Annotated in this window: 65 protein-coding genes, 1 tRNA gene and 1 pseudogene (2 of these 67 only partly in view); 14 read left to right on the plus strand and 53 right to left on the minus strand. The window is 37.3% G+C overall.

Going from position 1 to position 57,671, the window contains the following annotated elements; all coding sequences use genetic code 11:
- Both walK and yycF read right to left on the minus strand, forming a co-directional pair.
- Positions 1 to 1,067 carry the 5' portion of a cell wall metabolism sensor histidine kinase WalK gene (walK, locus tag MT489_RS07555; RefSeq protein WP_244680921.1) on the minus strand. The gene continues 760 nt to the left of window position 1, outside the view, so the window shows 1,067 of its 1,827 coding nt (coding positions 1-1,067); the start codon lies at positions 1,065 to 1,067; its stop codon lies beyond the left edge, outside the window.
- Between the two features lie 5 nt (positions 1,068 to 1,072).
- Positions 1,073 to 1,780, minus strand: a complete 708-nt coding sequence (gene yycF / locus MT489_RS07560) for a response regulator YycF (RefSeq protein WP_244680922.1) — start codon at positions 1,778 to 1,780, stop codon at positions 1,073 to 1,075.
- A gap of 76 nt (positions 1,781 to 1,856) precedes the next feature.
- Here yycF and MT489_RS07565 point away from each other — a divergent pair, with 76 nt between their 5' ends.
- Positions 1,857 to 2,000 carry a hypothetical protein gene (locus MT489_RS07565; protein WP_244680923.1) on the plus strand — a complete coding sequence of 48 codons (144 nt, stop codon included), beginning with the start codon at positions 1,857 to 1,859 and terminating at the stop codon, positions 1,998 to 2,000.
- Between the two features lie 250 nt (positions 2,001 to 2,250).
- On the opposite strand, the gene MT489_RS07570 is transcribed toward MT489_RS07565, so the two are convergent.
- The 4 genes from MT489_RS07570 to MT489_RS07585 all read right to left on the minus strand — a co-directional run bounded on the left by MT489_RS07570 (position 2,251) and on the right by MT489_RS07585 (position 6,692).
- Complete coding sequence (locus MT489_RS07570; RefSeq protein WP_244680924.1) at positions 2,251 to 3,684, minus strand: M23 family metallopeptidase; 1,434 nt, start codon at positions 3,682 to 3,684, stop codon at positions 2,251 to 2,253.
- A 522-nt stretch (positions 3,685 to 4,206) separates the two neighbouring features.
- Positions 4,207 to 4,279: transfer RNA gene (locus tag MT489_RS07575), tRNA-Phe, on the minus strand.
- Positions 4,280 to 5,007: 728 nt separating this feature from the next.
- Entirely contained in the window at positions 5,008 to 6,261 is a 1,254-nt protein-coding gene (locus MT489_RS07580; RefSeq protein ID WP_244680925.1) for an RNA polymerase sigma factor, read from the minus strand.
- Positions 6,258 to 6,692: a YciI family protein gene (locus MT489_RS07585; RefSeq protein ID WP_244680926.1), complete on the minus strand. Its 435-nt coding sequence runs from the start codon at positions 6,690 to 6,692 to the stop codon at positions 6,258 to 6,260. The genes MT489_RS07580 and MT489_RS07585 overlap by 4 nt, the downstream gene beginning before the upstream one ends.
- Before the next feature lie 259 nt (positions 6,693 to 6,951).
- Here MT489_RS07585 and MT489_RS07590 point away from each other — a divergent pair, with 259 nt between their 5' ends.
- From MT489_RS07590 to MT489_RS07600, 3 genes are all read left to right on the plus strand, one after another.
- The gene (locus MT489_RS07590; protein ID WP_244680927.1) at positions 6,952 to 7,686 is read left to right on the plus strand and encodes an alpha/beta fold hydrolase; all 735 of its coding nucleotides are present in this window, start codon (positions 6,952 to 6,954) and stop codon (positions 7,684 to 7,686) included.
- A 151-nt stretch (positions 7,687 to 7,837) separates the two neighbouring features.
- Positions 7,838 to 8,290 carry an SRPBCC family protein gene (locus tag MT489_RS07595; protein ID WP_244680928.1) on the plus strand — a complete coding sequence of 151 codons (453 nt, stop codon included), beginning with the start codon at positions 7,838 to 7,840 and terminating at the stop codon, positions 8,288 to 8,290.
- A gap of 146 nt (positions 8,291 to 8,436) precedes the next feature.
- Entirely contained in the window at positions 8,437 to 9,228 is a 792-nt protein-coding gene (locus MT489_RS07600) for a helix-turn-helix domain-containing protein (protein ID WP_244680929.1), read from the plus strand.
- 127 nt (positions 9,229 to 9,355) lie between these two features.
- On the opposite strand, the gene MT489_RS07605 is transcribed toward MT489_RS07600, so the two are convergent.
- Positions 9,356 to 9,730, minus strand: coding sequence for a YciI family protein (locus MT489_RS07605; protein ID WP_244680930.1), 375 nt, complete (start codon positions 9,728 to 9,730; stop codon positions 9,356 to 9,358).
- Positions 9,731 to 9,951: 221 nt separating this feature from the next.
- Here MT489_RS07605 and MT489_RS07610 point away from each other — a divergent pair, with 221 nt between their 5' ends.
- A complete protein-coding gene (locus MT489_RS07610) occupies positions 9,952 to 10,359 on the plus strand; it encodes a DUF2500 domain-containing protein (protein WP_244680931.1) in 408 nt (135 codons plus the stop codon).
- Here the strand turns inward: MT489_RS07610 and MT489_RS07615 are convergent.
- Positions 10,310 to 10,964, minus strand: a pseudogene (locus MT489_RS07615) (HAD hydrolase-like protein). The gene MT489_RS07610 and the pseudogene MT489_RS07615 overlap by 50 nt on opposite strands.
- Before the next feature lie 331 nt (positions 10,965 to 11,295).
- Here MT489_RS07615 and MT489_RS07620 point away from each other — a divergent pair.
- Positions 11,296 to 12,060, plus strand: coding sequence for a YheC/YheD family protein (locus MT489_RS07620; RefSeq protein WP_244680932.1), 765 nt, complete (start codon positions 11,296 to 11,298; stop codon positions 12,058 to 12,060).
- 457 nt (positions 12,061 to 12,517) lie between these two features.
- On the opposite strand, the gene MT489_RS22135 is transcribed toward MT489_RS07620, so the two are convergent.
- The 7 genes from MT489_RS22135 to MT489_RS07650 form a co-directional block, all read right to left on the minus strand.
- Positions 12,518 to 12,646 (minus strand): hypothetical protein, encoded by a 129-nt coding sequence (locus MT489_RS22135; protein ID WP_280518539.1) that lies wholly within the window; start codon positions 12,644 to 12,646, stop codon positions 12,518 to 12,520.
- A gap of 19 nt (positions 12,647 to 12,665) precedes the next feature.
- Positions 12,666 to 13,490 carry a putative RNA methyltransferase gene (locus MT489_RS07625; RefSeq protein ID WP_307415294.1) on the minus strand — a complete coding sequence of 275 codons (825 nt, stop codon included), beginning with the start codon at positions 13,488 to 13,490 and terminating at the stop codon, positions 12,666 to 12,668.
- 165 nt (positions 13,491 to 13,655) lie between these two features.
- Positions 13,656 to 14,069, minus strand: coding sequence for a hypothetical protein (locus MT489_RS07630; RefSeq protein WP_244680933.1), 414 nt, complete (start codon positions 14,067 to 14,069; stop codon positions 13,656 to 13,658).
- 76 nt (positions 14,070 to 14,145) lie between these two features.
- The gene (locus MT489_RS07635; protein WP_244680934.1) at positions 14,146 to 14,502 is read right to left on the minus strand and encodes a hypothetical protein; all 357 of its coding nucleotides are present in this window, start codon (positions 14,500 to 14,502) and stop codon (positions 14,146 to 14,148) included.
- A 55-nt stretch (positions 14,503 to 14,557) separates the two neighbouring features.
- Complete coding sequence (locus MT489_RS07640; RefSeq protein ID WP_244680935.1) at positions 14,558 to 14,911, minus strand: VOC family protein; 354 nt, start codon at positions 14,909 to 14,911, stop codon at positions 14,558 to 14,560.
- A gap of 60 nt (positions 14,912 to 14,971) precedes the next feature.
- Positions 14,972 to 15,424 (minus strand): NUDIX hydrolase, encoded by a 453-nt coding sequence (locus MT489_RS07645; RefSeq protein ID WP_483308095.1) that lies wholly within the window; start codon positions 15,422 to 15,424, stop codon positions 14,972 to 14,974.
- Between the two features lie 12 nt (positions 15,425 to 15,436).
- Positions 15,437 to 15,997 carry a DEAD/DEAH box helicase family protein gene (locus MT489_RS07650; RefSeq protein ID WP_244680937.1) on the minus strand — a complete coding sequence of 187 codons (561 nt, stop codon included), beginning with the start codon at positions 15,995 to 15,997 and terminating at the stop codon, positions 15,437 to 15,439.
- Between the two features lie 107 nt (positions 15,998 to 16,104).
- Here MT489_RS07650 and MT489_RS07655 point away from each other — a divergent pair, with 107 nt between their 5' ends.
- Complete coding sequence (locus MT489_RS07655) at positions 16,105 to 16,374, plus strand: hypothetical protein (RefSeq protein ID WP_244680938.1); 270 nt, start codon at positions 16,105 to 16,107, stop codon at positions 16,372 to 16,374.
- Between the two features lie 21 nt (positions 16,375 to 16,395).
- On the opposite strand, the gene MT489_RS07660 is transcribed toward MT489_RS07655, so the two are convergent.
- From MT489_RS07660 to MT489_RS07710, 11 genes are all read right to left on the minus strand, one after another.
- Complete coding sequence (locus tag MT489_RS07660; RefSeq protein WP_244680939.1) at positions 16,396 to 16,992, minus strand: NUDIX hydrolase; 597 nt, start codon at positions 16,990 to 16,992, stop codon at positions 16,396 to 16,398.
- A gap of 60 nt (positions 16,993 to 17,052) precedes the next feature.
- A complete protein-coding gene (locus tag MT489_RS07665; RefSeq protein ID WP_244680940.1) occupies positions 17,053 to 17,403 on the minus strand; it encodes a VOC family protein in 351 nt (116 codons plus the stop codon).
- 15 nt (positions 17,404 to 17,418) lie between these two features.
- Complete coding sequence (locus MT489_RS07670) at positions 17,419 to 18,180, minus strand: class I SAM-dependent methyltransferase (RefSeq protein ID WP_244680941.1); 762 nt, start codon at positions 18,178 to 18,180, stop codon at positions 17,419 to 17,421.
- Between the two features lie 210 nt (positions 18,181 to 18,390).
- Positions 18,391 to 18,954, minus strand: a complete 564-nt coding sequence (locus MT489_RS07675) for a histidine phosphatase family protein (protein WP_244680942.1) — start codon at positions 18,952 to 18,954, stop codon at positions 18,391 to 18,393.
- A 7-nt stretch (positions 18,955 to 18,961) separates the two neighbouring features.
- Positions 18,962 to 19,330: a VOC family protein gene (locus MT489_RS07680; RefSeq protein WP_244680943.1), complete on the minus strand. Its 369-nt coding sequence runs from the start codon at positions 19,328 to 19,330 to the stop codon at positions 18,962 to 18,964.
- Complete coding sequence (locus tag MT489_RS07685; RefSeq protein ID WP_244680944.1) at positions 19,314 to 19,994, minus strand: HAD family hydrolase; 681 nt, start codon at positions 19,992 to 19,994, stop codon at positions 19,314 to 19,316. The genes MT489_RS07680 and MT489_RS07685 overlap by 17 nt, the downstream gene beginning before the upstream one ends.
- Positions 19,991 to 20,758: a CPBP family intramembrane glutamic endopeptidase gene (locus MT489_RS07690; protein ID WP_244680945.1), complete on the minus strand. Its 768-nt coding sequence runs from the start codon at positions 20,756 to 20,758 to the stop codon at positions 19,991 to 19,993. Before MT489_RS07690 ends, MT489_RS07685 begins: the two co-directional genes overlap by 4 nt.
- Before the next feature lie 34 nt (positions 20,759 to 20,792).
- The gene (locus tag MT489_RS07695; RefSeq protein ID WP_244680946.1) at positions 20,793 to 21,239 is read right to left on the minus strand and encodes an NUDIX hydrolase; all 447 of its coding nucleotides are present in this window, start codon (positions 21,237 to 21,239) and stop codon (positions 20,793 to 20,795) included.
- The gene (locus MT489_RS07700; protein ID WP_244680947.1) at positions 21,232 to 21,852 is read right to left on the minus strand and encodes a histidine phosphatase family protein; all 621 of its coding nucleotides are present in this window, start codon (positions 21,850 to 21,852) and stop codon (positions 21,232 to 21,234) included. Before MT489_RS07700 ends, MT489_RS07695 begins: the two co-directional genes overlap by 8 nt.
- Before the next feature lie 12 nt (positions 21,853 to 21,864).
- Positions 21,865 to 22,332 carry a DinB family protein gene (locus MT489_RS07705; RefSeq protein WP_244680948.1) on the minus strand — a complete coding sequence of 156 codons (468 nt, stop codon included), beginning with the start codon at positions 22,330 to 22,332 and terminating at the stop codon, positions 21,865 to 21,867.
- A 27-nt stretch (positions 22,333 to 22,359) separates the two neighbouring features.
- On the minus strand, positions 22,360 to 22,842 hold the full coding sequence (locus tag MT489_RS07710; RefSeq protein WP_244680949.1) for an NUDIX hydrolase: 483 nt from the start codon (positions 22,840 to 22,842) through the stop codon (positions 22,360 to 22,362).
- A gap of 165 nt (positions 22,843 to 23,007) precedes the next feature.
- Between MT489_RS07710 and MT489_RS07715 the strand changes: the two genes are divergently transcribed.
- Positions 23,008 to 24,687 (plus strand): hypothetical protein, encoded by a 1,680-nt coding sequence (locus MT489_RS07715; RefSeq protein WP_244680950.1) that lies wholly within the window; start codon positions 23,008 to 23,010, stop codon positions 24,685 to 24,687.
- Positions 24,688 to 24,905: 218 nt separating this feature from the next.
- Here MT489_RS07715 and MT489_RS07720 read toward each other — a convergent pair whose 3' ends face one another.
- From MT489_RS07720 to MT489_RS07770, 11 genes are all read right to left on the minus strand, one after another.
- Positions 24,906 to 25,268, minus strand: coding sequence for an aspartyl-phosphate phosphatase Spo0E family protein (locus MT489_RS07720; protein WP_244680951.1), 363 nt, complete (start codon positions 25,266 to 25,268; stop codon positions 24,906 to 24,908).
- Between the two features lie 25 nt (positions 25,269 to 25,293).
- Complete coding sequence (locus MT489_RS07725; protein ID WP_244680952.1) at positions 25,294 to 27,045, minus strand: hypothetical protein; 1,752 nt, start codon at positions 27,043 to 27,045, stop codon at positions 25,294 to 25,296.
- Positions 27,046 to 27,272: 227 nt separating this feature from the next.
- Positions 27,273 to 28,274 (minus strand): HAAS signaling domain-containing protein, encoded by a 1,002-nt coding sequence (locus MT489_RS07730; RefSeq protein ID WP_244680953.1) that lies wholly within the window; start codon positions 28,272 to 28,274, stop codon positions 27,273 to 27,275.
- The gene (locus MT489_RS07735; protein WP_244680954.1) at positions 28,261 to 28,623 is read right to left on the minus strand and encodes a PadR family transcriptional regulator; all 363 of its coding nucleotides are present in this window, start codon (positions 28,621 to 28,623) and stop codon (positions 28,261 to 28,263) included. Before MT489_RS07735 ends, MT489_RS07730 begins: the two co-directional genes overlap by 14 nt.
- Before the next feature lie 486 nt (positions 28,624 to 29,109).
- Positions 29,110 to 29,472, minus strand: coding sequence for a Na+/H+ antiporter subunit G (locus tag MT489_RS07740; protein WP_244680955.1), 363 nt, complete (start codon positions 29,470 to 29,472; stop codon positions 29,110 to 29,112).
- Positions 29,450 to 29,734: a Na(+)/H(+) antiporter subunit F1 gene (locus MT489_RS07745; protein WP_244680956.1), complete on the minus strand. Its 285-nt coding sequence runs from the start codon at positions 29,732 to 29,734 to the stop codon at positions 29,450 to 29,452. The genes MT489_RS07740 and MT489_RS07745 overlap by 23 nt, the downstream gene beginning before the upstream one ends.
- Positions 29,734 to 30,216, minus strand: coding sequence for a Na+/H+ antiporter subunit E (locus tag MT489_RS07750; protein ID WP_244680957.1), 483 nt, complete (start codon positions 30,214 to 30,216; stop codon positions 29,734 to 29,736). The genes MT489_RS07745 and MT489_RS07750 overlap by 1 nt, the downstream gene beginning before the upstream one ends.
- Positions 30,217 to 30,259: 43 nt before the next feature.
- A complete protein-coding gene (locus MT489_RS07755; RefSeq protein ID WP_244680958.1) occupies positions 30,260 to 31,738 on the minus strand; it encodes a Na+/H+ antiporter subunit D in 1,479 nt (492 codons plus the stop codon).
- Complete coding sequence (locus MT489_RS07760; protein ID WP_244680959.1) at positions 31,731 to 32,063, minus strand: Na(+)/H(+) antiporter subunit C; 333 nt, start codon at positions 32,061 to 32,063, stop codon at positions 31,731 to 31,733. The genes MT489_RS07755 and MT489_RS07760 overlap by 8 nt, the downstream gene beginning before the upstream one ends.
- Positions 32,064 to 32,068: 5 nt before the next feature.
- The gene (locus tag MT489_RS07765) at positions 32,069 to 32,491 is read right to left on the minus strand and encodes a Na(+)/H(+) antiporter subunit B (RefSeq protein WP_244680960.1); all 423 of its coding nucleotides are present in this window, start codon (positions 32,489 to 32,491) and stop codon (positions 32,069 to 32,071) included.
- Complete coding sequence (locus MT489_RS07770; RefSeq protein WP_244680961.1) at positions 32,478 to 34,877, minus strand: Na+/H+ antiporter subunit A; 2,400 nt, start codon at positions 34,875 to 34,877, stop codon at positions 32,478 to 32,480. Before MT489_RS07770 ends, MT489_RS07765 begins: the two co-directional genes overlap by 14 nt.
- 412 nt (positions 34,878 to 35,289) lie before the next feature.
- Here MT489_RS07770 and MT489_RS07775 point away from each other — a divergent pair, with 412 nt between their 5' ends.
- From MT489_RS07775 to MT489_RS07790, 4 genes are all read left to right on the plus strand, one after another.
- Positions 35,290 to 35,964 carry an adenine nucleotide alpha hydrolase family protein gene (locus tag MT489_RS07775; RefSeq protein WP_244680962.1) on the plus strand — a complete coding sequence of 225 codons (675 nt, stop codon included), beginning with the start codon at positions 35,290 to 35,292 and terminating at the stop codon, positions 35,962 to 35,964.
- 353 nt (positions 35,965 to 36,317) lie between these two features.
- Complete coding sequence (locus tag MT489_RS07780; RefSeq protein WP_244680963.1) at positions 36,318 to 37,262, plus strand: family 16 glycosylhydrolase; 945 nt, start codon at positions 36,318 to 36,320, stop codon at positions 37,260 to 37,262.
- A gap of 415 nt (positions 37,263 to 37,677) precedes the next feature.
- Positions 37,678 to 38,052, plus strand: coding sequence for an ArsR/SmtB family transcription factor (locus MT489_RS07785; RefSeq protein ID WP_244680964.1), 375 nt, complete (start codon positions 37,678 to 37,680; stop codon positions 38,050 to 38,052).
- 20 nt (positions 38,053 to 38,072) lie between these two features.
- Complete coding sequence (locus MT489_RS07790) at positions 38,073 to 40,208, plus strand: heavy metal translocating P-type ATPase (protein ID WP_244680965.1); 2,136 nt, start codon at positions 38,073 to 38,075, stop codon at positions 40,206 to 40,208.
- Between the two features lie 58 nt (positions 40,209 to 40,266).
- Here MT489_RS07790 and MT489_RS07795 read toward each other — a convergent pair whose 3' ends face one another.
- The 13 genes from MT489_RS07795 to MT489_RS07855 all read right to left on the minus strand — a co-directional run bounded on the left by MT489_RS07795 (position 40,267) and on the right by MT489_RS07855 (position 53,577).
- Positions 40,267 to 40,815 carry a hypothetical protein gene (locus tag MT489_RS07795; protein ID WP_244680966.1) on the minus strand — a complete coding sequence of 183 codons (549 nt, stop codon included), beginning with the start codon at positions 40,813 to 40,815 and terminating at the stop codon, positions 40,267 to 40,269.
- A gap of 279 nt (positions 40,816 to 41,094) precedes the next feature.
- Positions 41,095 to 43,395 (minus strand): RNA polymerase recycling motor HelD, encoded by a 2,301-nt coding sequence (gene helD / locus MT489_RS07800; RefSeq protein WP_244680967.1) that lies wholly within the window; start codon positions 43,393 to 43,395, stop codon positions 41,095 to 41,097.
- 379 nt (positions 43,396 to 43,774) lie between these two features.
- Positions 43,775 to 44,491, minus strand: coding sequence for a DinB family protein (locus MT489_RS07805; RefSeq protein ID WP_280518547.1), 717 nt, complete (start codon positions 44,489 to 44,491; stop codon positions 43,775 to 43,777).
- A 270-nt stretch (positions 44,492 to 44,761) separates the two neighbouring features.
- On the minus strand, positions 44,762 to 46,126 hold the full coding sequence (gene dnaB / locus MT489_RS07810) for a replicative DNA helicase (protein WP_244681011.1): 1,365 nt from the start codon (positions 46,124 to 46,126) through the stop codon (positions 44,762 to 44,764).
- Between the two features lie 293 nt (positions 46,127 to 46,419).
- The gene (gene rplI / locus MT489_RS07815; RefSeq protein WP_244680969.1) at positions 46,420 to 46,869 is read right to left on the minus strand and encodes a 50S ribosomal protein L9; all 450 of its coding nucleotides are present in this window, start codon (positions 46,867 to 46,869) and stop codon (positions 46,420 to 46,422) included.
- Positions 46,866 to 48,848, minus strand: a complete 1,983-nt coding sequence (locus tag MT489_RS07820; protein WP_244680970.1) for a DHH family phosphoesterase — start codon at positions 48,846 to 48,848, stop codon at positions 46,866 to 46,868. The genes rplI and MT489_RS07820 overlap by 4 nt, the downstream gene beginning before the upstream one ends.
- Before the next feature lie 144 nt (positions 48,849 to 48,992).
- Positions 48,993 to 49,931, minus strand: coding sequence for a YybS family protein (locus MT489_RS07825; protein WP_244680971.1), 939 nt, complete (start codon positions 49,929 to 49,931; stop codon positions 48,993 to 48,995).
- 230 nt (positions 49,932 to 50,161) lie between these two features.
- Positions 50,162 to 50,398: a 30S ribosomal protein S18 gene (rpsR, locus tag MT489_RS07830; protein ID WP_213111876.1), complete on the minus strand. Its 237-nt coding sequence runs from the start codon at positions 50,396 to 50,398 to the stop codon at positions 50,162 to 50,164.
- Between the two features lie 21 nt (positions 50,399 to 50,419).
- Positions 50,420 to 50,926 (minus strand): single-stranded DNA-binding protein, encoded by a 507-nt coding sequence (gene ssb, locus MT489_RS07835; protein WP_244680972.1) that lies wholly within the window; start codon positions 50,924 to 50,926, stop codon positions 50,420 to 50,422.
- A gap of 60 nt (positions 50,927 to 50,986) precedes the next feature.
- Entirely contained in the window at positions 50,987 to 51,274 is a 288-nt protein-coding gene (gene rpsF / locus MT489_RS07840; RefSeq protein ID WP_244680973.1) for a 30S ribosomal protein S6, read from the minus strand.
- Between the two features lie 171 nt (positions 51,275 to 51,445).
- Positions 51,446 to 51,790, minus strand: a complete 345-nt coding sequence (locus MT489_RS07845; protein ID WP_244680974.1) for a DUF378 domain-containing protein — start codon at positions 51,788 to 51,790, stop codon at positions 51,446 to 51,448.
- A 327-nt stretch (positions 51,791 to 52,117) separates the two neighbouring features.
- On the minus strand, positions 52,118 to 53,218 hold the full coding sequence (gene ychF, locus MT489_RS07850) for a redox-regulated ATPase YchF (RefSeq protein WP_244680975.1): 1,101 nt from the start codon (positions 53,216 to 53,218) through the stop codon (positions 52,118 to 52,120).
- Between the two features lie 161 nt (positions 53,219 to 53,379).
- Positions 53,380 to 53,577 (minus strand): DUF951 domain-containing protein, encoded by a 198-nt coding sequence (locus MT489_RS07855; RefSeq protein WP_244680976.1) that lies wholly within the window; start codon positions 53,575 to 53,577, stop codon positions 53,380 to 53,382.
- A gap of 238 nt (positions 53,578 to 53,815) precedes the next feature.
- Here MT489_RS07855 and yyaC point away from each other — a divergent pair, with 238 nt between their 5' ends.
- Complete coding sequence (gene yyaC, locus MT489_RS07860) at positions 53,816 to 54,436, plus strand: spore protease YyaC (protein ID WP_244680977.1); 621 nt, start codon at positions 53,816 to 53,818, stop codon at positions 54,434 to 54,436.
- Between the two features lie 32 nt (positions 54,437 to 54,468).
- On the opposite strand, the gene MT489_RS07865 is transcribed toward yyaC, so the two are convergent.
- The 3 genes from MT489_RS07865 to MT489_RS07875 all read right to left on the minus strand — a co-directional run bounded on the left by MT489_RS07865 (position 54,469) and on the right by MT489_RS07875 (position 56,852).
- Positions 54,469 to 55,182: a DUF554 domain-containing protein gene (locus MT489_RS07865; protein ID WP_244680978.1), complete on the minus strand. Its 714-nt coding sequence runs from the start codon at positions 55,180 to 55,182 to the stop codon at positions 54,469 to 54,471.
- A gap of 67 nt (positions 55,183 to 55,249) precedes the next feature.
- Positions 55,250 to 56,098: a ParB/RepB/Spo0J family partition protein gene (locus MT489_RS07870; RefSeq protein WP_244680979.1), complete on the minus strand. Its 849-nt coding sequence runs from the start codon at positions 56,096 to 56,098 to the stop codon at positions 55,250 to 55,252.
- Positions 56,091 to 56,852 (minus strand): ParA family protein, encoded by a 762-nt coding sequence (locus MT489_RS07875; RefSeq protein ID WP_244680980.1) that lies wholly within the window; start codon positions 56,850 to 56,852, stop codon positions 56,091 to 56,093. Before MT489_RS07875 ends, MT489_RS07870 begins: the two co-directional genes overlap by 8 nt.
- Before the next feature lie 255 nt (positions 56,853 to 57,107).
- Between MT489_RS07875 and MT489_RS07880 the strand changes: the two genes are divergently transcribed.
- On the plus strand, positions 57,108 to 57,671 hold the 5' portion of the coding sequence (locus MT489_RS07880) for a phosphotransferase (RefSeq protein ID WP_244680981.1). Its footprint extends 423 nt past the window's final position; only the first 564 of its 987 coding nucleotides appear in the window; it begins with the start codon at positions 57,108 to 57,110; the stop codon falls past the right edge of the window.

Below are 57,671 nucleotides of genomic sequence, written 5' to 3' on the forward strand. Positions count from 1 at the left end.
CCAGTTTCACGCTGAATAACAGACATATTTGCACGTAAAATAAAATGGTTTTCAGGTGTACTGTAGTCGAGAATAAGCGATTCTTTTTCTTCCAATAGCTCTTCAAACGTATAATCTTCATCGAGATCAAGCAGTTCGGTAATCGGCTGGGAAATCACTGTTTCACGTGAAACGTCCAACATATCCGCCGCTCTCTCATTGATTAAAATGACTTTTCCTTTACGGTCAGTCGCAATAACTCCGTCCGTCATAAAGGTAAGTACGGAAGAAAGCTTGCGTCTCTCTCCTTCAGTCATTGCTTGCGATTCCTGAAGCTTTTTCGTCAAATTATTAAAAGAATGAGCAAGTTGTCCAACTTCATCGTTTCCATACACACGGACTTTCCTGGAAAAGTTTCCTTTTGCCATTGCAGTTGCTTGCCGCTTCATATCAGAAATTGGTTTTGTGATCATTCTTGCAAGAACAATCCCGAGGATCGCCGTAATAAACATCGCAATGATGGTACCTGTAATAAAAATGTTATTAATTTCGTCCATCTGTTCAAAAACAGTCTCAATCTTCGCAACAAGATAAATCACGCCAATGACTTCGCCGTTAAGCTTGATTGGTGAATATAACACCCAAATTCGACCTTTTGACTGCCTATCGTATAGGATTTTATCTTCTGCTTCGCCGACCTCAAGCGTTCTTTTTACCGCAGGATCCGTCGATTTTTTCCCGACATCTCCTTCTTTACTAGGCTCAGATGTACCAATGATGACACTCCGTTTATTGATGATGCGCACTTCGGATATGTCGTTCGTTGTAAAGTCGAACAGAAGATTTTTAATATCTTCTTCCAATGGATGGGCATCTTCCGCTGAGCGATCCTTCACGATTTCTTCACGAATGTTGTATTCAAGAAGTGGGAGACGACCCTCAATTCCTTTTTGAAAGTTTGTCACAAGCTGGTCTTCAAGCTTCCCGACAAAATAGACCCCGATAATTTGCATGGCAATCAGGATTAATAACACATAGATCAACACAAATTTAAGGTGTATCGATCTAAAAAAGCTTACTTTTTGCATGATGCTTACTCCTGTTCAGGTGTGCGTAAGTAGTAGCCTACTCCCCTTCTTGTTACAATCCAGTTCGGATGGCTAGGATTATCTTCAATTTTCTCACGAAGGCGTCTTACGGTAACGTCAACTGTACGAACGTCTCCAAAATAATCATAACCCCATACCGTTTGCAGCAAATGCTCCCTCGTCATCACCTGACCAATATGCTTCGCCAAGTAGTGAAGAAGTTCGAATTCACGATGCGTTAGTTCAATCGTCTCTCCATTTTTTGAAACGACGTACGCATTCGGATGAATCGTTAAATTTCCAACCGTAATATCATCATTTTCATCTTCTTCTGATTGTTGTGCCACTTGAGCATGACGACGCATATTTGCTTTCACACGCGCAATCAATTCCCTCGTACTGAATGGCTTTGTCACATAATCATCAGCACCAAGCTCAAGTCCCAATACTTTATCAATTTCTGAATCCTTTGCGGTTAACATGATAATCGGCATTTCATATTTTTTGCGCACTTCTCTGCACACTTCCATTCCGTCACGGTTCGGAAGCATAATGTCAAGCAGGATCATATCAGGCTTCATTTCCTCTACAAGCCTAAGAGCCTCGTCTCCGTCATAAGCGCACTGCACAGTAAAGCCCTCTTTTGAAAGATTAAACTGAAGAATGTCTGCAATTGGCTTTTCATCGTCAACAACAAGTATCTTTTTATCCATGGCCTCATTTCCCCTTTACAATTAAAATCATATTTATGTGAACGAATTCTGTATTTCTATTCTTAGAGCATGCTCAATGGAGGATAAAAACGACCAAATCGTTTCCAGGAGGCGAGTTTCGAGCAACAAACTTGCTCAGGATATGCTGACTCTTGCATTGCCCAGGACGAAGGCACTTTTAGCAAAAGTTCCTTTTCCTGATACATGTGCAGCTGAGTAACAAGCCCACAGAAATTTGTAGTGTCATTTTCACCGGACTTTCTGAACATCCGCTCTTAATCTCTTTATTTTAGCATAAGAAAAGAGACAGGTCCAAGGGAGCTTTGCCCCGTTAGATTCTGTCTCTAGTGTATCTTTTTTAAAGGCTTTTTTTCTCAGAAATTCATCATCCCCGGTGAATAGAATTTCTAACTTTATAAACTCACCTTTTGGTATAAAGCCCGACATTGGACTTTTACAAAACCAGCTTTTTAAAAGAAGCTCAATGGATTTCTCAACTGCCCGTTTTGGTACACTTCAAAATGAAGGTGGGTTCCTGTTGAGTTTCCAGTACTTCCCATAATTCCGATAGCGGAGCCTTTTTCAACTTTTTGTCCAACTGATACACTGATCTTGCTTAAATGAGCGTATACAGTGCGGTAACCGTTTTGATGGTCGATAACAATTTTATTGCCGTAGCCGCCATTATTCCAGCCCGCTTCTACGACGACTCCATTGTCAGCTGCCTTGATCGTGTAATTGCTTGGTCTTGCGATATCGATTCCTTTATGGTGTGCTCCCCAACGTTGACCTACACCACTTGACACGTATCCACCATTCGTTGGCCATGTGAAGCTTCCACTGCCTCTGGATGGGATTACTTTTGTGCCTTTAATCGTAATTTGTTTTACAGGTTTTTCAAGGACTGTTTCCTTGATGACTTCTTTTTTCGTTTGTTGACCATTTACTTCTTTAATTTTATATACGAAGGCGTTCTTACCATTCTTACCTTCTTGTTTAACTTTCGTTTCGCCTTTTGGCATCGAGTTATCTTCAATGACTTCAGTTTCATATGCAACAGTTTCTTCTTGATATTTCTCGCGGTCAACGGCTACATGAACGAGTGGTTTTGTAACAACGGTATTCAATTCTTGCCCAATTTGAATGATGGAATCTTCTGTAATTCCTTTGTTCAGTTCTTTGATTTGCTTCATACTTAAATCATATTTTTTCGCGATGATTTCAAGCGCTTCGCCTTTTTCAACGACATGCTTTTTCTCTTCAAGCGTACCTTTTTGCAACAACTTCACGGCATCTTTATAAGATAAGACATTTTTTGGATCTGTTTTTTCATCTTTGAAAAATAATGGTTCGTTGATGGAAACATTCAAGACACGTGATTCGTCTTTCTTAATTTCCGGAAGCTTTTCTTTCGTAGCCTTAAGCATGTTCACGAATGTTAATTCTTCTTTCGAAACATATTGAAGTTTAATATCGTTGATAACCTTCTCTGCTTCAGCGGTGTCTTTGACGTAAGTGACAGCTTTTCCATCCACCATAATAGCTGTCGCGACGGCTTTAACAGTTGCCAACTCATTAACCTTTGTCTCTACGGCAGCGTTATCTGCATTGGAACGAAATACTTGTTCGGAAATATATGTAAGTTTGTTTCCTAGTTCGAAGTTAAAGTCTTTGTATGTATCTCGTTGTTTGTTAATTAGTTTTTCAATTGTATTTTCGACTACGTCTTTATCCGATACCGTTCCGACATACGTACCGTCCATATACACATGGTATACGGTCTCCAGTTTTGCTTCAGCAGCAACCGAAGACGAGATCATCATCAAAGCACATAGAAACGCCACGCATATTAGTAAAAATCTAGGTGTCGCGTTCCTCTTGGGCCGAGTAACCTCTAAATCCATTTTGTTTTCCCCCTAAAGTAAACTTACTAACCTATTTTCTAGTCTGTATAGTAGGTATATAGTTGCAGAATAATTTTCTGTTAATACTTTATCATATAAATCTTCCAAAATGAGACAATATAAAACAATGTAATATAATTGTATAAATGTTGTCATTTCGCATGAGGAAGACGTGAAGTTGTAGTTTGGAAACCCTTTTGCAACAAGGTTTTCAGTATTTCGCGAGATAAATGACTGAATTTTCCGCTATGTTACATATAAAAGTATTTTATATTACAAACTTGTTACAACCATGTTTAAGTGGGTATAACTTTGGATATTTTTCCATGTTTTGGTGGGCACTTGTTATAACGTTTTCATTATGGATTCGGAGGCATCTAATCGGCGTAAAAATTCAGGAGTTAAAAAGGTTTTTAGTTTGAGGAACAAAAATGGTGGGATTCGATCAACTATCTAACTTTCCGGACAAATAAAAAAAGCACCACGAGAGGCTATGTCATCGCAATACTTTTTGTGGGAATGTGGCTCGGGACGGAATCGAACCGCCGACACAAGGATTTTCAGTCCTTTGCTCTACCGACTGAGCTACCGAGCCGTAATAATATTTTGTTCCGCTTATTTATATCCGATCGTCCTTCACCCCCAACTCAGAGGGATTTGCAAGCCGTGGCTCGTTGGGGGTTGCTGCGTTGCTGGAGCACGGATGCCTTGCTTCGCTGCTCTACCGACTGAGCTACCGAGCCGTAATTATGTAGTTGTTCTGATTATAGTTTATCCAATTGTTTTTCATACCAAACCCAGTTGACAGTGTAAACGTTCTTTCTATTTGTGCCTATCTGCCAGTCTTTCATCAAAAGAAACTCTAGTAAAAAGAAAAGGAATTTTTGATAGGTTGTTACTACATTTCTATCATTCCGTCGTTTTTAGAGATGATAAGTTTGATTCTATCACAAGTTTTAATAATAAGACAACATTTTTCGACAAAGTTTTTCTTTTTCCGCATTACTTTAGACCTATTCCTTTTTACTCCTTTAATAGTATTTATCTTTCTTTCCCTCTATTCTACCGCCTCCTTCCTAGTCAGATAATAGAAACAAAGATATGAATCTATAAAATGAAGATGCGAAAATGAACAATTGTGAGTTTGTCATACCAACACTCAATCCGGCCAGTTTTGTCCCTCTTTATGTGAGTAAAATGAGCCGATTAATCATTTTCAAGGGAGAAAATTTATTGCACTGACGAGGCAGAAAGAAAGGTCGTCCTCTAAAAAAATAAGGACAACCTGAATAGTTGGCTTCCATATGTGGCGACACTTGAATTTCATATCTCAGCTTCACACTCAGTTGCCCGTTTCAAAAGCAGCTCCCTTTCACGTTCATTCCGAGTCATCGCCGCAGCCTTTTGGAATTCCATACGAGCCTCCTCGAATCGCCCTAACTTCATAAGAAAGTCACCTCGTATACTCGGCAGAAGATGATATTCTTTTAAAGAAGGCTCCTCATATAACTCGTCTACAATTTGCAATCCATAGACTGGGCCAAATGCCATGGATATCGCGACGGCCCGGTTTAGTTCAACGATGGGAGATGGCATAACCATTGATAAAGCTTCATAAAGTGCCGCAATGCGTGTCCAATTCGTTTCCTCTGGAGTACTAGCCTCGGCATGGCAAGCAGAAATGGCTGCCTGTAGAGAATATGGACCAAGTTCTCGTCCAAGCTTTTGACTGCGTTCCAATGCCGCCAATCCGCGACGAATGTGTAACTGATCCCACTTTGCCCGGTTTTGGTCCATTAAGAGGATGGGTTCACCTGAGGAACTAACTCGGGTTTTTAGCCGCGAAGATTGTATCTCCATTAAAGCTACGAGTCCGTGAACTTCTGGTTCATTCGGTATGAGTTCAGCGATAATCCTTCCTAGCCTTAAGGCTTCCTGACAAAGCAATGGGCGAATCCAATCACCTCCGGAGGACGCCGAATATCCCTCATTGAACATTATGTAAATAACTGCGAGTACTGAAGATAGTCGAGCATTTAACTCATCCTTTGCAGGCACTTCAAAAGGAACATTCGCAGAACGGAGAGTCTTTTTAGCTCTGACAATTCGTTGGGCAACTGTTGATTCAGATGTAAGGACAGAACGGGCAATTTCATCTGTTGTCAGCCCGCATAATAGCCGCAGAGTTAAGGCTACTCTTGCATCTTGGGAAAGCACTGGGTGGCATGTCATGAAAATGAGACGAAGGAGATCGTCACCAATCCCCTTGTCTAAATCAACGTTATCTTCAGTATATAAATCCTGTTCGTAGGCTAATTGTTCATACTTCTGATTACGCAACCTATTCCTGCGCAAAAAATCAATCGCACGCCTTTTAGCTGTCGTCATCAGCCAGGCGCCTGGCTTTTCTGGAATACCTGTCTTAGGCCATCGTTCAAGAGCAATCACCAAAGCATCGTGGGCAAGATCTTCTGCGAGCTCTACATCCCGTACCATCCTTGTTAAAGCTGCAATAAGCTTCGCCGACTCCATCCGCCATATTGTTTCAATCGTTCGCTTCGCATCGGACTTAGTCATCTTTGCTTCTGTTCCTCAAGCTGTTTCCTGAGTGCCTCTTCCTTCGCTATCGTTTCCGGATTGTCGGTTAGATCCTCAGCTTCGAAAACCGGCCTTAACTCAATCTCCCCTTGACCAAATCCGTGGGGATCCGGCATACGCAGAGCCCATTCAATTGCTTCTTCCCGAGATTTAACATCGATTAAGTAATAACCGGCGATTAATTCCTTCGCTTCTGTAAAAGGTCCATCCACAACTTTGGGGCTTCCGCCAGGTTCCGGATAAGAAATTCTGATCCCCTTAGAACTTGGTTGCAAACCATCTCCAGCTAAAAGTACACCTGCTTTTACCAATTCCTCATTATATTTCATCATTTTATCAATAAGCTCCTGGCTAGGCAGAACACCCGCCTCCGAATCTGTCGATGCCTTTACAAGAATCATAAATCTCATTTTTGTTGCCTCCTAAAATAATTTTTATTGAAGCTTCGTTTTCCGCTTCTATCTATACAACGAATGAAAATGGACTAAATCGACAAGAGTGTAATTTTAATTTTTATTTCTCTTTTTGAAGTAAAAGTTCCTGCACACTAAACAAGATTCGATTAAAAAAGAGGATAATTAAAATTATTTATGGAATTTATTCTATTAATGGAGTTCCCAAATCTATTGGAGGAAACAGTAAATTTTACCAATCAAAGGAGGCAAATTCATGGAAAATAATAAATCTATACATAAGTCCAATTGTGCACCAATCATCCTTGTGCCAGGATTCTGGCTCGGCTCATGGGCATGGGATGAAGTAACGGAAGCTCTCCGTTCCGAAGGTCACAACGTCACCGCTTTGACACTGCCAGGTCTTGAATCAGCTGATGCTGACCGTTCCAATGTTAAATTGTCCGATCACGTTGACGCCATATGTGATGCTGTGAGAGCAGCTGGGGAGCCTGTCGTGCTAGCCGTTCACAGTGGAGCCGCCGTTCCTGGTTACGAAGTGAGTGATCGTATGCCCGAACAGATTGCTGCTATGGTCTACGTTGATACTTTTCCATTAAAAGGAGCAATCAATTCCAACTTCGATGGTATAGAGATGTCACTGCCTCCGTGGGAGGAACTCGATGAAACTGACATTCGTGGAATGAGTGACGAACATCGTAATCTATTAAAAGAACGTGCCATTCCCGAACCAGGTGATCCCGTACGCCAAGCACCTGAATTGGTCAATGATAATCGACTAGATGTGCCAAGCATTGTTATCTGCACTTCACACACGTCTGATGAGATGAAAGCATTCGTCAAAGGCGGGCATGAATGGTTTAGTGGACTAGCAGAGTTGCGTGACGTCACATACATCGACCTGCCGACACACCACTGGCCGATGTGGTCACGTCCAAAGGAGCTAGCTTCCGTTATAGGAGATGTTGCCAGGCATTCATCAGCTGACTGAGAAGAACAATACAAACGTGTCTGCAATTCTTTCGACCTGTGGTTTTTTAAATAAAAAGATTCCTATAGTCTGTTTTAAAAATGGCCAGTTTTTCATTCGAAAGATTGGCTATGCTTTATCTATTTTAATTACAAATGAAAGGTAAAGAAAAATGCCGATAATTAATCTCGATATTTATATCAATGCACCTATCAATGTTTGTTTTGACCTTGCGAGAAACGTAGAAGTACACACAGAAACAACAAGTAAAACAAAGGAAAGAGCAATTGATGGTGTTACAGTTGGACTGATGGAAAATGGCGATACCGTTACTTGGGAAGCCATCCATTTTGGAGTAAAACAAACATTAACGGCTCAAATAATAGAAATGGAAAAGCCATATAAATTTACAGATGTGATGGTAAAGGGAGCATTCCACTCTTTTACGCATACACACGAATTTATGGAAAATGGCACAGGAACTATTATGAAAGATACCTTTTCTTATAAGTCTCCTTTTGGCATTCTTGGAAAAATAGCCGATTTATTATTCTTAGAGACATATATGCGCAATTTTATTGTTAACCGCGCTAAAGAATTAAAAAGGATAGCTGAAAAAAAGTAATGGAACGTTAAGTTTTATAAAAATGCATAGTGAATACCCTATTTTACTTAGTTGCAACCGTAAGTTGACAAAGCGCAACTGCCAGAATATAGAATTTAGGGCAATGTTTTACTATAATTTAACTTAAAAGGAAAGGAGTTCCTATTATGACGTTTAGTGAAAAACTTTTTAAGCTAAGAAAAGAAAAAGGCTTATCCCAAGAAGCCTTGGCTGAGAAAATAAACACGACAAGGCAGGCTGTCAGTAAATGGGAAAATGGTTATGGTTTTCCTGAAACTGAAAAACTTTTAATGCTTGGAAACATTTTTGAAGTGTCCATTGATTACTTGTTAAAAGATACAGTCATACAAAGTAAAGAAAATGAAAAAGGATATTACGTAAGCAAAGAAATGGCAGAAGGGTATCTTCTATCTCAACGGAAGATGTCAAAATATTTTTCTATGGGATTTAGCCTTCTTACTATATCTACTATCCCTTATTTCGTTTTTAAACAAGATCCCATTCTTTATGTTGTCCTCATAAGTATGATTGCTGTCCTTGGGATTGGAGTGATCACTGCAGGCTTTATAGAAGAAGATCGATATACAACACTAAAAAAAGAAGCTTTAATATTTGATCAACAATATCTTAAAGAGTTGAAAGTTAGATATGAGAATATTAAGAGAAAGTTTACTGCCTTAATGGTAGTTGGGGTATGTTCGATTGTAGCAGGTGGGATTTCCTTTTTATTAGTAAAAAAAGAAATTGTGCCTTCAGACGTTTTAATGCCTTACTATCCCATCTTAATTGCATTAATTGCCGTCGGTGTCTACATTTTAATACGTATATTAGCAATAGTAGACGCTTATAGAATATTGGTGAGTAATGAGGAACATATTAATCGTTTAAGTAATAGCCTTCTAAAAAAAGTGAACAAGAAATTAGATAACTTTTTATAGTTAAAGATAGGCAAATTTAAGTAATAGTTTTACACTTAATCTATTAGGTGTTTAGAAGTACTAATAACAAACCATGGACTTCCATATAATCGGAAGTCCACTTTCATTTCTATTAGAAAATCTAACCTCAATCATTTTTCCTAAAATAATGTACAGGTCGAATTTCAATACGGAAGTCAAAATCTTCTCCTTTACTCACTTGCGTCGTCGGATGAAGCGAGGCAATCTGAATTGCTTCTTCCATGTCTTCTGCTTCTATAAGGAATACACTTCCAATCAATTCTTTGGTTTCGGTAAATGGTCCATCCGTCACCCTCACCTTTCCATTTACTCGGCGCAAGGTTTTCGTCTCTATTTCAATACCAGCATCTATCATTACTTTACCACTGTTATAGAATTCCTCTAGGTGGGGCTGGCATTCTTCCATCACAGCTTCAATCTCATGTTTTGGACGGGCGTCCATTTTTTCTGCATTTAAATAACCCATACATAGAAATATCATCTCAATCTCTCCTTTGAATTGTTTATCTACTATAGAGACGATCAGCAAACAGCAAGATCGACAATTGGCAAAATATATTTTTAAGTATTATTTTCGGTATGATTTTTCCGTTTACCTGCAGGTTTGATGAAATTGTTAATATTTTGGAATTTTATCGTGTTGGAGTCGTTGAAACCTTCTGAATGGTTAAAACGTATGAATGAAAAAGTGAGGTGTATGTAATGGAAGAGGTGTATATGCCAGGATTTGGGAATTCATTATTCGATTTTGTACCCATTTTTATATTTATTATTTTTGCAATCGTTATTATTTCAATTATCTTTAGCTCCGTTAAAGGAATTCAACAATGGCAAAGAAACGAGCAATCCCCTCGATTATCAGTTCCTGCTCTTGTAAAGACAAAAAGGACAAATGTAAGTCGCCATATGCATATGAATGGGAACAACGACTTTCATTCCCATCATACAAGTACGAGCACGACTTATTTTGTCACCTTTGAGTTTGAAAGCGGCGATCGCTCAGAGTTTACTGTGTCTGGAAAAGAATATGGTTTACTTGCAGAAGGAGATACAGGAATTCTTACTTTTCAAGGGACACGTTATCTTGGATTTGAAAGGAATCTAAGCTAGGTAAAACATCTTTTAACTCTTGCAAATCATTTATGATAATATCGGCTTGTGAAGGCTCATCTGCTTGCGCGAAATCAAAATTGCAGCCAATCGAAACGAAGCTATTTGCTTTTGCTGCGTTAATATCAGATAACCTGTCACCTATGACAGCGCCATGACCTATATGATATTTGTGGCTTATTAATTGAACTAAATCTGCTTTATTTTGTATATGTATTTGGTTACGATTGCCTGCAAATATCTTCTATTCCATTACTAGCAATGTAGAGCAATGTAGACGGAATAATTATTTGCTTTAAGAAAGTCGAATAACTCGAAAACGTGGGTATATAAATTCCCTTTTCCATTATTGATATTGTTGATGAGTTGCTCATGAAAATAATCATTGGCTAATGTCCGAACTGTATTCGTATAGTTCGGCATTAGTGTTTCCCATACGACCGGCAGAGGCGCCCCCATAATTTCTTGGTATTATTCAATAGGTGTTTCCCCGCTCCACTGATTGATTTCCCGCAAATAGTCAAAAGTATCTTCTAGAGAAATCCCAAAATTTTGTTTGTTTGGAAAAGCGTTCCGTCCATATCAAAAATAAGAGAAGGAATCATTTTAAAACACCCCCACTATTAGTCTAGTGTTTACATAAAATGCTCCATCTAACTTCAAAATAAAAGAATTCCCCATTCAATCCCCTAATTACACTATACAATACCCACTATTTTCTTATTAACTTAAAGTAGTAAAACAGAATATAGTTCATAGTACAGGTCAAATTCTTGTTCAAGCATACGCTACATATAAAAGATGCCTTTAATTATTAGATAGAGGAATGTAAAAAATCTCTCTATTTTTACTTATTTTTATGCCCAAACAATACTTAACAGGTTTCTAGTCTGTCATAAAAAAGAGGTGATTTTATTGTTTTTTAGGATAAGCAAAATGTACCAATATAATCTACTTTACGAGAATCATTTGACCTCCAATTTTGTCCCTGAAACAAAGATTTATAGTGTAGAAAATTTAATAGATTTTTTAGAGCGCTATGAATGTGTTTATATCAAACATGAAAGAGGTGGACAAGGGAAGGGATTATTTAAAGCCTATAAAGAAGACAATGAGAATTATCGTATTAATGGTTTTACACTAAATGGCAAGCTATTAAATATGTCTATACCTTCTATTGAAGACTTTTCATTTAAAAAATACTCAACTGGAGAAGGTTTAAATGGGGACTTTGTTATTCAGGAAGGAATCAATAGTATTACTTTAAAAGGGGACCCGCTTGTAATCCGTACTCATATTCAAAAGTTAAAAGAAACATGGATTGTTAGTGGAATGTTTGCAAATATTTCTACAGATGAAACGTTTGAAAGTGGCATCGTCAATTTAAATCGGGGGGCCCATGTATTGGAGGTTTCTGAATTATTATCAGAACAACTAGGAATGAACGAACGAGAAAAAGAGGCATTCATTTGTACCCTTAAAAAAGTCTCCGTTGCAGCGGCTGAATTGATTTACCAAGAATTTCCCAGTTTGGAATATGGTATCGACTTTGGGATTAAATCAAATGAAGTTCCCATTATTTTTGAGGTAAACACCTTCCCAGGCATTCGAAACTTTACATTAATTAGGGATAAAGGAATGCTAAAAAATATCTACAGAATTAGGAAATTGCAAAAAGAGGAAGAAAAACATAAGAGATGACGCGCATTTTAAGTTTATGTAGATCACTGTCAGTTGAGCTAACTTCCATTAAATTATTCAAGCAGACCGAAACTATATTAGAAATTAATAATTGAAGCAATAACCAAAGAAGTTGTTAAAAAGCTATCCATTAAGGTAGCTTTTTTTAGTTTACTTATTTTGTAAAATATCTCTTAAAAAATGTTCCTAAAATTACTCCGTTCAATTTTTAACTTTTTCTACCTACTAAAATATCTAAATCAATGCTGATTTCTGGAAGATGAACTTCATTGTCTGCATCGATTTTATTCCACGGTTAACGGAGTTAGATGAACGCCATTATTTTTTAGTATGTCTCAATTATGCTTTTCTCCGCTCCATTTTTCGTTTTTTCTTAAATAGCCAAAAATATCTGTTTGAAAAAGAGTCCCGTCCATATCAAATATAAGAGAACGAATCATTTCAAAACACCCTACTTTTAGTCTAATAATTTTCCGGCAATCAATCCTAATAGTACGTTCGTGATGAGTAAACCACTTAATCCGTCGGCAAATATGAATGTAAGAACCCCTGCTATAGCTGCAAAAATGATTGAGTTTATCGTCATGATGTATACCCCATTATGTTTATTTTTTTCTACCTACTAAAAGTTCCAAATCAATGCTAATCTCAGTGATTCGAACTTCCTTTCTTTCATCCATTTTGTTCCACGTTAACGGCGTCATTCGCAACAACGGCTGAAGTAGGCTTTCATGAAGTGGGACTTTGTAGGATAACTCATATGTTTCTACTTGCTGAAAATTCTCTTTGAACCGTACAACCGTTTGCTCATTGGAATACGTTTCATCATAGAAAAGGTTTCTGATTTCTTTTAAATACTCGCTCTTCGGAACAACTTTTATCAACAGTCCATCCTGTTTTAACAGCCGTGTAAATTCCGTATAGTTGGCTGGCGATAAAATGTTCAAGATGATATCAAAAGACTCTAACGAATAAGGACTATTCGCGAGATCCCCTACACACCAAATCAGATCGTCATAGTATTTTGCAGCGGACAAAATCCCCTCCTTTGCAATATCGATGCCAACTCCAACACCATCATTTGCATTTTTAAGAATATGTGCTAAATGCGATCCTTCCCCGCAGCCAGTATCCAATACTTTTGGGGATTGCACCTCTCCTATTATTTCTCTCACTTTAGAATGAAGTGGTTCATATAACCCGCTGTCTATGATTGTTTTTCGTGCTTCAAATAATTCTTTATCATATTCCGAACGCACAGGTCGAGTCAGAAAATTGACATAGCCTTGTTTTGCTATATCAAACGTATGATTTTGATCGCAAACCACACTTTTATATTCAACGATTTTCATCGGGCTCGTACAAACAGGACATTGAAAAATCGATTCAAATCGCTGCATTTGCATGGCACTTTTTTCTTTTTTCTTCAACTAGTCCACCTCTACTCGACTTTTGATTCTATATTATCATGCAATTATTTCATTTCTTTGTCTAGCTGTGCAAGGACTTCAGGAATTACTTTAAAAGTTTCCTCGATTAAGATCTAATGTTCATCAATTAAAAAAGAGCTAAATCTACAAATGTATAGAAATAGCTTAATGGCTGACCTTTATTTTTTTATTATTTTGATGTTTCCTCGGGAAGAAGTGTCGAAAAGGAAGTATCAATCCCAGGATAGATATAACAATGAAAACAACCTGATGGATATGATCATTCCCTGGCGGCAATCCTCCTGCCAAATGCAATGTCCAGAAGATGGGGTAAAACCAAAGGGTAAACCATGCCCAGCTTTCTTTTCTTCTGTACGACTTGAGAGTGATCACGGTACCGAAAAATCCCATTCCAGTCGTTGCAACACCAAGCGCTCGAATCAATTCTAAATCAAAAGGACCAGCAATCTTTGGAAACGTGGCAACTAATATTCCAAATATTAAAATCCCCAATCCGGTAATGAGAAGGAACATCCAGCTAATTCTGAGAAGCATATTCCGCTCTTTGAATTCTGCCAAATCTGAACACCCTTCCTTGTTTACTAAAACTACTATACTAATTCGCGTCGAAAGGAATGATAACCCTGTTTCGCGGTCAAACTCCTAACGTTTTTTTGTCGACAAGATGCTTGAATGCGTTATCAATTAGAAAAAAGAACGTTACGAAAATAACAGCAATGATCAGAACGATGAAAAATAAAGTTGGAGCAGTTAATGAAAATAATCCAGCACAAATGATTCCACAGGCTAAATGCTTCAAATATGTCCATCCCAAATGTTTACGTTTGCTAGTTGATTCAATTAACGCTGAACATAATACCACTATGATAATCATTGCTGGAACAGTTACCATACCTACTGCAAGACCAACTATCAGATATTCTATTTTATAAAAAATGGAAAACAAGGAGCCGATTAAAATACCAAAGGATGAAGTGATTAACGCTGCCAATAATTTTCGAACAAGTATGCTAAATACCCCCTGTAAGGAAGTGAATAGACTTTGTCTAGCATCGACACATCATGAGGTGGTTTCCATCTGGATCTTTGAAATTAAAAAAATGACCGTGCTGGATTTCAGTAAAAATTTCTATGTTTCTACTTTTTACATAATCGTATGCTTCTTCGATGTTGTTAGTTTTAAATTGAATAAGTGGAGACTTAATAATGCGATCAGGCGCGTATATTTTACTATCCAACACAATATCCGGCCCTTCCATAGGCAAAACATACAGATGCCCAAACGGGATTTCGCCATCATTGGGAACACCTAACAAATCACAATACCAATCGCGAGCTTTTTCAATATCACTTACTGGGATGAAGATACCGCCGAGTTCGTTTAAAACGGGACTTTTCACAGAACCACTCCTTATTTATGGATACAGATATATTTCTTTAAAAGTACTCGTTTTCCCTTTTTATTTCATTAATTCTTCTTTATAAGGTTCTATGTAGCTACGATACTCGTCGAGAAGTCCATCAGGCAATTGATCCAAGTTAAAATATTGAAGATCAACAGATTCCTCTTTATTAATTTCAATGGTACCTTGAACATCCTTCGTCATATACACAACGGTCACACAATATAATTCATCTTTATTTTGCAACTTAAAATAATATTCCGGTCCCGAAAACACACCTAGCAATCGCAATTCTCCAACAGTAAGCCCTGTCTCTTCCTTCACTTCACGCCTTGCAGTGTCTTCCAAGCTCTCTCCAAATTCCATTAATCCACCGGGCAATCCCCATCCTCCATCGGTCCGGTGCTGCAATAGCAACTCTTTCTTTTCATTAATAATCAAGACTACAGAACCGGTGAGAATGAGAGGCCTATGACCTACTAATTTTCTTAATTCCATTACATAATCCAGTTTTATCACCTCTTATAATTGGAATTCTTCTTTTATCATTTTCGCAACTTCTTCAGCACCTAAATTCGTATTGTTGATCCTTAAATAGTGCTCTCGATTGATTTCTCCTTCAATTGAGTTCAATCGATACTTTTCCATCGACTTGAGCAAATCTCGTTCCGACCACTCGATGTTTCTTTTCGTAGGCTTTTGCACTAGTCGATGTGGACTTTTATTCCGCTCTAATCTTTCTTCAACATCAGCCTCTAGCTCAACAAAATACACTGTTCCGCCCTTGGATTCGAAAATTTGGCAGATCTCATCCATGTAATCCAAATCTTCCTTCATGTTAAACGCACATACATACGTAAAAATTAAACCCGGTAAATCGCTATTAGCAACTTCCTTAAAAATTTCCTCACGAAACAGTTTCACTAATCTTTTTCCGGCATCTGTGCCATAACTAAAAAATGGGGTTACCATTTCGATTGTCATATGATTGTGAAAAAGCTTCAGGTCCGTAATTTTCTCCAATTCTTGCCCGACCGTCATTTTTCCAACTGCCTGTGGTCCTACAATTAAAACAAATTTCATGGATAACCCTCATTTCTTTTATTACCAGAATGAACAAATATGCTTCGTTATTGAACCCGTATTTGATTCGAGCGTTATTGGAACCTATCGAACATATAGGTGATTGATTGAATCTATTAGAGTTTTGGCTTTCTATTAGATGTTTCGAGATTCTATTAGACGTGATACCTACTCTATTGGCCATTACACCAGTTCTATTAGCTGTTATCTCAACTCTATTAGCCATTACACCAGTTCTATTAGCTGTTATCTCAACTCTATTAGCCATTACACCAGTTCTATTAGCTGTTATCTCAACTCTATTAGCCATTACACCAGTTCTATTAGCCGTTATCTCAACACTATTAGCCATTACACCAGTTCTATTAGCTATATAAGAATTTAGCTTATATTTATTATTAAATACGTGCTGCAATTCGTTCAGCGACGGTTATAAAATAAGTATCCTGATGTGGTACGAAATCATTCTTGCTAATATATCGAAAATCAGATTCGGTTTCTGAAATCACCAATATTTCTTCTAATTCACCGAAGCAAAACTGATAAAAATCTTCGAATTTGGCTTTTACCATTCCAGATACTTCTTCAACTTGCAGGTTAAATTCTAAGTTTTGTTCAGTAATGTATAAATAATTGTTTCCAAATTCATTATCAATGAAATGACCCGTTTTAATAGTGTTCTTTATAATACCAAGCGGGATTAGCTCATCCATCGTAACTTCAATTCCCAGTTCTTCCTGAACCTCCCTAATCCCATCTTCAACCGTTTCATCGGCAAGGATATGGCCAGCGGCTGTAATATCTAAAAGCCCCGGAAAGTCAGCCTTCTCATCACTGCGAATTTGAAAATATATATAATTCGTTCCGTCCTCTCTCCCTACAATCCAGCATTGAAAGGTTTCATGCCAATATCCTTTTTCATGTACGTCTTTGCGGGATTTTTTCCCTACTAATTTTCCGTTTTCATCAAATATATTCAGAATTTCAATTTCCATCACTAATAGTCTCCTATTTGAAACATAATCTAATTACCTATTAAAAAATTTTAATGTCTTTTATCCTTCCGTCTCAATCAACTCAATGCTATTTCCATCAGGATCTTTTACAACCGCCCGCTTCCCCCATGGACTTGCTTTCGGTTCTGTTACAATTTCCGCACCTATTAATTTAAGAGTGGCGATGACACTTTCTATATGTTTAATGCTAAATCCAAGCCGTATATTTTTATTATGATGGTGTGTTGCAGGGAAAATCTCAAAAACGATCTGGCCAAGTTCGCATGCATAATGCTCTGGACCATTACCGTGCTGTTCTTTTTGAAATAGAAGACCTAGCTTTTTGTAAAAAGCGACTGATTCCTCTAGGTTTTTAGATTTAATAACTACAAGATTTAAAGATATTGACAATTACATAACCCCTTTTCATACCTTTTTAGCAATGCTAAACATTTCGGCAAAATCATTTACGATTGTTTTATTAGGGTTATTTTCAACATCCAATTTCATTTTTTCTAGTCCTTCTTTGTACTCATCGTCACTTATCAACGTTAACACTGAGATATCCCTATTTTCGGCGTAAACTAAGTAATCTGTTACCTTTATTTCTTCCATCCGGTAATTGATTTTCAAGTTGACTTCAAAACCTCTTTCTTTAAGTTCTTTGAAAATAAGATTTTTATCCCAATATCTTTTTACGTCTTCCTCATAGGCTGAAGGGAAATAATGATAAACCCACCATTGTGGCATATCGTGAATGGAAATGTTATGTAATTTATAGATACCGTCTTTTACTAGGATGCGGTGAATTTCATCTAACGCATGATCCTTCTTAGTAAAATGATGAAAAGCATAGTTATTTGAAATAAAGTCAAAGGTATCAGATTTGTATGGCATATCTTCAGCAAACCCTTGAATAAAATTGACTTCCGTTACCTTTTCCTTAGCTTTTTTTAACATCTCTTCTGATGCGTCTAATCCATACCAGCTGATACCCCTATCCTTAAAAGCTTCTAACTGCTTATCCAGATATAATCCTGTACCACAAGCTAAATCTAATATGTTATAAAACGGTTTTTCTATGTTATCTATGTATTCTTTAATGTCTTTATCATATTGCACTTCGCTTATCCTAAATGGATTTTGGTCATACCTTTCTGCAATCTTAGAATAATTCGTTAATTTCAATTACAACACCTTCTTTTTTATATAGACTATTTTCGTAAAGCATGTTGTTTGTGTAAAAGCAGGCTTGTACACCTAATCAATGAAGATTAGCTGTTCTTATCAAGTTGGCAGCTCTTTACTCGGTAGTATGGTTGATTTTTGAGGTTCAACCCATTTCTTATCATAAAAATTTATAATAAATAGCAACAATTTTTGAGAAAAGAGCCTTTATTAGATTGAATAGGTTGTACAATTCCAATGCTTCGAACTTGATTTTCCAGCTCCACTCCAGCCCATCTTTTTCAGTTCTTTTGCGATCAGCATATTGAAAAATCCATGTCCAACCAAAACAACATGATGATACTCTTTTGCATATGTAACTAATTGAATTGAAGCTTGTTTTGCCCTCTTTTGTGCTTCTCTTAAAGATTCGCATTCTCTTGAGTAACCGATAAACCAGAGGCAGCGCAAAAGCACTGCCCACACACTTGCATATAGCCTTAATCCCCGTAATGTTACTAGAGGATTAGGCAATTCCGTTTCACGAAACAACGGGTCTGAAATCGTTTGTATAGTAGGATTTAATAGCTTGGCAGACTCAATGGACCGTGTTAAATGGCTCGTAATCAGCATTTTTGCCTTTGTTATTTTTTCAAGAGTTTCCGGAGGGTAGGATGTTTCTTCGAATACCCCATGGCTGTCATATTTCTCCACCCAATTCCTAAACTCCTGACAAGTGATTGCTTTATTTTCTGTCCACTGAGATTTCCCGTGTCTAACTAATGAAATTTCCATTTTAAAATTATACCCACTCCAACACTTCAATCCGATTTCCAAATGGATCGGAAACATAGAACCTGTTTGCTCCTGGAAGGTTGTTGTCTTCACTGATTTTTATATTGTTTTCTAATAGATGTTGTTTTAATTCTTCAATGTTTTCCACTTCGAAGGCAGGATGTGCTTTTTTTGCTGGTGAAAAAGGATCTTCAACTCCTACATGTATTTGCACATTGCCGTAAGCAAACCAAACTCCGCCATTCTTTTTTAACGTTTCCGGCTTTTCAATTTCTTCAAATCCCAAAATGCCATTGAAAAAGCGTCTTGCCTCTTCTTCGCATCCCTTTGGTGCTGCTAGTTGAATATGATCAATTGCTTTAAATGTAAACGTCATGCCCTTCATTCCTTTCCTTTACAATTTCTTTTAACTCGAGCAAATCATCAATAATATAATCAGCTTCTACATTTTTCCAACCGGCATCTCTTTTCCAAACCCCGACCATCCCAGCGTTTTGAGCTCCTTTTACATCATTTTCAGGATGATCTCCAACATACAGGCACTCACTCGGTGACACATTAAGTTTACTCGCTGCTTTCTTGAAAATTTCAGGATTTGGCTTTTTCATCCCTTCCCATTCAGAAACTAGAATGGTTTCAAAATAATGCTCGATTTCTAAAGCTTTGATGTTATCCGTTTGAAATTGCCCAAACCCATTCGTAATCATTCCAAGTCGAAAGTGCCCGCTTAACTCATCCAACATCTTGATTAAATTGGGAAAGGGTACACAGTAATATTGAAATTCCTTTATATAGTCTTCCAACAAGTCTTCCCAAGAGATTTTTTCAATTTCAAACTCCTCAACCATTTGCTGATAAACCTTATCCTTCCAAACATATCCTCTACAATCCAACTCTATGAACCTGGAAATATATGTTTCATGTGGAACATTTCCAACGTACTCTTTTAACCGCTCGTATTGTGCACGAATAAATTTCTCAACGGAGGTATCCCGATTAAGCAGCGTCCCATCCAAATCGAATATGATAGCTTTAATCATACTGAAATCACCCTTTGTTTATCCCGATAGTACAGGAATACAATGACAAACACGAAGGCTGCAGCCATTAATAAAATTGTTGTATTAAGGAAAGGATGGATGCTTCCTTTCGTCATTAGAAAAATTCCGTCTCCAAAACCACCCGAAAGGCCAAAAAGCATTCCGTATGCCATATTTAATCCAAAATGGATGCCAGTAGAAGCCCAAATGCTCCCAGTTTTAAAAAATGCATATGTAAGTGAAAAACCTAACACAACGGAAAAAATAAAGTTTAAGATGCTGAGGTCACCATTCCAAAAATCATCCAATGCATAAATCAAAATGCTTATCGCAGCAATAGCCAGAGGCGGGATTTTCCCTTTTAATACATTGATGACGAAACCTCTCGTCACTAAATCATTAATCAACGAACCTAAGAAAAAGCCGACAATGATCTGGCCAATAACCCACCAAACCTCAAAACCAGTTTTAATACCAATAATGTTAAATTTCCCCGCAATATCATATGAAAAATACATCAGTGCCCAACTACCAAACCCAATGAGAAAACTTGCAGCAAAAAATTTCGGCCATTTTTCCCGTACCATTCCAATTCCTCTAAGTCCTTGTAATCCATTTAATTTGGCGATAAGGGATGCAAGTGGGAAAAATAGCAGAATACTAATTAACTGAATGAAGATATTGAAATTTATAAAGTGCGTTGTGATATTGAAATATAAATCTAAGATGATAAAGCTGAATAAACCTGTAATAAATCTTTTCATACATTCTCCTTAAGTTTTATGTTCATCCATCATATCAGAAAGTGGAGAAATATTTTTCAAAAAATTTCCTAGTGTCTGAATGTGTTAACTTTTTCAAAACATCTTCTATTTCCACAAACATTATTTCATCGATTTCATTGTCCAAAGGCTTCAAAGAACTTGGATCACCTACATACTCAAAATGAAACATCGTCGTCTCTTGGCGGTCATATCCAATTTTGGTTCTAAGGTCAGGCGGGAATTCAAAGCAGATTTTTTCTTCAAATTGTTTAATTAAAGCATAGCTTGAAGAGCCTGTTTCTTCTTCCAGTTCCCTTAACATCGCCATTTTCAAATCCTCGTTATCCTCTACTCCACCCTTTACAAAATCCAATTCTCCTTGAATATTCTCCTTCCCTCCTATCGCATTGATTTTCACCTTATGTACAAGTAAAAATCGCGGACCGTAAGATACAATAGCTCCAACCGCTCTCCTAATCAAAGTTTTCTCCCCAGTGTGATACATCCCCTTCTAAAACAATCCTAACTTCATCTCCATCTAACTCTATTATAGTAAGGCTTGTGTCATGAATATATGGCGGGTCCCACAAATTCTCCATCGGAAGCTTTTTAAAATAGGCTAATAATATTTTTATAACGGCAGTATGAGTAACAATCAGAACGTTCCCGCTCTCTTCCGCTTGCTTTATGTCGTCGATTGCTTTTAGTACTCTTTCCTGTAAGTCTAAAAACTTCTCACCCTTAGTTGGCACATACAAATGAGGAGTATTCCAAAATGCATGAAAATTAGCTGCATCATTTTCCTCTAAAAAGACTCTCGTTTTCCCTTCCCAATCCCCCATATGAATTTCTCTTAATTTTTCATCAAAAATAATGGGGATATTTCGATTTCCGCGAATTAGCTCAGACGTCAATTGCGTTCTTTTACTAGGACTGGAATAGATGGATTGAAAATCGATATCTTTAAGCCTTTCCCCTAGTAACTTTGCATTTCGAATGCCATTTACCGTTAATTCCGAGTCTCCCCAACCTTGCATTCTAGTTTGTACATTCCATTCTGTTTCACCGTGTCTTGTAATATAGAACGTTAACACTTTTCTCCACCTCTATAAATTATGTATTCTCTTCGTCTCCAGTATCTGATTTATATGATGATAGGCATGCTGGTTATCATGTTTTAAAGCATCCCGAACGGTTGCTGTTCCGTCCTGATGTATAAGCACTCTATCTAAAGCGCCTGGTAAACTGTTGCAAAGATAGGTAATATACTCCCTCATAATAGTAAACAACTGTAACTCGAGCTGAAGGGATCTTTTACTATGCTCCATGTTCTTATTCCACGTATTGGGGTCGAACTCATTAAAGATAAATTTCTCACCTGTATCCGCCAACGCATAGCGATTAATTTGAAAATAGTTCAAGTCACATTCGATAATATGGTGGGCAATTTCCCGTATCGACCATTTATCTTTGGCTCTTTTCTTACCCAGACCGCTGTCATCCAGACCCGATAAAGCTTCTACCAATTTCTTCGGCGCTTCGTTGTATTGTTTTATCAGTTCAACATCTTTCAACAATCACTCCTCCTCTTTTAATATAGGTTACAGAACTTCCCACTCTTCATATCGCTCCACACCCACCCCCAACTCTTTCGTATCTAGCCAATGTACAGCTCTCATAACGAGTGGGGAGGCATTTTCTATGCTTAAATCACTTTTCGACACCCATAAAGCCCCTAACGAATCTTGTCCTGGAAAATGTTCAGGTTGTAGAAGCGCTCCTCCTCCAATAGATACAGTATAAAAAACGGCGATGTGATGAACATGGGTAAATCCTTTCCAGTCCCATGGCAGGATGAAGTCAGCAACTCCAACACTTTCCTCCACTTTTATAACAAAACCTGTTTCTTCCAAAACTTCTCTTTGTACACATTCTGCTAGACTCTCGCCATGTTCTAGGCTTCCACCCGGCAAATCAAATCTATTTTTATATGGGCCTCCACCCTTATTAATCACGAGTAATTTATCATCGCTCCAACAAATTCCGTAAACCCCAAACGCTCTATGATAACGTTCATTTTCCATAGTGACCTCTCCTCTAAATCTCATAAATACATATTCTCCATTCCTTATAAAAAGCCTTTTTATGAGTGAGTTCATTTTTCTCTAAAAATATGTGATTGACTACCGATATAAAAATGAAATAATAGAATTGAACATATGTCATAAAAGAAAGACAGGGTGGACAGCTTGATAGAATTAGCATTAAGAAAGATATTGAAGCAAGTGAAAAGTGCAAACCCAAAAACCCGTTACGAAGCCCTTGGAAAACTATATGAGTATAAGCAACAAGATGGTTTAGAAGTTCAAATTGATGTTCTGAAAGAGTTAATTAAAACAGCTGCTTCTCCATTTCCGGAGCGTGTCGATCATTGGGATAATCCTTCTTTCTATCTCATCGATTTTGTATGTGATTTTCCAATGCCCGAAGTCGTCGAAGGTCTTATCAAGCATTTCGATGGGTTCGATGTGGATGCGAAAGAACGCGCTATAGAATTTTTATTACTAACAGAAGATGAAGAAATATTTTATTTTCTTGAAGACAAGATTGTCGAGTTGATGAACACTGTAGAATACAGTATCCCAATTGGTCAGCTTACTTCCTTCCCAATGCTCACAAAAGGAATTCTTGACGCTACATTGGACAAAGTTCATTCCGACTATTATAAATACATGATTTATGCTTTAATCCTATCTCTTAATACGTCTGGCATGGAGCAAGGTTATAAAAAAGAGTTTGTACTCTCTACTTTGCTGACGGACTATGAATCTGTGAAACAAGAATACTTAAAATTTAATGCAGATTATTCCACTAAATATGTGTTTACAGCTTGGAAAGATAGTTATTTAACCGTTCGAAATAAAATGAGGCTTTTCATCGGTTTAATGGAATACTATTTTTCACAAGAAATTGCCGAGGAACTCAGCGAGGCCTTACATTTCAACGATCCAATTATAAAGACAGAAGCATTGCTCGTATGTATCGCTAAAAGGCTACCTTATCCAGAAAGCTTGTTGCTGGAATGCGCGGAGCAATTAGAAAGTGCTGAAATGATATATTGGGAATTAGTCGATAAAAATTTGGAGCATCTTTACCCGATTACGGAAGGTAAACAACCACTTTTATCAAAAACACGACTTTTTCACACGATCGCTAATACTCCGGAAGATGAGGATGTCATTCGATATCCCGAAGACATTCAAGTGGTTGATCAAATTGAAACAGAAAACAAATATGGGCAGCCCATTCGTTATTATTTAATGAAATTTAAAGAGCATCAGACGGAATATGTCGGCTGGGTTGGCGGTTATGCACTTGAAGAAGGGGATGATTCGGCACATTTGTGGGACGGAACATACACTGACTTCGTTGAATTTGATTCTGCCAGCATAGAAAAGCACAAGCAGGACTTTTTTGAAAAAAGAAAAGAAGAAGAACTGGAGCACGAAAACAGCGTATATTTCGAAAGCTCTCCCAAACTTAGTAAGGGAGCTTGGTTCTTTGTAGCTCTTCTGATTGCCCATTGGTTTAAACAAATATTATCTGGATTCAATGGCTCCATCCTGCTTTCCATTTTCTTTACTGTTGTCGGTGGAGGCTTGTGTCTATACGAACTAGCACAAAACAAAAAACGAAAAATAATCATTATCGGAGACCAACTTATCAAGCAAGATGGATCCAAGCAAAATAGCATTTTCCTTCACGACATCAAAAAGGTAGAGTACAACAAAAAACATATTTTCATTTATAACAACAGGCAAGAACTCGCATTTAAATTCCCACTTCGATGGGTTCGTTATGATGTATTCTCCTATTTTATAAACGAGCATACCGCACATTTAAAAGAGCGTCCTTTTATCCAATCCTAAAAGCAGGTTTGCCTGCTTTTTTTTGAAAAACAACAGAGTTAGGTTTTCATTTTTCATATAACAACAAAAAGCCTGGAAAATCTTTAACTTTTTCCAGGCTCTTCTTATACACAGAATCATCCAAATTTTGGTAAATTTTTGGAACGTATTTTCAGTAAGCTACTCTTCCTCACATTTTTATCAGGTAGAAAAAATCCCCATAGCAAACCAGTCTCTGCTCACTTTAAAAGGTTATATTGATTTAATAATGAATCAAGCTCTTGGCTTAAACTTACCGTTTCAGGATCGTTTAACCCTTTAGCAGAACCGATTAAGATCATTTCCTGCCTTACCTCAATGATCTCCATTTCAAGGATTTTTTTTACTTTATCAATATTCTCTCCCGCTACCAACTTTGAAACTTCGCTGCTTACTCTACTTTTAAAGTCGCAACACTTACTCTGTTTCTTGATGCTCTGTTCCTTTTTTCCTTCTATGTGTTTGTTTTTGTTAGGTATCATTTCCAAGTTAGATAAAACCTCGTTGCTCGCATCAGTTGACCTCAATTTAAAGGGTACTGCTCCTGCTCTATTTTTCTGCATTTTTTTCTCCTTCTCCTTATTTTTTTTATGATAAGAAGAAGGATTGTTTCGGTGGGTTGATTGGTGGTTCTTTATTCCATTTGGTTCGCAGTGTTTTTACCTTAAATAAAGCTTTATTAGTCATTTCACTTGCCATATAGCTTATTACGTCCAATTTTCCAGAAAACAGATCTCCCACACCCGTGTTGGTAGAGAAATTCCCGGATGAACTTGAGGAGCCCACACCAGATAATAAAGACCCTAGCATGATAGCTTGTGATACATAAGGGCTATCTTTTGGATTTGACTCATCTTCTTCCTGGTATATAGCTGCAGCATGAGTGTCTATCTTTGCAGGATTATTTAATTGTTTCTTATTCCCTGCTTCTAGCAATTTCTGAATAGCAGCAGTCAAGGGATCATCGTCTGTTTTTTCTGATAAAATTTGTTCGTCGATAACTTCATCCATATCAGGCTGCTTTCCATCCTGTTCAACCTCTTTCACATCGATGAAATCCACAGATGTCGCCGGTTGATTTGAATTGGCCGTGTCTACTGATTTTTCAATCGACGGCTTTACTTTTTTCTGATCTTTCGGCTGTTCTTTTGTATCAGGATCCTCCGACTTTTCCAACGGTTGCTTAGAATTAACCGGGTCGCTCGGTGTTTCTATTGGATTTTCTGGAACTACATTGTTTGATGTTTCTTCCGGTCTCTCTGCTACTATCGGCTTTTGCGGCTTTTTAATAGGCTGTTCCTTAACCTTCGGATCTGTAGCTGTAAAAGACGGGTTGTCTATTCCAACGTTAATATCTGTATTGCCAAGAATAGGCGTCTCTTTCGTCACTACATCGAGAATAACCGTCTTTTTTCCGTCACTTTTCAATACATCGACATTGACATTTCCAACTAAAGTTTCTTTTAATTCAATAGATACGAGCCCGCCGCTACGATTACTAAGATCCTCCGATTCGTAAGTATCTTGCGTGGCGACTCCCGCGTTCACTTCCCCAATAAGAGGGTTGTTCACATTAACCTTAGCCAAACGGCTTCTTATAGAGCGGTATGTATCTGTGTTGTCAGCCTGACTTTCTAGCACATCTACTTTTGCTTTTCCTAAAAGCTGATTGTCCACTTCTACTTCAACCAAGCTCCTTTTGGTTTCATCGCCCGTGTCTGTTGTTTTCTCTTCGGTGCCCAGTAAACTAATTTTTAAAGAGCCAATCAAGGGAGAATCGGCAATTTCAATATCGAGCGGGCGGGATGCTCCTTCTTCCTTGCTATAGTCCAAAGTCGACAATTTTACATCGCCTGTTAAGGGTTTAAGCAATCCCTCGCCCAATTGAAGGTCAAGGAGTGATGACTTTTTAGAAGGTCTATCGACAGTTGCTTCTTCGACCGGCTGTTTTTCTGCAACTGCTTCAGCAGGTTCTTCTTCCTTATGCTGAGGTTCAATTATCTCTTCTTGCAGCCGGAAATTGACTTCTTCACCGGAACCTGCTCTATCGGACCTTTCACGCTGATCAGCTGCTTTCAACAAGTCAGTCAAGGACCCTTGTGCTAATTTATTCAAAGCATCTGAGATGACATATTCCTTCTGTTCTTCAACAGCACCATCAGTTTCAATTTCAGAGGCAGCGATATCTCCAAGATCCGCAGCCGGTTGCTGTTCACTAGAATCACCGGGCTGATTCATTATTTTTTCTATATGATTATTATTCTCGCTTGCTTGTATAGTAGGTGTATAGATCAACATAATTAATGCGAACGCCACAAGAGCAATGAAAGTTCTTTTCATCTCTTCTTCACCTCCTTTCAAGTAGCTAAGTTTTAGTTTTTTAACAATGATTCGTCTATCTTTTTTACATTTTATCGAATTTATTATAAATTTCCAATTTTAAACAAACTATTCCTTATTATAACAAAATATAAAAAAAAAAGACCCTTTTAGTAGGCATGTGGAATTCGCAAATACCTTTTTAAAAAAGTCTCTTTATTTCCATATTTTCTATAAAAAATTAATTCTTATGCCACTTTTCGTATCTTAATCACACCACTAATCATATCCCAAACCAACCCAATGATAAGCATAATGACAATCCATCGGGTAGAGATATTCCAAATAGTTTCGATTGTTTTATACGCTCCACTACCAATCGAAATTTCGTGAACTTGAGATAGTTCTAGCATGAAATTCGGGTTCCAAAATGAAGACATAGTCATCATTATTATCACGACTGCCAGCGAAACTGCATTAATAAGAATCGTGTATAAGACTAATTTTTTTGTCCAACGCTCATATACAAGCTTTAACGCTTCTTTCAAAACAGCCAATCCTAATATGAAAATAATCGCCGGTAATGATGTTATGATCGTTTCTTTATTTAAAAATGGAATAACGGTTGAGAACTCACCATTTTTAAAAACAAAGATTCCAAAATATTGACTCGTGAAGATGAACGCTAACAAAACTAAAAACACTATACTTGCAATTGGTTCAGTTCGTTTAATTTGTCTTTTTGTATCTGGGAGAGCTGGAAGATCGGCCAGTTTCCAAGTTTTTTGAACATTAAATTTCTGTTCATTAATGCCTCCAAAGTACTCGACTGAACCAAACACCAGTGTTATCCAACCTACTCCTTGTGGGATTACCATTATGATCGACACGATAAAACTTACAAAATGATCAATGATATGAATAGGATCTATCGCCACTTTAATGCCAAACACAACGCTCATAGCTATAACAATCGAAATTAAGGTAATTTTCAACACTGAAATATATGGATCAAATAATACAGGTCCAATAATATACTTATTTTTACCTCCGTATTGCCTAGCCAATTGTCTAGGGTCACCCAATTCCAACAATACATCTTCAATATGTGAATCTGAGACTTCTCCTTCGCCCATACGTTCATCAAGCATATCGGCAATCAACCCGCGCAGCTCCTTCTCTACATCTTCCCTCTGCGATTGAGGCAATCTTCGAGTAACTGCGTAAATATACCGTTCAATTAACTCCATTTTCATCATCCCCCTTTTGATTAATTAGATGATCCAAACTTTTCACCATGCTTTCCCACTCTTCACACAAAAGCGTATACACCTCTTTTCCAGTTTCGCTTAACAAGTAATATTTCCGCGGCCGTGCCTCATCCGTATCCCATTCACTCACCAATAATCCTTGCTTTTCCAATCTTCTTAGAAGTGGATAAAGGGTACCGGGCTCCACTTGAATGCCCTTATCCCCTAGCATCTTCACGAGTGAATAGCCGTATTGAGGCTCCGATAACTGACTGAGGACTCCGATTGTAATCGTCCCGCGCCGTAACTCCAACATTAATTTTTCAATGTGTTCATAAGCTTCCGTCATATTATCAACTCCTGTTTTCATTATAGTGTATGTCACACACTATTGTAAATGATACAATAATCTAATTTTCTTATTATTAAAAAATAATTGGATATGAAATACCAAAGAAATAACTACATAAAAATTAAGCACAAAAAAGCATGGATTGAGGAAATCCATGCGATGAAATTTACATATATGAATTTTGGGGTTACTTAGTGGGTTATTCTTTGAGTTTCTTCTCCTCTGCTACTATCCTCTCTACACTTTACAGTCAAAAAAGCAAAACTCCCCAAAAGCAATGATATGATCATGTTTCTGAGAAGTTCTTTATTTTTTGTAATTATATATGATTTTTACCCTCATTTTGGCAAATTTTCTAATAGGAGTCGTGAAACGTCTAATAGAACTCTCAAATCATCTAATAGAAGTCCTAAAACGGCTAATAGACCCTCCAATTCAGCTAATAAAAGCACGGATCGACCTGAAATCATTCACACTCGTCACTTACATCTTCTCTTCTCTCTCAAGCACCGGCTTCAATTCATCCTCAATCGTCGACTCCGCTAACTTCACCTTTGAACGATAAGCCGCTCGAATAATGAGATGCCCTGACACGGGAGCTGTAATGAAAACAAATAAGATCCCCGATATCAACCGTACACTTATGAACGCATCGTTAAACCAAATGTAAATGAATGCTCCTAGTAGGGCTAATAGTACGGCCAAGGTAGAGCTTTTCGTCGCGGCGTGTGCACGCGTGTATACATCTGGAAAGCGAATGATGCCGATCGCGCTAATTACACTGAAAATGCTCCCTATCAGGATAAGAAATACTCCTATAAATTCACCGATCTCGTTTATGCTCAATGATGACACCTCTCTCGATATATTTTGAGAGTGCAATCGTACTGATAAACGCCAATATGCCCAAAATAAGGATAACTTCTAGATAGGCCTTTGTATTGAGCAATATGGAGATAGCCGCGATGGCAGATATCAGATTGACTCCAATCATATCCAGCGCAATCACACGATCAGGAATGGACGGACCTCGAATGATGCGATAAAGCGATATAACGATTGCTGAAGCAAATAGTGCAAGGGAAATTCTTAACATTATCTCAATCATTATCGGGTTACCTCCATTATGGCTTTTTCGAATCTTCCTAACGAGCGAATGAGATCACCTTTATACCGTTCAATATCGAGTGCGTGAATGTAGAATACATTGCCTTCAGGCGAAACCTCCATAACGACTGAACCTGGCGTTAGCGTCAGAAGCATCGCAAGCGTTGTTACTTCCCAGTCACTTTTCAACGACGTTTCGTACGTAAAAATACCGGGCTTTATATCAATTTCTCTGCTTAAAATATGCTTCAACACAACGTACGCCGACATGATCAATTCGTATATAAAAATTAGAATCAGCTTTAATACATAATAGAACCGATGTAGGTAAAATTGCTTTCCGAAAAATCGCTGCATAAGAAAAATAATAAAAATTCCAACGAGAAACCCTTCAAAAAAGGTCGGAAATCGCATAACATCTTCATCATTCAATACCATCCAAAGAAATGCGATAAATAAATTCAGGAGGAACTGAGCTGGCATTCGCCCTCACCTCTACTTTCACAATGAAGTTACTAATTTTCATTTACTCGCCTAAAACCGCTTCTACATAAACACTCGGATTCATTAAGGTATTTGCAGCATCCTTCACATACACGGCCAATCCTTCTGCACCTAGACCTAACCCAATTGAAACAGCTGTCAGGATTACACATGGAACGAGCAAGCTTTTTTTCAATGATACCTGTTCTTCTTCACTAATAATCGTTTCGCCCCAAAAACAGTTCTTGAATATACGCATTAAGGAATATAAAACGAAGATACTCGATATCAATCCAAGTGCAAGCAAGACATAATTTCCGCCCTCAACTGCGCCTTGTCCAACTAATATTTTTCCGATAAATCCGCTTAGTGGAGGAATGCCAGCCAGTGCCAACATTACAATAAAGAATAACCAACCTAGAAGAGGATAATTTCGGATTAGACCGCTCATTCGATCAATTTTTGCCGTTCCAGTAAGAGCGACCATTGTTCCAGCAATTAAAAATAAGACAGCCTTCACAATCATGTCATGAACCAAATAATAGATTGAGCCTTCTATTGCAGTAGGTGTAGCGACAGCAAGCCCTACGAGGATAAATCCTACTGCGATGACAACATTATAAGAGACTATCTGTCGGATATCTTTATACGCAACCGCTCCTAAGCTTCCACCAATCAATGTGATTCCTGCCATCACTCCTATCAATGTATGAGTGACCTGTGGTTCATGATAGAAAAGGAGAGTGAACATACGAAAGAGCGCGTAAATCCCTACTTTCGTCAACAGTGCACCGAATAATGCCGCTACTGCAGTCGGCGGCACACTATATGAACCTGGAAGCCAGAAGTAAAGCAGCAGTCCCGCCTTTAATCCAAATACGAGTAAAAATAAAATACTGATTACCGTAATCAAAGGAGGCTGCCCAGCTTCAGCAATCCGCGCCGACAGATGAGCCATATTTAACGTCCCTACCGTTCCATATAAATAACCAATGGCAACTAAAAACAACCAAGAAGAAACAACATTAATCACAACATATTTGATCGATTCTCTAAATTGAGGTTTTGTACCTCCTAGTGTAATCAACACGTACGAAGCCAATAACATTACTTCAAAACAAACATATAAGTTAAAAAGGTCCCCTGTTAAAAAAGAACCATTTACTCCTGCTACCATAAATAATACGAAAGGATAAAAGAACATTTTTTCCCGCGCCTGCCCAATTGATACAAACGCGTAAATCAAACAGATAGCTGTAACAACACTTGCCGTTAAAACTAATAGCATCGCAAACGAATCGCCTACAAATAGAATCCCAAATGGCGGCTGCCAATTTCCAAAGTCGAGGCGAATAATTCCAGTCGTTTGAATCATTTTTAACATAAAGGCGCTTAAACCGGCAACAGCGAGCATTACCCCTAAACTAATCCATCTTTGCAAATTAATAAAAGACCTAAGAAAAATTAGTATAATACCGGTTATAAGCGGGATTACCATTGGCATAACAAGGATATTATTCATCTTTCAACCCTCTTGCCATCAGTGTAAGATTTTTTTCTTGGTACGTTCGATATGCGAGTACGAGGAGAAATGCTGTTACGGCAAAACTTATGACAATCGATGTTAAAATCAATGCCTGTGGAAGAGCATCCGTATATATTCCATCGCCTTCCCAAATAACTGGAACTCCTCCTCTTTTCAAACCACCCATCGTCATCAATAGTAAATGAGCTGCATGGGATAAAAGGGCAGTTCCTAAAATAATCCGTAAAACCCCTTTAGACAGAATTAAATACGTAGCAACTGTCACCAACACTCCCGCCAATATGATAATTACTGTTTCCATAGTCCTTACACATCCTCACTAATACTCAAAATTATCGTTACGACAACCCCTACAACGGCCAAAGCCACTCCAGCTTCAAATAACGTTACTGTAGCAAGCGCCGTTTTTCCAACGATCGGAAAGTTGACGTAAGAATGCGCTTGGCTTAAAAAAGGGACATCAAACAGGCTTGCACCTAATCCCGTTCCTAAAACGATAAATCCACCTGTTGCGGCAACTTTTTTAAAATCCAATGGGATTCCATTCGTGATCGTTTCAATATCAAACGCTAGGCAAAGCAATACGAAAGCAGAGGCAAGAATAAGACCGCCGATAAAACCGCCACCGGGACTGTTATGACCGGATATAAATAAATAAATGGCCATCGTCAAAATAATGAATACAACAATTTTCGTGACTGTTTGTAATATCACATCATTGATTTTCAATATTATCTTCCCCCTTTCTTGCCCTCAGTTTGATTAGTGTAAATACGCCAATTCCTCCAATAAAGAGAACAATGACTTCAAGCATCGTATCAAATGCACGGAAATCTCCTAAAATCGCGTTCACGATATTATTGGCTCCAGAAAGCTCGTACGCATCATTAAAATAAGTGGAAATAGATTCAAACAGCCTTCCGCTTTGGACAGACAATGCAACAGCAACAAAAATGACACCTACTAGAATAGAAACCAATACATTTACTCGTTTTGTTCTCTGAGGTGCATCCTCCTTCTCCTTCTTTGGCAAGAAATAAAAACAAAGCAGGAACAAGGCGGTCGTCACCGTTTCAACGACTAGCTGCGTAAGGGCTAAATCGGGCGCCCGGAATAAAACAAATAGTAATGCGATCGAATAACCAATCGCCCCATTTAACAAAATGGTCGTGATTCTTGATTTTGCAAAAATAATAGCAATTCCTGCAGCCATCATTGTTAGTGCAATGAGTAATTCATGAAGACTAACAGGTGCATTACTTGAAAGATCAAAGGAAAAAGCGTTCGAAAATAAGAAAATGCCACCAACGGATATTCCTAAGAAAAGAAAAATATAAACTAAATAATCTCGCAATGAACCCGTCATATAACGCGAAGTTATTTTAGAGCCACGTAATTCTATTTGTTCAAGTGTAGAGTTGTATAATTGATCAAATGTCCATTTGCCCGGCGGAATATATAAACTTTTCCTGCGGCTTTGAACACGAAAAATAATAATACCGACGACAACTACCCCAATGGTCATCCATAATGCCGGATTAAATCCGTGCCATATCGATATCGGTTTAAGCATTCCATCTAAATTAAATGAAGGATAGAGACTTGCTAGCCCAGGTCGGAGCAAAAAGTCTCCTAGTATATTCGGGAATATAAAAATGCCTATGATTAAAACAGCTAGAATAATCGGCGGAATCAACATGCCAATTTTTGCTTCATGAGCAGGATGCTCCAATTTTTCAGGATGATATGGTCCAAAGAATGTTTTAAACACAATCATCATACAATAGACGAATGTGAAAACACTCGCTATCCAAGCAATGACTGGAAAAAGAATCCCAAATGCCTGTATAGAAAAAACATTCGACTGACTCACATTTACTAGCGCTTCAAAGAACATTTCCTTACTTAAAAATCCATTAAAAGGTGGCAAACCTGCCATCGAAAAGCTGCCAATCAATGCAATCGTAAAGGAAACAGGCATAAACGACATCAAGCCGCCTAATCTACGAATATCCCTTGTACCGACGCCATGGTCAACAATTCCGACTACCATGAAGAGAGCGCCTTTAAAGGTTGAGTGATTGACTAAATGAAAAAGCGCGGCAAACGATGCTTGAGTATACATAACGGCATTTTCGGCAGCACCAAATTGATGTGCGATGGACCCGATTCCAAATAAACTCATAATCAGTCCTAATTGGCTAATGGTCGAATATGCCAGCAATGCTTTTAAATCAATTTGACGGACAGCATTGAATGATCCCCAAAATAATGTGATAAGACCGATACTCGTAACGAGCCAAAACCAAACTTCATGACTTCCGAAAACAGGAGTAAAGCGAGCGACTAAGTAAATTCCCGCCTTCACCATTGTCGCGGAATGGAGATAAGCACTTACAGGAGTTGGAGCTTCCATCGCATCTGGAAGCCATATATGAAATGGATATTGTGCTGATTTTGTGAAGGCACCAATAAGCAATAAAAGTAATGCCGGAACAAAAAGCGTATGACTCGTATCAATTGATGATATTATTTCCCGGACACTTAATGTCCCAGTCATAAAATAAATCATCATAAAGCTCGTCAGCATTGCAATTCCGCCGCCAAATGTGATGAGCAACGCCTTTTGCGCTCCGTAGCGCGACTTTTTTCGGTGATACCAGAAAGCAATCAACAAGAAGGATGAAATGCTCGTTAATTCCCAAAATACATATAAAACCATTAAGTTATCGGAAAAAACAACCCCGAGCATGGCACCCATAAATAAAAGCAAATAAATATAAAAATGATGCAAAGATTCTTTTTCAGATAAGTAATAAATGGAATAAAGGATGACTAGACTACCAATACCCGTAATTAAAAGTCCAAAAATGATACTTAGTCCATCCACATACGTCGTAAAATGAATACCATAAGAAGAAATCCATCGAAGCGAATGTAAATACGTCTTACCTTCCGCAATGGAAGGAATAAATTGTGTAAGAGTTATAAATAGAACGGTAGGTACAATCAGTACAATCCAACCGATATGAATACGGGGTATTTTTTTATAAAGAAAAGGAATGAATAAGGCAGCCAGAAAAGGAATCATGATTGCCAGTTGCAAAGATATCAAAATACACACAACCTCCCAGTTACGGTCACCAAAAATATAATTTTCAAAAAATAAATGGTATATTCGCAGTGGCTTGCGTTATTAAAGGGGTTGACTCCTATGTCAACTAACGGGATAATAAGAGACCATAGGGTTTGGTCTGAGTGGGTGAATAACATGTTACTTATTATTTTCCCTTAATATTATACAATAAAAGACATCGTTGCTATACAAATGAGAATACAGTTTATAAGTTTTTCTTATTAAAAGTGACTATTTTTCATAACTTTTATTAAATCTACTCTCACCTATTGTAATCTTAAGCCATTTTTTATATAATGTCTTAGTTTTAATCTCGACGATTCTTAAGCATAATATTTATGATTTTAAAGATTTTCGAATGAATGAACCAATTTAAGAGGTGAATTTTTTCATGAAGAAAGTGAAGGGTCGTATGGATGAGAGTATTCTCGTTTGTGTATATTACGGTCCAAACGGCGAACGCCTAATTAGACGCGGTCATAAAATGGCAAGTATGTTAAATTGTCCTTTATACATTTTGACTGTAGATCCCCTTCCATATGATGAATTTGATGCGGAGAAATCAGGTTATATTGAAAAGTGGAAAGAACTAGCTGAAGAATGCGACGCTGAAGAGTTTATTCTCCAAGACGATGAAAAGCGCCCAGTCGCCAAAGTCATTGCGGGAATTGCGCATAAATACAACATCACCCAAATTGTCATTGGACAATCTGCTCAAAATCGCTGGGAAGAGATTACAAAAGGATCCTTTGTGAATGTTCTTTTAAGAGAAATCTCCTCTTTTATCGATATCCATATCGTTGCATTGGACCGAACGATTAAAGGCGGAGAAGACATCGCTTATGAAACAGGGGTCCGCGGCTATCTGCTGAAGGAAAATGGCGAATATCGACTATGCTTCACATGCCAAAAAAACATTAGCTACGAAGGAATCTTTTACAAAGAGATTGGTACCGATTTTAACAACGGACTCTTTAAATTCGTTCACAATGGAAAAACGTATCAAGTTCACGTCACAGAAGATAAAGTTATCGATCAAATAAAAGAACCGCTAAATATTATGTAGGATTAAGCCTAGTTGCTTAATCCTTTTCTCTATTGCACCTCCTAAGTCTAAAGTTTCAATTTTATGTAATTTTAGAAAACCTCCCCATTTCCTTATTATCCGATAGATACGTTCCAAAGTCATAGATTAAAAGGTTGAGAAATTCATTAATTTGTCCGTTACCTATTCCTCCATCCTTCCCATTCTCCCATTTTACATAACTTCTTTTATTAGAGAGGAAGACCTAGTCTCAGTAACACCACGATTTTAAGCGCTTTCAAATCTTTTGTTATTGTATTTTTTCCTTAGTATAATGCAAAAGATATGGTACATATTTTTTGTTAATAGTTCTATTACTAGATTAGGAGGATATTATGAAAAAACAAAAAGGCTTAGTTGGTATTTTGATTGGACTTGTCTTACTTTTAGTCATTGGAAATCCTTATTTTGTAAGCGCCCAATATCCTGGAATAGGATTTGGAACCTTGAATGAGAAATTTAAAGATGAAAAAGATCAGATTAAAGATTTGAGCAAAGAAGAAAAGAAAGCAGCAAAACAGGCGTTAAAGGAAAAGAAGACCGCCCTAAAGCAAAAAGCTAAACAAGAAAAAGAGGAAATCAAAGCGAAAGAAAAAGAAGGTTGGGAACTAACCTTTTTAGATAACTTTAATGGTGAAGAGTTAGATCCTACGAAATGGAAACATGCACCCGAATGGCCACGACAAGGTGGTGCGGGCCAATGGTCAGACGATGAAGCCTTTTTGAATGGAGAAGGACAACTCATTATACAAGTTAGTGAAAAAGATGGAAAGTATTATTCCGGAGCTGTTAGAACAAGAGATTTATTTGAACAAACATATGGATATTACGAAATTAAAGCAAAAATTCCTAAAACAGAAGGATACTGGAATGCCTTTTGGTTAATGACAGATGGAGTTCATACTGTAGGAAATGATGGTAGAGACGGTACAGAGATTGACATATTTGAATCACCTTTTGCGAAAGATGGCGATTATATTCAACATGCCATGCATTGGGACGGATATGAACAATATCATCGAAGTGCTGGACAAGTAGCACATGTACCAGGAATATATGAAGGTTTCCATACATTTGCACTTGAATGGAATCCAGACGAGTACATTTTTTACATTGATGGACAAGAGACATGGCGCACAAACGCTGGTGGAGTATCGCAAGTTCCTGCTTATATGAAAATCACAGCTGAAGTCGGAGGTTGGGCAGGAAATATTAAAAACGCAACTCTTCCATCACAAATGGAAGTTGAATATGTTCGTGCTTATAAAAAGAAAGATTAATAATTGTTTTAGCCCTCGAAAACATCGGGGGTTTATTTTTTTCATTATTTATCGTCATTTCTTTTATAATGTTTTTTCTTAAAACAATATAATGGTTTCGTAAGGTTTGTTGTTTTTGTAAAAGCCCAAAAGCCGGCTTTTACCCCTAAAAGGTGAATTTAACGATTCTTATGAAGGACCCAGCTCTTTTCTCAGCGGAATGAGTAAGTTTTAAATTCCAAATTTATTCCTATTATTTTAATGAATATGAAGTAGCAACAAAGTTTAAGAAAAGAGCCAACCATATAGATAGCCTTAGATACTCTCCAAAGGCATCTTTTTTATTCTAAATTAATTGACATTTCAATAAAAAGATACATATAATTAACATATGAATAATTGCTCATATGTTCATTCGTTGGAAAGAGGTGTTTTTATGCAAACAGTCAATACAATTCCTGAAACTTGCAGTCAAACCGTCATTCATGAGGACGTTGTTCAAAAGGTGCAGGCTACTATTCCGAAAGACAATAGTTTACTTGAAGTCGCAGAGCTGTTTAAAGTATTGGGAGATCGTACAAGAATTAGAATTCTTCACTCTTTATTCCAAACCGAGATGTGTGTTTGTGATATTGCCTATTTATTGAACATGACACAATCCTCTATTTCACATCAATTACGCGTATTGAAGCAAGCTAAGTTAGTAAAGAATCGAAAAGAAGGAAAAGTGGTGTACTATTCGCTCGCGGATGATCATGTGATTCAGATATTTGATCAAGCACTTGAACACGTTAATGAGAATAAAATTTAAGTGTTTTAGGAGAGAGAAAAATGGAGAGGCAGAAGAGAAAAATAAAACAAGAAATCCTCCTGGAAGGATTGGATTGTGCTAATTGTGCTATGAAGATAGAGAATAGTGTAAAGGGAATGGATGGAATCACAGAATGCTCCGTTAATTTTGTCAACAAAACCCTTACGCTTGAAGCAGCACAGGATGAAGCGACAGACATCGTTTCAGCTGTAAAAAATAAAATAAAAATGATTGAGCCTCATATTACTCCTTTAGAAAAAGGGGTTGATCACGACCACGACCACGATCACGCACATGACCATGGCAACAAAAATATCAAGAAAATTGTTTCTCGCTTAATTTTAGGTACCGTTTTAGCAGCTATTGGGATGTTTTCACCCTTATCTGGAATGGCAGAGCTGGGGATTTTCATTATTGCCTATCTGATTATCGGTGGAGATATTGTATTACGGGCAGCAAGAAATATTACGCGCGGTCAAGTTTTTGATGAAAACTTTTTAATGGCTATTGCGACCATAGGAGCCTTTGCCATCAAACAATATCCTGAAGGCGTTGCCGTTATGCTGTTTTATCAAGTGGGAGAGCTATTTCAGACAATTGCGGTGAACCGCTCGCGCAAATCAATCAGCGCACTTATGGATATTCGTCCAGATGCCGCTAATCTTAAAAGAAACGGAAATATTGTTGTAGTTTCCCCTGAAGAAGTAAAAATCGGCGAAATCATCATTGTGAAGCCCGGTGAAAAAGTTCCATTGGATGGAAAAGTTATTGAAGGCTCCTCTATGGTGGATACGTCTGCTTTAACTGGTGAATCTGTCCCTCGAGAGGTAGAAGCCGGAAGCGATGTTTTAAGTGGATTCATTAATAAAAATGGTGTTCTAACAGTAGAAGTGATGAAAGAATTTGGAGAATCTACCGTTTCAAAGATTCTTGATTTAGTTCAGAATGCAAGCAGCCGCAAAGCGCCAACGGAAAACTTCATTACGAAATTTGCTCGTTACTATACACCAGTTGTCGTCATTGTGGCAGTTGTCTTAGCCTTCCTTCCCCCACTACTAATAAGTGGAGCAACTTTTTCAGACTGGATTTATCGCGCGCTTGTGTTTTTAGTTATATCTTGTCCTTGCGCTCTTGTTATTTCCATTCCGCTCGGATTTTTCGGAGGAATAGGAGCAGCATCAAAATCAGGGATTCTTGTAAAAGGCAGCAACTATTTAGAAGCATTAAACGATGTAAAATATATAGTATTTGATAAAACGGGAACCTTAACAAAAGGCGTATTTGAAGTAGCAAGCATACATCCGAATAATATTTCAGAAGAAGAATTATTAGAGTATGCAGCTTTTGCGGAAGTTCATTCCAATCACCCGATTGCCCTTTCCATTAAAAAGGCATATGGGAAAGAAATAAATGAAGAAGCCATTCAAAATTATAATGAGATTTCTGGTTATGGAATTCAAGTAACGGTTGCTGGGAAAAAAGTCATCGCCGGAAACGCAAAACTGATGAATAAAGAAAACATTCAGTTTGATCAGCCAGATGTTATCGGTACGATTGTTCACGTTGCTGTTGATGAAAAATATGCTGGATACATCGTCATTTCTGATCAGATAAAAGAAGATTCTGCAAAAGCGATTCGTTTATTGAAGGAATTAGGCATAAAGAAAACGGTCATGCTTACAGGAGACGCGAAAACTGTTGGCAATGCTGTAGGTAAAGAACTTGGCATTGACGAAGTACATGCTGAACTTTTACCGCATCATAAAGTAGAAGAAATTGAAAAATTGGATGCAAGTAAAGCTGGAAACGAAAAAATCATCTTTGTCGGCGATGGTATCAACGACACCCCTGTCCTTGCTCGTGCTGATGTTGGAATGGCAATGGGCGGTTTAGGGTCGGACGCTGCTATTGAAGCTGCCGATATCGTCATCATGACCGATGAACCATCCAAAATTCCTACAGCCATTAAAATCGCTAAAAGAACAAGGCGAATTGTTTGGCAAAACATCCTATTTGCTCTAGGCGTCAAAGCCATTTTTCTTATACTAGGAGCCTTCGGAATTGCGACAATGTGGGAAGCCGTATTCTCAGATGTAGGCGTTACTCTCTTAGCCGTTTTGAATGCGATGAGGGTGATGAAGGTGAAGGAATTTTAATTTAGAAAACACGCTTGGGTATTAATTTTCCAAGCGTGTTTCTATTAAATCATCTCTATTACTCGTCCTCATCTTCTCCTTCATCGTCATGAATAAAAATATTTCTAAATGGAATGTACTGAGATTGCGTTACCCCATATTTTTTATAGGTAAGCAGCATCTCCCTTATGTCATTGTCGGTATTATCACCATGAAATTCCACACGTAATACTAGGCTAAAATCTTTGTCTATTTGAAAACCCTCGTAAGGAAACAAATTTTTATCCAATCCTTGATCTTTAACACTTTCTTCATCCATTATTCCAATTGTATTCGTGTTGGACTTTTCTATGAATGGCTCAATTCGAAACTCATCATCATCTTTCGCTACAATCGAACCATCTCTCTTAAAAAATTCTACCTTCTCGAGTGTTGGATTCCCAATCCCTTCCCACTTAAAATCATTACCAATATAAATTGCCTTTCCGTCGTCAAAAAAATCTATCGGTACATATGCATGGCCCCATTTAGTAAATTCCCCATCACGACTCACATAATGAAATACCCACCAAAAACTAATAGCAAGAATAGTTATAACAGATAAGACCACTATTGTTTTCTTCTTCACCTAATCCCCTCGAATCCCATAAACTCTATCTCTACTTCTATATAGATATTCAGAATACCTTTTAAGACAAAATAAAATATGGAAATCCTTTAAAGATTTCAGCTTTTGCAATTAAAGCAACCTTTTTCCAGCTTCTATACCAAATATCCTTTGATTATTTCATTTATCAATTTCCCTAGAAAATACCCCTTTGATTCTTTTATATCAAAGGGGTTAAGAGCGTGATATTCACATATCATTTAAATCAACAGCATCTTTTTTAAAATCCGATATTAATATTCAACTCTTTTTAAATGTTTCCTCACTTACTTGATCCATAAAAAACGTTCTCTTACCCTTAGTGAAAAGATATAGCTCATGCATTGCCCTCGTACAAGCGGTATAAAATAATTTTCGTTCATACTCACGTCCATATTGCTCATTTGAAGCGTTATAAATGATGACGGCATCAAATTCGATCCCTTTCGCCAAGTATGCAGGCAGGATGATGATTCCTTTTTCATAGGAGTTTGCATTCTTATCCATTAAGCGTACAGGTAATGATGTTTTTAACGCTTCGTACGCTGCTTGGCTTTCCTTCATCGTCTTACATATAATTGCAATTGTCTCGTGCCCTTTATCTTTCAAACGATGTACACATTCTTCTATTTTTCCATGAAGTTCGCCATCTTCATCTACTTCGATTAAGACTGGTTTTTCTCCATCCCGATTAAACGGCTCGATCATTTCTCCACCTGTGATTAGCCCTTTTGTAAAGTCAACAATTTGCTTTGTCGACCTGTAGCTCCGTCTTAATACAATTTTTTCCGTTCCCTCAGGTTCCAAATTTAATAAAGACGGTGCATCCATTGTATGTGCGTAGATTGCTTGGTTCACATCTCCTAAAATAGTCATCTTACAATGTGGGAAAAGCTGTTTTAAAAACTCAAATTGAAACGGTGAATAATCCTGTGCTTCATCAATGAACAAATGACGAATAAGTGTATTGGATTTCCTTCCTTCCAACTGGTCCTGTAAATACAAATATGGAGTTGTATCCTCATATGACATAATATTCGCATTTAAATTTTTTATCGTTTCCTCACAAATTTCTTCCCATCCATCTGGCCAGTCGAATGGTTCCTTTAAAGTAAAAAGCTTATGATATAAAGCTTTTATATTTAAAAATTTATTTTTCTTTACAGCATTGCGAATTCGTTTAAAATGCTTATTAACAATAGATTTAGCTAAAATCTGAAGTTCGCGATCTGCATCATCAAAAGTTTCTTCATCTTGGTTTTTTTGCATATGCTGGAATGCTTCTAAATAGTCGGTTTTATCTAGTAGTTCAGCCTCATTCAGAACCCATTCTTTTGTTCTTTCCAGTTTCTCTTGTTTGGCGATTTCCTTTAAAAGCCAGTCAGAAGTTAGCTTCAATCGATTCGGAATTGAAATTGATCGATCTAGTGAATAAAAGTACTTAGAAATGTCTTGAGCAGAAACAATGGTCCCGCCGCGGAACGATATCGTTTTAAAAATAAGGCCACTATTTGATAGTTCTTCAACATAACGATCTATCTGATCTTTAAAATCTAAACCCGCTTTATAACGGATGGCGTTCATTTTCACGTCGTAGTCTGGTTCATTCATAGCAGTAAGGGTATATTCCATTTGGAAAAAAGAATCGTCAACACTAAACTGGCCACCAAGCCTAGTATTTAAATATTGTTGATATGTCGTCTGCTCCATATTTTCTTCTCCAAGTTCAGGCAAAACAGTCGCAACATAGCTATTAAATAATGGGTTTGGAGAGAAAAGCATAATATTATCAGACGAAAGTGTATTGCGGTAGCGATAGAGCAAATAAGCAACCCGTTGCAAAGCAGCAGACGTTTTTCCACTTCCGGCTACTCCTTGGACGATCAATATTTTACTCTTTTCATTACGAATAATATGATTCTGCTCACGCTGGATGGTCGCAACTATACTCTTCATTTGAGTGTTAGCATTTCCGCCTAGCACCTCTTGAAGAAGACTGTCTCCAATCGTAACTCCCGTATCAAACATTCCCTTTAATACGCCATTTTTTATAATGTATTGACGTTTTAATTCCATCGTCCCGCTAATCTCACCTGATGGAGTTTTGTATACAGCACGCCCCGGAGAATAATCATAATACAAACTTGAAATCGGAGCACGCCAATCATATATCAAGAATTCTTCATCATTTACATCCATTAAGGATGCAATGCCGATATAAATAGATTCCGCTGACTTTTCACCATCTTCATGGAAATCAATACGACCGAAAAAAGGAGAGTCTTTAAGTCTTTGCATTTGATTAAGTAATCGATAGGAATGACCATGGGTTCTTTCCCTTTCAGCAAGTAACTCTGCTTGCTGTTTAATACTGGTAAAGGTTTCAATGACATCATCCGGTTCATCAAGATTAACTGTAACATCCTCCCAGAACGTTTTCCGTAATTCGATGATCCCACCTTTTAGTCCACCCATATTTTCATGAACCTGCACTACCTTTTGATCAATCACATCTTGAATGAACTCCACTCTTTGCTGCTCATTTTCCCACTCTTTACTCATCCGCACCCGACACTCCTTTTTTAAAAGTAAAAATACACAAGAAAGTATTTTGGGACTAAGAATTTTCATTCTAGTTCTAGGGGACATCGCCTCTAAATCATAATATTTTGTCCCCGTAACAATGCTTGTCACCGATAAACGAACTCCCTGCACTTTTTTAAATAAAAATGCTTGACAACCATAACCCTCTCTTGGTACAATTAAATTGGATAAATGTGTTTTAATCATTAAACACTAATGCAAACAAAATTAATCATACCATGATCATATAAAAATATCAATGGCTGAACAGAATATCCTGTTTCAGTTTTTTTGTTTTAAAATTGACTGAAGATTGACAAAAGTGTATATCTCTCATATATCCATCCCCTTTCTCCAGTTAAGGGACGCTCTTCATTAATATTAATTTCTTCGTTTGCTTATGAAGCTTTTCCTTTATACGGACACATTTATTTAAATGTAAAAAGATATGTCTTGTTGCCGGCATCAACATTAAACCTGCAATGTTTTTTTTGCTCCAGTATTCAGCTAACCATCTAGAGTTTGGCAGAACTGCCTTTTCATCAAATAAGCGTGTAATTCTGTTTTGATCAACTTGTATCTTAAATTGTCCAGGTTTTAATGAAGATATGACCTTTTGTGTTTGTATGCCAACAGCTGCTCTATAGGCTAATAATGAATGAATATCAATTCTTGAACTTAGTATAGCAATATCCTCTTCAGGCATATCATTGCCAGAATGCGTAAATGATATATTCATTTTTTCAAGCCAATTTGCAGAATAAAGAACTTGTTGTTCATCAGCCACTAATAAATTCATTGTCATATCTTCAATACGGGCGATATGCCATAAATGCCAAGCAATTGAATTTTTCGTATCAGGATTTGGAACTGGAAATTGTCTAAATGTTGTTTCATCCAAGTTTTTCATCAGTTTATCTTCTAATGTTTCGTGAACCATTTGACTGATAGAGGATGAATGCAACAAAGAATGCTGATTTAAAAATAATTGAACTGCTTTTGAATGTTCCTCTGTTTTTAATATGATTTCTTTTAATCTTTTATGGTTTTCATTCCACTGCCTTCGTTGTTTCATATCCACTCATTAATCACTCCTAATACGTTCCTATGTTAATATTCGAATATGTTATTTTTAAATCCTCCTTTCCACTAACAAAATTTATAAACTTTCGATTGAATTTAAACTTATTAGCTCCTTTACAGAAATCGAGCCCGCTTTAATATTGCTGATAAATATAGGTTAATATTTGTTGTTCTTTAATAAAAAAGCAGCCTAATTCACACACGAATTAGACTGCTAATTTTATACTATTTAATTAATATGAAATCCAAGTTGTAACCCTAACTATGCTCCCGAAGGAATAGCTGAGTCGTCAAATCTTCGTTCTAAATTGACGAATTTATTGTATTCTTTAACGAAGGCTAGTGAAACAGTACCAACTGGACCGTTACGTTGTTTAGCAATGATGATTTCGATAATGTTTTTGTTTTCCGAGTCGTGGTCGTAATAGTCGTCACGATATAAAAAGGCTACGATATCGGCGTCCTGCTCAATACTTCCCGATTCCCTTATGTCGGACATCATTGGACGCTTATCTTGTCGCTGCTCCACTCCACGTGAAAGCTGAGAAAGTGCGATAACTGGAACTTGCAGTTCACGAGCAAGCGCCTTTAAAGAACGGGAAATTTCCGATACTTCTTGCTGACGGTTTTCACCTGAACGGCCACTCCCCTGAATAAGCTGCAAATAATCAATCAAAATCATACCAAGGCCGTGTTCCTGCTTCAAACGACGACACTTTGAGCGTATCTCACTAATCCTAACTCCTGGGGTATCATCTATAAAAATTCCTGAATTAGATAAACTTCCCATTGCCATCGTTAGTTTGCGCCAATCCTCATCTGTTAGGGAGCCTGTCCGTAAATTTTGGGCATTAATATTCCCTTCTGCACAAAGCATCCTCATAACGAGCTGCTCAGCTCCCATTTCCAGACTAAAAATAGCAACATTTTCACCCGTTTTCGTTCCAACATTTTGTGCAATGTTAAGAGCAAAAGCGGTTTTACCTACTGACGGACGAGCTGCCACAATGATTAAATCATTGCGTTGAAATCCGGCGGTCATTCGATCAAGCTCGGAGAATCCAGTAGGAATCCCTGTGACATCCCCTTTTCGATTATGAAGAAGTTCGATATTATCATACGTTTCAACGAGTACGTCCTTAATATTTTTAAAAGCACCCGAGTTTTTACGTGAAGCGACTTCCATAATATGCTTTTCTGCTTCATCAAGGACTGCCTCTACTTCATCTTCCCTAGAGTATCCGTCGGTTACAATATTCGTCGCCGTTCGAATTAACCGACGTAATAACGATTTTTCTTCGACGATACGAGCGTAGTACCCAATATTCGCAGCAGTCGGTACAGAAACAGCAATTTCACTCAAATAAGATATTCCGCCTACATCTTCTAACATTTTCGATGCAGCCAACTCTTCTGTAACAGTGACTAAATCGATGGCCTTGCCCGTTTCACTTAATTTAAGCATTACATCGAATATCTTTTGGTGGGAACTACGGTAAAAATCATCAGGAAGCAAGATTTCTGATGCAAGCACTAATGAAGATGGCTCCAAAAAAATAGCCCCTATTACGGCTTGCTCAGCTTCTATATTTTGCGGCGGCGTTCGATCCGAAAAATCAACATTCATTGTACTCACCTTCCACACCCTATCACGATTCTTATGATATAAAGAAAAGCGCAAGGCGCCTGGAATCGCCGACAATCAATGTTCTAATCTGTAAAAAGTCGTTATTTGACTTTTAGCTGATCAGGTTATTTGACCTCGAGCTGATGGCGCCTAGAGCTAGACAGTAAATCCTGAGTTCTATAATAATAAACCTAATAGTCTTATCCTATAAAAAATGTGACCGGCTAAAAACCGCATCACATTTTTTTATAAATCTATTCTATCATGAATCTTCAAGTTAACATATGGTAATTTTAGTTTTCTTCTTTTACGTGGACATCTACTGTCGCAACTACTTCATGATGAAGCTTTACAGGTACTTTTGTAACTCCCAATGTCCGAATCGCATCTTCCAAACCAATTTTTCTTTTATCAATTGTAATTTTATGCGATTTTTTTAATTCATCTGCGATTTGCTTACTTGTAATCGACCCAAATAGACGTCCGCCTTCACCAGATTTAGCTTTCAATTCTACCGTCAATTTTTCAAGTGTTTCTTTTAATTTCTTAGCTTCTTCTAATTCTACGCTCGCTTGCTGCTCTTCTTTTTTCTTCTTATTATCTAAACTCTTCATATTTCCAGCTGTTGCTTCAATTGCTAATCCCTGTTTAAGTAGAAAGTTATGAGCGTAGCCATCCGCTACATTTTTCACTTCCCCTTTTTTACCTTTACCTTTAACATCTTTTAAGAAAATAACTTTCATGACTCTTGGCTCCCTTCCAAATAATCATCTATAACTTGTTTTAATTTTAACTCTGCTTCAAAAATATTAACATCTGTTAACTGTGCGGCAGCATTAGATAAGTGGCCACCGCCGCCTAAGGCTTCCATTATGATTTGGACATTGATATCTCCTAATGAGCGAGCACTAATTCCAACAATATCCCCTGCTCGCTTTGAAATGACGAATGAAGCAGAAACCTTATCCATTGTTAGTAAAATATCAGCGGCTTGGGCAATTACGATTGGCTGGTATACTTCATCTTCAGATCCACTTGCTATCGCAATGCCTTTTGAATATAGTTCTGCCGTTTCAATTAATTTTGAGCGCTTAATAAATGTATCCATATCTTCTTTTAAAAACTTTTGAACTAAAATGGTATCTGCACCTTGCGCTCGTAAATAAGAAGCTGCATCAAACGTTCGAGATCCTGTCCTGAGGGTAAAGCTTTTTGTATCTACGATAATACCAGATAATAAAGCTGTTGCTTCAATCGTGTTAATTGTATTTCCCTTTTCACCTTTTGGCTGGTACTCAAGCAACTCTGTTACTAATTCTGCTGTTGAAGATGCATATGGCTCCATATAGACCAAAAGTGGCTTTTTAATAAAATCTTCACTGCGTCTATGATGGTCGATTACTACAATTCTCTCTGTTTTTGAGAGAAGCCTTTCATCAATTACAAGACTAGGCTTATGTGTATCCACAACCACAAGAAGGGTCCTTTCAGTCGCAAGCTCCAATGCCTCATCAGGTGTGATGAACGTTGAAAAAAGATCAGGACACGATTTCGTTTCTTCAATCAGCCGTTTAACCCCTGTATCTATTTCAGAGGCATCAATCACAATATAACCTTCCCGTTTGTTCATTTCCGCTGCTTTTCTAATACCAATGGAAGCTCCGATCGCATCCATATCAGGATATTTATGTCCCATCACGATTACTTTATCACTTTCAACAATTAGTTCCTTCAGTGCATGGGAAATGACTCGTGCACGAACCCTCGTCCGCTTTTCCATCGGATTTGTTTTTCCACCATAAAACTTTAATTTTCCATTTGGCAATTTAATCGCTACTTGGTCGCCGCCCCGTCCTAATGCAAGGTCAAGACTGGATTGGGCTTGGACGCCTAAATCAGGCAATGACATATCTCCAATTCCAACACCAATACTTAATGTAAGAGGTACGTTTTGTTTTGCTGTTTCTTCTCTTACAACATCTAATATTGAAAATTTATCATTTTCAAGCTCACGATAAATTTTTTCATTCAGTAATATTACAAATCGATCAGATGAAGTTCTTTTTAGAAAGATGCCATGCTTTAGGGCCCAATCATTTAAAAGTGATGTTACCGTACTATTTAGTCCACTTTTTGTCTGATCATCCATTCCTTGAGTAGCATCATCATAATTATCAAGAAAAATTATAGCAATGACATTTCGCTCAGATTCATATCTCTTAACGGTAGCAACTTGGTCCGTCACATCGAAAAAATAGAGCAATTTCTCTTCCAACTTGAGCTCAACCCTATATTTTCTATCGTGGATTGTCACAATCTCACTCTCAATATCTTGCTTAATCAATGGAATAATTTGTTCCCCTATCTCATAGAGAGACTTTCCAACAAGCGTATTTTCATGAAAACAAGCTGCCATAAATGGATTTGACCACTCAACGATAAATTCATCATTAATGAGCATAATACCAATCGGCATCTCCAGTAAAGCCTCTTCCCCAACCTTTTTCACTCGATAAGATAGGGTCGAAATATGCTCCTCTGTGTCCTTTATGACGCTTTTCTCTCCATTTACAGCCGTATAAAATAAGGAAAAGAGCAGTAAAAAGCCAATAATCGCTACCCATAAATATTGAAAAGCGATAAATACTAGTAAGATAGCTGCAATCGCTACGATACCATATAGTGGGTAACGCAATTTCCCGCCCTTGAAATATGAAGGCATTCTTTCAGCTCCTTTATAAGAAAACCGTAAGCGCTCGCAGATTGACATTTACATTGAAAAAAGAAAGATTAGTCAATGGTAAATTGCGCTTGTTTAAAAAGATAGACCATACATTCTTATCACTAAAAAAATGTATAAGCTACATCATTTCTGATTGATGCGCCGTCTTAAATCAAAGCCTAAATCAATTATACCTAACACCCGTACAATTGAAAGAACGAAAGGCATAAAAAATGTAAATATAACCGCTAATATTGGAATAGCAATAGACCATTTTTTTATATGGCAATAAAAAAAGATAAACGATAATCCTTGTATAACCAGAAGTGTTTGTAATATTAATCCTGCATTGACTAATGCCATTTGCATATATGAATCGTTCTCGATTTTAAAAATAAGCGAGATTACTAAAACTAATAAATACAACCACAAAATGTTTTTCGGAAAAGTTAAGCGGCGAAACGGTTGAAACTTCGGTACTTCAACGCCTAACCTTTTTATTATTGGAAAATTTACTGACATGATAATCAGTATACTAATAAAAGCCGTTCCTACCAATATTGCAGGCAGCATCGTTGTCATTAGATTGACCATATCATTTAATTGTTCTTGAAATTCTAGTGGAGGCGACATCCCCATCATATGTAGAGCTTCCGTGTACTGATTGATGGAAGTTTGAAACATATCTTTCATTTCATCCATAAAATTAAAGCTAAAAAATGCTGCCGCGATAATAAAAAACAAAATGAAATTTGCAACAAAAACAATGCTAGAAGATATGAATATAATCTGTTTACTTTCTTTAACTCTAATCCCATACCCCATCATTAAACCCGTTGTTCCAAATAAAACGGCAATTGGCAATGCTAGATAAGTTCCAATAATAAACGATATCATCATCGCACCTATAATGAAGGTGATGGAATGTTTCACTGAATATTTTGCGCTGTACAAAAGGAATGGCAAAATAAAAAACAAGTATACAACAATTGTTGAAACAGGAATAAAAATAGCTAATAGCAACATCATTGTATATAAAGCTAATAATAACGCTCCTTCTGTTAGCGTTCGTGTATTTTTCACTCTTCCACCTCTTTTGTTCAACTTTTTCAAAGACATATTACTTCTATTTTAACGGTGAAATGTATATCGTTCAACTTTGCTGATATAACGATTTTAGCTGTTACTTAAAGAAAAAAGGCAGTCCAACTCCTGGTATTATGCTTCAATACAGAAAAACCTGTTTAAAAGTATAATACCAAGCCTTGGACAGCCTTTATTTCATTATGCCTTTGTTCGGCCTTTAATCGTTATTATTCGCCTGAAACGAATGGAAGTAAAGCCATTTGACGAGAGCGTTTAATAGCTGCTGTCAATTTGCGTTGGTACTTCGCGCTTGTTCCAGTTACACGACGTGGAAGAATTTTTCCACGCTCAGAAATGAACTTTTTAAGCAAATCAACATCTTTATAATCGATGTGTGTAATTCCATTTGCTGTAAAAAAACACACTTTACGACGTTTGCGTCCGCCTCTGCGTGCACCTGCCATATTAATAACCTCCTATCTTAATTAGAATGGAAGATCGTCATCAGAAATGTCAATTGGTTGTCCATCATTCGAGAATGGATCTTCATTTGCTCGGGTAAAGTTTTGATTACTGCGCTGATTCTGGTTTTGGCCATAAGAACGGGATGAATCATTAGGTTCTTCACCATATTGATTCCCGCCAAAGTCACTACGACCTTGTGAGGCAGTACCTCTAGGTTCAAGGAATTGAACAGATTCGGCTACTATTTCAGTTACGTATACACGCTTACCATCTTGTCCTTCGTAGTTGCGAGTCTGGATGCGCCCATCAACACCAGCTAAACTACCTTTTTTCAAGTAATTAGCCACATTCTCCGCAGGTTTTCTCCAAATCACACAGTTAATAAAGTCGGCTTCCCGCTCCCCCTGTTGATTCGTAAAAGTACGGTTAACAGCCAATGTAAAAGTTGCGACTGGAACTCCATTGGGAGTATATCGCAAATCTGGATCTTTTGTTAATCGTCCTACTAATACAACTCGGTTCATCATCAGAATCAACCTCTTCCCGTTTACTTCTTTATAAAATGTTTCACGTGGAACAATTATTTATTATCTTTCATCTTTAACAACGATATGACGGATGATATCGTCACTGATTTTAGCAAGACGATCGAATTCCTGAACTGCTTCAGGCTTTGCATTCGTATGGATTAAACGGTAGAAACCGTCACGGAAATCCTCAATCTCGTATGCAAGACGTCGCTTACCCCAATCTTTTGATTCGATGATCTCCGCACCTTGTGAAGTAAGGATGTTGTTGAAACGCTCAACTACAGCAGCTTTTGCTTCATCTTCAATATTTGGGCGGATAATGTACATAATTTCGTACTTTCTCATCGTTCAGTCACCTCCTTATGGTCTATGCGGCCCTTCAAAAAGGGCAAGGAGCAATTTTCATTACTCACAATGTGTAAGTATAACATAAGAAGCTTGATTGCGCAATGCCTTGAATGACTTTTTCGCCATAACGTAAAACCCGGCAAAGGGATATTCCTCGCCGGGTTTCGTTTATTTAAACTCTTCTTCCTCATCTTCACTTTCATAAGCATCTCTTGAAGGATTATATAATCGATCAAGATCTGGTTCTTCCGCAAACTCTGTTGCATATCTACCATTCATTACTTCTTTATTACCTTCATCGCGCGAACCAACATCAGCTGTTTCAGAATTAAACAGTAACCCGAGACAGATGAGTCCGCTGATTCCAACTAGAGTGAAAATAAATCTCGATAAGCCAGAATCTGTTCCTCCAAATATGGAACCAACTAAATCGAATCGAAATAAACCAATTAAGCCCCAGTTTATTGCACCTATAATGACTAAGGCTAATGCAATTCGTCTTAATGTTTTCAACGTAGGTACTCCCCTTTCATTAAAATCAAATCAAAAGCAAAATAATTGGCGCTAATGATTCAGTACTATTATTTGAAGAAAGAGGAAAATTTATAACCTGAAAAAAAATCCACTGATTTTATTAGAATATATCGCTATTTAGGTCTGAAAATCTTCAATGATTACATATTATTTACCAAGAACAAAAGAACAAGGCGCGCTTTCGACGACAAGCAAATGTTCTGAGAAACAAAAATCTGCTTTTTGAATTTTAGCTATTCAGGTTATGACCTCGAGCAGTGGCGCCTGTTTTCCTAAGCAAAAAAAAAAGACACCCGCTTAGGTGCCTTAAACATTGAACCGAAAATGAATTACATCTCCATCTTTTACAATATACTCTTTTCCTTCAAGCCTAACTTTACCGGCTTCACGTGCTGCTGCCATAGAACCACCAGCTAGCAAATCGTCATATGAAACCGTTTCTGCACGGATAAATCCTTTTTCAAAGTCAGTATGAATGATTCCAGCACATTGTGGTGCTTTCATCCCTTTTTTAAATGTCCATGCACGAACTTCTTGGACACCGGCTGTAAAATAAGTCGCTAATCCAAGAAGATCATAAGTTGCACGAATTAACTGATCTAGTCCGGATTCTTCAATGCCTAGCTCTTCCAAAAACATTGCTTTTTCTTCATCATCCAATTCCGCAATTTCTTCCTCTATTTTTGCGCAAACGACGATTACTTGAGAATTTTCTGTTTCCGCATATTCGAGGACTCTTTGGACATTTTCATTGCCGGATGGATCTGCTATATCTTCATCTCCAACATTTGCTGCATATAGAACAGGTTTACTTGTTAACAAATGAAGACCTTTTACGATTTTCATTTGCTCATCTGCAAATTCTATGGATCGTGCTGGTTTATCCGATTCAAATGTTTCCTTTAATTTCGCTAAAATTTCATATTCAAACATCGCATCTTTATCTTTTTGTTTTGCCATTTTTTCTACGCGACCTATGCGTTTATCAACCGATTCTAGGTCAGCAAGGATAAGCTCAAGATTAATTGTTTCAATATCATCGATTGGATCTACTTTTCCTGAAACATGTGTAATATCATTACTTGTAAAACAACGAACAACATGAACAATTGCATCTACCTGGCGAATATGGGATAAAAATTTATTTCCAAGTCCCTCACCTTTACTTGCCCCTTTTACAATCCCTGCAATATCTGTAAATTCGAATGCAGTAGGAACAGTCTTCTTAGGTTGTACAAGTTCTGTTAACTTTTGAAGTCGATGATCTGGTACTTCTACAATTCCAACATTTGGATCTATTGTACAAAACGGATAATTGGCAGCTTCTGCCCCCGCTTTCGTAATTGCATTAAATAATGTAGATTTCCCTACATTTGGCAAACCAACAATTCCTGCTGTAAGAGCCATTTTGGTCACTCCTCTTCCGGATTTTCCTATGTTTATTCCCTGTTAATCCTTTCACAATTATAGTGATTATACCGAGAAAAAACAACTGAACCTCACATTTAATTATACAGATGTATAATTTTCAGACGATTGTACATTAATAAACCAAAAAAGCATGATAATCATTCTTCATGCTTTTCTAAAATTTTTTTGATTTTCCTAGCGAAATCCCTTCGTGGGAGCATAACACTGTGGCCGCAGCCCTCACATTTAATTCGAATATCCATTCCCATGCGAATAATCTTCCAACGGTTTGTCCCACATGGATGCTGTTTTTTCATTTCTACTATGTCATTTAGATTGAATTCTTTTTTTTCCAAGGCACATACCTCCTGAAGATTCCATCATATTCTCCACGATTCACTTTTTCTGATTATATTTTACCAATAAAATGTTGTTTTTCATAGGCAGTTATTAGTTTTTGCAATTTCTTATGTATAGAAATGAAAATTCCTCCGTATAATGGGTAAAGAAAAGAAATGAAAAGGCATATATGGTTTTTGAAAAGTGTTAATCCTATTATAACTTGCTTTTATTACGGGGGAAAGGAGCGACAAGGTGAAATCACAACCGCTTTTTAATCCACTTGACATATTTGATGTTAATATTAAATATGATGATCCTACATCTATCAATAAAATTTCTAGCGGTATCATCGATCTTCTCCCCTTCAACTATAAAAGACCCATCATCATCGTCTGTATCGGAACCGATCGATCTACTGGAGACTCTCTAGGCCCACTTGTTGGTACCTTCCTTGAAGAAGCAGGATTGGCTAATTTTCACGTATACGGGACTTTAGAAGATCCTGTTCATGCGGTGAATTTAAATGATAAAATGGCGATGATAAGGCAAAAACATTTCAGACCATATATTATTGGTATTGACGCCTGCCTGGGAAGGTTAAAAAACATTGGGAATATCAAAGTTGGGGCTGGTCCGGTTAAACCTGGAGCTGGAGTAAAAAAGGAATTACCAGCTGTTGGAGACATGCATATCACAGGAATTGTCAATGTGAGTGGTCATATGGAATTCTTTGTGTTACAAAATACCCGCCTTAATCTTGTAATGAAAATGGCAAAACAAATAGTAGCAGGCATTATGGAAGCCGATATGATCTATACAAATAAAGAAGCTAATCTTCAACTTGAATGGGATATAAATAAAGAGACAATATAAAAAGAAGCAATGGATTATTGCTTCTTTTTATTTTATAGGTATTGTTTAAACAAAAAAATTCCTGTTACGATAACGGTAGCGACTAATATACCTGGTAATAAATTTGCAACTCTTATCTTAATCATACCAGATAAGTTTAATCCAATTGCAAAAATCATGATTCCCCCAGTGGCAGTTATTTCATTAATAAACATAACCATCAACTCTTCTGGAACAATCCGATCAATTTGCGTTGCAAATAAAGCAATTATACCTTGGTATAAAACTACCGGAACAAATGAAAGCATAACGCCAATTCCCAGCGTTGTCGTTAAAATCAATGCGGTAAATCCGTCGATAACTGCTTTTGTAAAAAGAACTTGATGGTCTCCCCTAATCCCGCTATCTAGCGCTCCTATGATTGCCATAGCCCCAATAACGAAAATGAGTGTCGCGGTTACAAATCCTTGAGATATATTTCCTTTATGTGAAGCACCCATCTTTTTTTCTAACCATAAACCTAATGAATTTAGTTTTTCCTCTAGCTGCCACCATTCTCCGAGTACCGCTCCAATGACTATACTCAATATGACAATTAAAAAATTCTCACTTTTAAATCCCATTTGTAGCCCTAACACCATGACAACCAAACTTATCCCTTGCATAACAGTTGATTTCATCTTTTCAGGAATTCTGCTTAAAAACTTTCCAATTAACGAACCAATAATTATACAAAGTCCATTGACTAACGTCCCTAATAGCACCATATTTTCACCTGTGTATTAAAATTTCAAAAAAATAAGCGCCCTTTAAAGTAGATAAAGGGCACTACTTTTACTCTGATTCATCAAGAATCTCAAGAATTCTTTCTAAATCTTCTTGCGTTAAAAATTCTATTTCAATTTTACCTTTTTTCTTCGACTGCTTAATTGTAACGGTTGTTCCAAATTTTTCTCTTAAGGAAGTTTCTCTTTCCATAATAAATATATCTTTTTTAAGTTTTGGCTTTTTTGTTTCACGTGGAACATTTTCATTAATTTGCTGAACTAAATTTTCTAACTGTCTAACGTTTAAGCCTTCTTTTACCGTGCGTTCAGCAACAGCTTCTATCTTTTCTTTTCGCTTAAGTCCTAAAAGTGTCCTTCCATGGCCCATAGATAGTTTTCCATCTGTTATGAGCTGTTGAATATTTTTAGGCAGTGTTAGTAGTCTAACATGATTGGCGATATGCGGTCTGCTTTTTCCAAGTCTCTTTGATAATTCTTCCTGTGTAATATGAAGTTTTTCCATCAAAGTATGGTAAGCAGTTGCCTCTTCAATTGGGGTCAAATCTTCGCGTTGCAGGTTTTCCAAAACGGCTAACTCCATCATTTGTTGATCGGTTAATTCACGAATGACAGCGGGTATTTTACCAAGCTTGGCCGCTTTTGAAGCCCGGAATCTGCGCTCCCCTACAACAATTTCATAACCTTTAATATTTTTTCGGACGATGATAGGTTGTAAAACACCGTGTTGAAGTATAGATTCTTTTAATTCCTGAATAGCATCTTCAGAAAATACTCTCCGAGGTTGGTACGGATTTGGTTTTATTTCTTTTAAATCAATTTCGCGTACCGCTTCATCATTATTAACTTCCATATTTGCAAATAAAGCATTAATCCCCTTACCGAGACCTTTAGCCATTTCCAGCCACTTCCTTTGCAAGATCTAAATATACTTCAGCACCACGAGATTTTGAATCATAAACGATAATCGGTTCTCCATGGCTCGGTGCCTCACTAAGTCGAATATTTCTTGGTATTATTGTTTGATACACTTTATTTTGGAAGTATTTTTTTACTTCCTGAATGACTTGAATGCCCAAGTTTGTTCTGGCATCCAGCATCGTTAACAAAACGCCTTCAATCATCAAATCGTGATTTAAATGTTTTTGGACTAATCGAACCGTATTTAACAATTGGCTTAATCCTTCAAGTGCGTAATATTCACATTGAACAGGTATTAATACTGAATCTGAAGCAGTCAATGCATTAATCGTAAGTAAGCCAAGCGACGGTGGACAATCAATTAATATATAGTCAAAATCATCTTTTACTTGATCTAAGGCTCTTTTCAAACGAACTTCTCTCGAAATTGTTGGAACTAATTCTATTTCTGCCCCAGCCAATTGTATCGTAGCAGGAACTGCAAACATGTTGTCTACACCTGTTTGCTTAATTACGTCCTTTATATCCACATCATCTACGAGCACATCGTAAATACATTGGTGGACATCTCCTTTATCAATCCCAGCGCCACTCGTAGCGTTTCCTTGGGGATCAATATCGATAAGCAATACTTTTTTCCCTATATATGCTAGACAAGCGCCTAAATTGACAGAGGTGGTCGTTTTCCCGACGCCCCCTTTTTGGTTGGCTATGGAAATAATCTTTCCCAACGATGTCACCTACCTTAATATTTCTAAAATAGCAATCATGTATTCTATTTTATCAAATATTCGCCATGAATTACTCTTTAGAATAAAAAAATGTTTGTTAAATTTTAAAAAAAGTTGTCCATATCTCTATTGTTGCTCTTTTAATAGCAAATATCAAGATGAACAAGCTAAAAGTATTTTGATGAATTAAGAAAAATAAAAGGGAATTCAAGCCTACTTAAAGAAATTTAAATTAAATAAGTAGGAGGAAGAAGAATGGAAAAACTATTAAAGAACCCAATGGATCGATATATACCTAGTCAGTTGGAAGTTGAACAACTATGTGAACAGTATCGAGTCGGAAATTTAATTAGCATAGATGCAGCATTAGGCGGATTGTTTAATGTAAATCTGAAAATATCCACTACTACTGGACAATATGTTATCCGAATCCATTCAGGACTAAGTCGCGAAGATCACCTTAACTCTGAAAAAATGATAATGGAGAAATTACAGAAACATGGAATTTCTCCTCTTATGCCATTACCTACTAAAGAAGGTTTTTATTTTTCAAAATTGCATCATCGTTTTGTTCAAATAACTCCATTCGTTCAAGGAATTCCATTCAAGTTCACAAAAGAACAAGCCTATCATTGTGGTGAATCACTTAAAAAATTTCATCAAGCATTAATGAATGAAGATGCTATTCCTACCCCTGTTTGGTCAAACTATCCTTCACAAAAAGGATTGGAAGAAGGATTGGAACTTTTAAGACATAGTCAAAAGGATTTACACAAAGAGGTTCACATAAAAGAAGTGGAACATCTTTACTTTAAAGTA

This window comes from Lederbergia wuyishanensis, assembly GCF_022900255.1.
GTDB classification, from domain to species: Bacteria; Bacillota; Bacilli; order Bacillales; family Bacillaceae_C; genus Lederbergia; species Lederbergia wuyishanensis.

Bases quoted from the DNA above. Each gene is read 5' to 3' on its own strand.
- yycF (WP_244680922.1), bottom strand. From the start codon at position 1,780: ATGGATAAAAAGATACTTGTTGTTGACGATGAAAAGCCAATTGCAGAC.
- MT489_RS07565 (WP_244680923.1), top strand. From the start codon at position 1,857: ATGGAGGATAAAAACGACCAAATCGTTTCCAGGAGGCGAGTTTCGAGC.
- MT489_RS07570 (WP_244680924.1), bottom strand. From the start codon at position 3,684: ATGGATTTAGAGGTTACTCGGCCCAAGAGGAACGCGACACCTAGATTT.
- MT489_RS07580 (WP_244680925.1), bottom strand. From the start codon at position 6,261: ATGACTAAGTCCGATGCGAAGCGAACGATTGAAACAATATGGCGGATG.
- MT489_RS07585 (WP_244680926.1), bottom strand. From the start codon at position 6,692: ATGAGATTTATGATTCTTGTAAAGGCATCGACAGATTCGGAGGCGGGT.
- MT489_RS07590 (WP_244680927.1), top strand. From the start codon at position 6,952: ATGGAAAATAATAAATCTATACATAAGTCCAATTGTGCACCAATCATC.
- MT489_RS07595 (WP_244680928.1), top strand. From the start codon at position 7,838: ATGCCGATAATTAATCTCGATATTTATATCAATGCACCTATCAATGTT.
- MT489_RS07600 (WP_244680929.1), top strand. From the start codon at position 8,437: ATGACGTTTAGTGAAAAACTTTTTAAGCTAAGAAAAGAAAAAGGCTTA.
- MT489_RS07605 (WP_244680930.1), bottom strand. From the start codon at position 9,730: ATGATATTTCTATGTATGGGTTATTTAAATGCAGAAAAAATGGACGCC.
- MT489_RS07610 (WP_244680931.1), top strand. From the start codon at position 9,952: ATGGAAGAGGTGTATATGCCAGGATTTGGGAATTCATTATTCGATTTT.
- MT489_RS07620 (WP_244680932.1), top strand. From the start codon at position 11,296: ATGTACCAATATAATCTACTTTACGAGAATCATTTGACCTCCAATTTT.
- MT489_RS22135 (WP_280518539.1), bottom strand. From the start codon at position 12,646: ATGACGATAAACTCAATCATTTTTGCAGCTATAGCAGGGGTTCTTACA.
- MT489_RS07650 (WP_244680937.1), bottom strand. From the start codon at position 15,997: ATGAAATTTGTTTTAATTGTAGGACCACAGGCAGTTGGAAAAATGACG.
- MT489_RS07660 (WP_244680939.1), bottom strand. From the start codon at position 16,992: ATGGAAATTGAAATTCTGAATATATTTGATGAAAACGGAAAATTAGTA.
- MT489_RS07675 (WP_244680942.1), bottom strand. From the start codon at position 18,954: ATGGAAATTTCATTAGTTAGACACGGGAAATCTCAGTGGACAGAAAAT.
- MT489_RS07680 (WP_244680943.1), bottom strand. From the start codon at position 19,330: ATGACGTTTACATTTAAAGCAATTGATCATATTCAACTAGCAGCACCA.
- MT489_RS07685 (WP_244680944.1), bottom strand. From the start codon at position 19,994: ATGATTAAAGCTATCATATTCGATTTGGATGGGACGCTGCTTAATCGG.
- MT489_RS07690 (WP_244680945.1), bottom strand. From the start codon at position 20,758: ATGAAAAGATTTATTACAGGTTTATTCAGCTTTATCATCTTAGATTTA.
- MT489_RS07710 (WP_244680949.1), bottom strand. From the start codon at position 22,842: ATGGAAAATGAACGTTATCATAGAGCGTTTGGGGTTTACGGAATTTGT.
- MT489_RS07720 (WP_244680951.1), bottom strand. From the start codon at position 25,268: ATGCAGAAAAATAGAGCAGGAGCAGTACCCTTTAAATTGAGGTCAACT.
- MT489_RS07725 (WP_244680952.1), bottom strand. From the start codon at position 27,045: ATGAAAAGAACTTTCATTGCTCTTGTGGCGTTCGCATTAATTATGTTG.
- MT489_RS07730 (WP_244680953.1), bottom strand. From the start codon at position 28,274: ATGGAGTTAATTGAACGGTATATTTACGCAGTTACTCGAAGATTGCCT.
- MT489_RS07735 (WP_244680954.1), bottom strand. From the start codon at position 28,623: ATGACGGAAGCTTATGAACACATTGAAAAATTAATGTTGGAGTTACGG.
- MT489_RS07745 (WP_244680956.1), bottom strand. From the start codon at position 29,734: ATGATTGAGATAATGTTAAGAATTTCCCTTGCACTATTTGCTTCAGCA.
- MT489_RS07750 (WP_244680957.1), bottom strand. From the start codon at position 30,216: ATGCCAGCTCAGTTCCTCCTGAATTTATTTATCGCATTTCTTTGGATG.
- MT489_RS07755 (WP_244680958.1), bottom strand. From the start codon at position 31,738: ATGAATAATATCCTTGTTATGCCAATGGTAATCCCGCTTATAACCGGT.
- MT489_RS07760 (WP_244680959.1), bottom strand. From the start codon at position 32,063: ATGGAAACAGTAATTATCATATTGGCGGGAGTGTTGGTGACAGTTGCT.
- MT489_RS07775 (WP_244680962.1), top strand. From the start codon at position 35,290: ATGAAGAAAGTGAAGGGTCGTATGGATGAGAGTATTCTCGTTTGTGTA.
- MT489_RS07780 (WP_244680963.1), top strand. From the start codon at position 36,318: ATGAAAAAACAAAAAGGCTTAGTTGGTATTTTGATTGGACTTGTCTTA.
- MT489_RS07785 (WP_244680964.1), top strand. From the start codon at position 37,678: ATGCAAACAGTCAATACAATTCCTGAAACTTGCAGTCAAACCGTCATT.
- MT489_RS07790 (WP_244680965.1), top strand. From the start codon at position 38,073: ATGGAGAGGCAGAAGAGAAAAATAAAACAAGAAATCCTCCTGGAAGGA.
- helD (WP_244680967.1), bottom strand. From the start codon at position 43,395: ATGAGTAAAGAGTGGGAAAATGAGCAGCAAAGAGTGGAGTTCATTCAA.
- MT489_RS07805 (WP_280518547.1), bottom strand. From the start codon at position 44,491: ATGAAACAACGAAGGCAGTGGAATGAAAACCATAAAAGATTAAAAGAA.
- dnaB (WP_244681011.1), bottom strand. From the start codon at position 46,126: ATGAATGTTGATTTTTCGGATCGAACGCCGCCGCAAAATATAGAAGCT.
- rplI (WP_244680969.1), bottom strand. From the start codon at position 46,869: ATGAAAGTTATTTTCTTAAAAGATGTTAAAGGTAAAGGTAAAAAAGGG.
- MT489_RS07820 (WP_244680970.1), bottom strand. From the start codon at position 48,848: ATGCCTTCATATTTCAAGGGCGGGAAATTGCGTTACCCACTATATGGT.
- rpsR (WP_213111876.1), bottom strand. From the start codon at position 50,398: ATGGCAGGTGCACGCAGAGGCGGACGCAAACGTCGTAAAGTGTGTTTT.
- ssb (WP_244680972.1), bottom strand. From the start codon at position 50,926: ATGATGAACCGAGTTGTATTAGTAGGACGATTAACAAAAGATCCAGAT.
- rpsF (WP_244680973.1), bottom strand. From the start codon at position 51,274: ATGAGAAAGTACGAAATTATGTACATTATCCGCCCAAATATTGAAGAT.
- ychF (WP_244680975.1), bottom strand. From the start codon at position 53,218: ATGGCTCTTACAGCAGGAATTGTTGGTTTGCCAAATGTAGGGAAATCT.
- MT489_RS07865 (WP_244680978.1), bottom strand. From the start codon at position 55,182: ATGGTGCTATTAGGGACGTTAGTCAATGGACTTTGTATAATTATTGGT.
- MT489_RS07870 (WP_244680979.1), bottom strand. From the start codon at position 56,098: ATGGCTAAAGGTCTCGGTAAGGGGATTAATGCTTTATTTGCAAATATG.